This is a genomic window from Ruegeria sp. HKCCD7296 (assembly GCF_013110775.1).
Taxonomy (GTDB): domain Bacteria; phylum Pseudomonadota; class Alphaproteobacteria; order Rhodobacterales; family Rhodobacteraceae; genus Ruegeria.
On record NZ_WVRF01000008.1, the window covers coordinates 113,043 to 169,374 of the forward strand.

Sequence of the window (56,332 nt, forward strand, 5' to 3'; positions counted from 1 at the left end):
CAATTAACACGGGTTGGCCAGGTATGTTATAAACAAAATCGAATATAAAAAGAGCTACTGAAAGCTCTGCGATTTCGCCATGAATTATTGCATTAGGGGGGCACTATGAATCGAATTTCCATCTGTATTCTATCGTTGCTTTTGGCACCAACAAACGGTCTGGCTGACGCCGTTCCGAGCGAACAGGCAGCTGAAGGCCTGTTTTCTGATCAACCGTATTCCCCTTATGCGCAGCGTACCTTTCCGGAACGTCCCCTCTGGGGCGACACACACTTGCACACCGGATTGTCCCTTGATGCCGGTGCCTTTGGAAACACCTTGTTGCCTGACGAAGCGTGGCGGTTCGCAAAAGGCGAACAGGTCATTTCCTCGACAGGCCAAGCTGTACGGCTGGCCCGACCATTGGATTGGATGGTTCTGACTGACCACACGGACCTGATGGGGTTTGCCCCGGATCTACAAGCCGGCAAGCCCGGTGTTCTTGCTGACCCAAAAGGTCTGGAATGGTACGAAGGTTACAAAGCGGGCGGCGAAGAGGCGGGGAAAACTGCCTTTGATATCATCACAAACTTTTCGCAAATGACCCTGCCGGAAGTTCTTCTTGAGTCGTACAGCCCGGGCGCCGACGCTTTTGCCTTCACTTGGGAGCATATCGTTTTGGCGGCCGAGCGTCATAATGATCCGGGTAATTTTACGGCGTTCATCGGGTTCGAGTGGACCTCGGTCCCCAAGGGATTCAACCTGCACCGAAACGTCATGCTGCGTGACGGGCCGATCCGGGCCTTGCAAATGGTGCCTCCGGTCACGCAACCACCCTACGGCGACACAGACCCAAAGTCGCTTTATGCTTGGCTTGAAGAGTATCAGGAGAAAACAGGGGGACGCGCCGTTGCCTTTGCCCATAACGGTAACTTGTCGAACGGATGGATGTTCCCTACCGAAGACACGTATCACGGCGGCAAGGTTGACGAAGAATACGTTGCGGCCCGCGCAAAATGGGAACCCCACTATGAGGTCACTCAAATCAAAGGTGATGGCGAAGCGCACCCATTCCTGAGCCCGGATGACGAATTTGCAGACTATGAAAACTGGGACGTTGGCAATCTCGATATTACCGAGTTGAAGACCGATGATATGCTAGCCGGAGAATACGCCCGCGAAGCCCTGAAGCGCGGTTTGATGCTGGAAGAAAAGTTCGGAGTGAACCCCTATAAGTTCGGTATGGGCGGGGCGACGGACAGTCATACGTCTTTGGCCACTGCCGAGGAAGACAACTTTTTTGGAAAGTCCGTCAGTGTCGAGCCTTCTGCATCTCGGATCAAACATCCTTTCATTGCAAATGATCTAGGCGAAATTCCCGGCGACCTTCTTGTGGCGTCCGGATATACGGCTGTTTGGGCGACCGAGAATACGCGTTCCGCGATCTTCGATGCGTTCAAGCGACGCGAGACTTACGCAACCACGGGACCGCGGATTGGCCTGCGGTTCTTTGGTGGTTGGGACTTCAGCGATGCCGATGTTGAAACCCGCTTCCTTGCGAATGTGGGCTACACCAAAGGTGTGCCAATGGGTTCGGACTTGCGCCCGCGAGAGGGCGATGGTGCACCCAGCTTCCTGATCGCCGCATTGCGCGACCCGGTTGGTGCCAATCTGGATCGCGTGCAGGTGATCAAAGGGTGGCTGGATTCCGAAGGCACGCTGCAAGAGAAGGTTTATGACGTTGCCTGGTCGGATAACCGCGAAGCTGACGAAAACGGCAAAATCCCCGCCGTTGGAAACACCGTGGATGTAGACACCGCCAGTTGGACCAACACAATCGGAACCGCCGAACTTGTCACAGTTTGGTCAGACCCGGATTTCGATCCGAATGCCCGGGCATTTTATTACGTTCGCGCTCTGGAAATCCCAACCCCGCGTTGGATCCTGTATGACAAGCTGAGATATGGCATCGACCTGCCCGAAGATGCGGTTCTTACGCATCAAGAACGCGCTTATTCCTCGCCGATTTGGTATACGCCGTCCGAGTGAATTGCATGCTTCACGGATTTCGAAGCCGAGGTAGCCGCCGCTACCTCGGTGGTCGTTTGAAACTTCTGCAATGCTCATAGCATTCATTTTCTTGCAAAACCCGATCAGCTGATGCCAGCATCAGTACGTAGAACCAGAGCACGTTTTACGCAGGAGACTTCATGCGATTTTTGAAAGAACCCCTGTTCCACTTTTTCTTGATTGGGGCAGCAATTTTCATTTGGTTCCATATCGTTGCGCCGAACGACCAGACTGTCGAAAACCTTGAAACGATAACATTCGACCAAGACGATATCGCGCTTTTGTCTACTCAGTTTGAAGCGCGGTGGAAACGCCCGCCCGACAATGCTGAGCTGCAAGCCTTGGTCAACGCGTCAATTCGCGAAGAGGTACTTGTGCGGGAGGCACGAAAACTTGGCCTTGATCGTGGGGATAGCGTGATCAGGTCTCGTCTAAGTCAGAAGATGGATTTTCTTACAGAAGCGATCGCCACATCAGTGGTTCCAGAAGATGAGGATCTAGAGGCGTTTCTTGAAGAAAGTCCTGAACGCTATGCTACCCCCGACAAGGTGGCGTTCAATCAGGTCTTTTTGGGCGAACGGCCAAGTGATGCAGAACTTGAGGCGGCCCTGGTTGCGCTAGACGAGGGGCAAGACATGTCTGCATACGGGGCTTCGACACTCTTGCCGACCTCAATGCCCCTGACCGTGACCAGAGTGGTGGACTCGGTCTTTGGAGGTGGATTTTCCGACGCTCTGTTAGAGCTCGAAGCTGGCCAGTGGGTCGGTCCGATCCGGTCAGGTTACGGGGTTCACCTTGTTCAGGTGACCGCCATTGAGCCCAGCCAAACGCCGGCTTTGTCAGACATTCACGATGCGGTTTTACGGGATTGGCGTCGCGCCATGAGTGAAGATCTGGCGCAAGCGCAGTATGAAGCTCTTGCGGGTACGTACAAGATTGTGGTGCCCGACCTGTCAGGCGCGACCGAATGAGGGCTTTGATCTGCATAGTGCTTGCGCTTCTGTTCGCTTGGCCCGTAGGTAACGTGGCAGCGCATGCGCTTGATCCGGGATACCTGGACATGCGTCAAATCGGGCCAGGTACGTGGAGCGTTCATTGGCGGAAGCCAGATGTGAGTGGTCAGCCAATGGCGATTGATGCTGTTTTGCCGGATGGATGCGCTCCTGCACGTGGGCCTGACCCGGCTTTCGACGGGCGAGCATGGGTTTCATCCTGGGTTGCCGAGTGCGACGCAACGATCGCGGGCCAACCCATCGCCATCGAGGGCCTTGAGGCTCAGCAAAACGATGTTTTGGTCCGTTTGCACCCACTAGAATCCGAGCCCGCGACGCTTCGTTTCACGCCAGATGCCGCGGTTCAGGACATTCCATCTGAACAGACGACATCGTCAGTATTTGTCGCCTATTTCCAGTTGGGGTTCGAGCACATACTGGAAGGCTGGGACCATCTGCTTTTTGTCTTAGCGCTGTTCATTTTGGTTCGCGATCCGTGGAGGTTGGTCGGAGCTGTAACAGCATTCACGCTTGCGCATTCGATAACATTGGCGCTTGCAACCTTTGGCGTTCTGAACGTTCCCGGCCCACCAGTTGAGGCCGTCATCGCCTTGTCGATCGTTTTTCTGGCGATGGAGATTGTCAAAGGCGGTGAAGGACGGTTCCGGCTTTCAAGTCAAAAACCCTGGATCGTCTGTTTCGGATTCGGGCTTTTACACGGTCTTGGTTTTGCTGGGGCATTGGCCGATATTGGTCTGCCGCCAAACGACATCCCCGCAGCATTGCTTGCGTTCAATCTGGGCGTTGAAGCCGGTCAGCTGTTTTTCATCACAGCCTTGGCGCTTTCTTTGATGATCTGGCGTGTGATTGCGTTTCCGATCAACCAAAGGGCAACAGTTGTCGCCGCCTATGGCATCGGTTCCGTGTCGATGTATTGGCTTATCGAGCGTATTAGCGGTTTCTAGCCTCACAAACTCAAAGCGGCGGCTTTCGAAATCTCGGCGGGCTTCCCAGTCACGGCTGCTAACTGACGAGCTCAGATTTGATCGTCGTCCAAAGACAGATTTGAAAGAGGTTTATTCTAGGCCAAGGTCCAGTTCGCCCACGAAGGGTTCATTCAAAAAAAATTTTTCTGGATGATGGTAGCGGAGGTCCGTCTTGGACACAAACCCCACACATTAACACTCTGTAAAATACGGGTGCCGCGACCTTCGAGGGGTAAGCTGAAAGCTCAATTGTCGTAGCGGTACCCTGACTGGCGAATTCGATCAAAAGATATTGGACATCACCGCGTTGCTCCGAGTTGGAGGCCGCCGCAATTGCGGCACGGCGGAATGGCCTACATAGCCTCCAACGTGTGGGCGAGGCCGTTTCGGATGTGATCTTCCAACAGTTTCTTGGCCATATTCGCGTCTCTGGCCAATGCGGCATCGAACATGTGTTTGTGTTCTTTGGCTGCTACCTCACCTCGATAGGTCAGTACGAGCATCTGGTAGCGAAGATATTTGTCATAGATGATTGAGTGAAGGGATAGAAGATTCTTGGAGTTGCAGGCTGCTATCATTGCTTGATGAAACTCCGAGTCGTACCTCTTCCAGGTTTCTTTCTCAGAGTCATCTCCTTTGAGAAGCCGTTGCTCCATCAAATGCAGCTTATGATGCGCGGCGACGAGGTTCCCCTCCCAATCCGTGTCACCATTCTCGATGGATAACTCCAACGCGTGGCATTCCAACAGGACACGCAGCTCTGATATCTCGATCAGGTCTTCACGGGAGACCGGTGTAACCAGGAACCCCCGTTGCTCAGGAGCTTCGACAAATCCGTCGCTGGCGAGCCTGTTCAGCGTTTCACGAAGTGTCGAAAGGCTTGCAGAGTAGCGTTCCTTCAAGGCGTCCAGCTTCAGTTTGGAGCCGGGCTGCAACTCCCCGAAGATGATGTCCCGCTTGATGCGCTGATAGGTGCTTGCACCTATCGTAGACGGCTGTTTCGCCATGCGTTTCACCCGATATTATCAGTTTCCTCGTTCAATTAGCATTTTTCAGAGACATCAGCAATCCAAACTTATGTATGGTAAAAATAAAAATATCATACATTATTGCGGAATCGCGAAAACCCCAATACGGTCGTGGCCAAGTTGGGCAAAGCAGCCCGATCGCAATCATCGGTTTCGGGATTTTCCGGACCCTCCGGAAGGAAGCAAAGTGTCTAAGAACTTTCGCATTGCCATTGTCGGCATCGGCCTTGTTGGACGCCGCCACGCAGATGCTATCCGAGCGTTGCGCCATGTTGATCTCGTCGCGGTGGTCGACCCCAGCGATGAAGGCCGTGCTTACGCCGTTGAGCATGCGGTTGCATGTTACGAAACCCTCGAGGAAATGTTTGCAAATCAGACGCCAGACGGAGCTGTTCTGGCGACCCCGACCACGCTTCATGTCGAACAAGGCCTCACGTGTGTTCGACATGGTTGTCCCGTTCTTGTCGAAAAGCCGATCGCCGTGGAAGCCACCGCTGCACTTGAGCTTGTTCAAGCAGCGGAGAAGGCCAATGTGCCACTGATGGTCGGACATCATCGTCGACACAATCCTCTGATCCGGTCGGCTAAGGAAGCCATTGTCGATGGGAAGATTGGAGATGTGCGCGCTGTCCATGCGAATTGCTGGTTCTATAAGCCAGACGAGTATTTTGATGCTGCGCCTTGGAGAAAGAAACCCGGTGCAGGGCCCATCTCGGTCAATCTTGTCCACGATGTTGATCTGCTGCGGTACTTGGCCGGAGAAGTTATGACTGTACAGGCTCAGTCGGCTGCTTCGCAGCGGGGTTACGACAACGAAGATGTTGCCGGTGCTCTGTTGACGTTCGAAAGCGGGGCGATAGGAACCATAAGTGTGTCCGACAGCATCGTTGCCCCATGGAGCTGGGAGATGACGTCTCAGGAATATCCAATCTATCCTTCAACCACTGAGAGTAGCTACATGATAGGTGGTTCTCATGGTTCGTTGTCCGTTCCCGATCTTCGCCTGTGGAGTTACCAGAGAGAGCAAAGGGATTGGTGGACGCCAATCTCATCAACCGCGCTGAAGAAGGGTGCGTCTGACCCTCTGGTCAATCAACTCAGGCACTTTGTTGAAGTAGCTCGGAACGAAGCAGAACCGATTGTGTCTGGATGGGAAGGTTTCAGAACGCTTCAAGTTATTGAAGCTATTCAGAATTCCTGCAGAACAGGTGATACGGTCAAGATCAAAAACTTACAAAAAACACCAATGGCAGGTATGACGGCAGTCTAAAATATCAGATATTTTGCAAAACATCTTGCAAAATGTCCAAAATAGGTCAAAACTCTGAATCGCAAAAAAGAAGCATCATGATGTCTCAGGGAGGAGCAAAGTGATTACCAAACTTACCCGCCGGGCTGCTGTATCAGCCCTGGTCGCAACCGGTGTTCTGTTTAGCGCAACAAGTGGTGCGCTGGCGGAAGACAAAGTGCAACTTCGCCTCGCAACATCAGGATCGGAGACCGATCAGCGCTCGGTCGCCATGGCCGAGGTTTTCGCGCCCATGGTCGCTGATTTCGCAAGTTATGAGCCCAGCTATAACGGCACCATTTTCGCTCAGGGTACTGAGCTGGACGCCATCAGTCGGGGTAACCTGGAAATGTCGATCACCTCGGCGCAGGAACTGGCACAGTTCTTCCCCGAGTTTTCGATCTTTACAGCAGGCTATGTCCACCAGGACGCCGCGCATCAGGTGGCTGTCTTCAACGATCCCTTGATGGATGCCTTCAAGCAAAAGGCCGAAGAAGAACTGGGCGTCAAACTGCTGTCGGTCATGTATCTGGGCCGTCGACAGGTGAACCTGCGCCAACCCAAGGATGAACTAACCGTCAGCACTCCGGCTGATCTGGAGGGTGTGAACCTGCGGATGCCGGGCACAGATGCGTGGCAGTTCCTTGGAAAAGCGCTGGGTGCCGCCCCGACACCAATGGCGTTCTCAGAGGTTTACACAGCTCTGTCGACCGGTGCCGTTGACGGTCAGGACAACCCATTGCCGACCGTGGTTGATGCCAAGTTTTACGAAGTGACCAATCAGATCATCCTGACATCTCACTTGGTCGACTTGAACTATATCGCCATTGGCAAAGAAGTTTGGGACGGGTTGACGCCGGAACAGCAAGCCAAGGTTCAGGAAGCTGCGGACGCAGCAGCTAAATCAGGCCGTCAGAAGCAACTTCAGAAAGAAGAGGATCTTGTCAGTTTTCTGAAAGAGCAAGGAATGGAGATCTACGAACCCGATCTCGCCGCGTTCCGCGATCAGGTACAGTCTATGTATCTGGACAGCGAATTCGCTGGCTCATGGCCCGAAGGCGTTCTGGATCAGATCAACGCTTTGGGCAACTGAGCCCAGTAAGACAAGCGAGGGAGAACCATAATGAAAGCCTTCATAAAGGGGTTCTCCCGACTGACCGAAGCGATTGCCGGCGGGATGCTGGCGGCAATCTTCCTGATTTTCCTATTGCAAATACTCTTGCGCTACTTCTTTACCCCCGCCGGATGGACGCTTGAACTCATCGGCATTCTGTGGGTTTGGGTGATCTTCTTCAGTTGCGCTTTCATAGTGCGCGAACGGGATCACGTGAAGTTCGACATCATCTACCTTTCCGTGCCGATGCGCGTGCGGCAGGTCTTTGCGATGCTGGCGGCCGCAGCGATCGTGGTCGGTATGCTCTACAGCTTCCTTCCGACGTGGGACTACATCGATTGGATGAAAATCCGCAAGACATCGACTGTCCGCAATCCGTTTTCCGGCGAGAAGATACCTTTGCGCACAGTATTCTCGATTTACGCGGTATTCATGCTGGTCGTCGCAGCGCGCTACGCGTGGCTATTCTTCGACGTCATGCGCAATGGCCCCCCAAAGACAGAGTTGGAACTGGTTGTTGGGTACAACGTGGTTGACGACCATCCCCGTGTCGACGTCGAAGAGGACGAGGAAGTTAAGAAATGAGTTTTGAACTTCTTTCCTGCCTGCTCGCTCTCTTTCTTCTGGCAGGCATCGGGACACCTATCGGCTATTCCATCCTCTTGGCCTCATTGGTGTATCTGGGCACAGCCGGACTGGACGTAGCACTCGCAGGCGAGAAGATCCTGCAGGGCTTCTACAAAAGCACGATCCTGCTTGCCGTGCCTTTGTTCATCGTCGCCGCCAATATCATGAACGCGGGCTCGATCACGGACCGTCTGCTGAACTTCTGCGTCGCCGCTGTTGGTCGGTTCAAGGGCGGTCTCGGGCACGTCAACGTGGTAGCGTCTCTGATCTTTTCGGGTATGTCCGGCTCGGCCGTCGCGGATGCCGCGGGGATCGGCAAGATTATCATTGAAATGATGACTAAAGATGGCCGCTACAGCCGAGGTTACGCAGCCGCGATCACGGCGGCGTCGGCGACGATTGGCCCGATCATTCCGCCCTCGATCCCGATGGTTTTGTACGCGCTCGTTTCCAAGGCCTCTATCGGGTCGCTGTTCCTGGCCGGTATTCTTCCGGGCCTGATCATGGGCGTCGTCCTCATGGCGATGAACTATTATCTGGCCGGAAAGCGGAACTTTGCATTGGAAGAACCTGTTCCACTGCGCGAATTGCCGGCTAAAACCGCAAACGCGTTTCCGGCACTGCTGATGCCCGCAATCCTGCTATACGGCATATATGGCGGCGTCACCACTCCAACCGAGGCCGCAGCAGTGGCTGCATTCTACGCCCTGCTTCTGGCAGCGTTGTTCTACCGCGCGCTGACCTTCCGTGGCCTTTATCAAGTGTTCGTCGACAGCGCGCGCTCTTCCGCAGCCGTCGGGGTGGTCATTGGGGGCGCGTTCATTCTGAACTTCATCGTTATTCAGGAGCAAATACCGCAGTCTATCTCGGCGCTGCTGGAGGGTTCTGATGTCAGCCCGATTGTGTTCCTGATCCTCGTAAACCTGCTGATCCTCGCGCTGGGATGCGTGTTAGACGCAACAACGATCATCCTGGTGATCGTGCCCCTGTTCATTCCAACCTGCGAAGCGCTCGGGATTGATCTGGTGCATTTCGGAGTGCTGGTCGTCGTGAACTCAATGATCGGTTTGATCACGCCGCCCTATGGCATTCTACTCTTTGTGATCAACGCCGTGACGGACATTCCGCTGCGCGAAATCATCTCCGAAATCTGGGCCTTCCTCGCGGTTCTCATCTTCGCCTTGGTGATAATGATGCTGATGCCGGATCTGGTCCTGTGGTTGCCGCGTATGTTTGGATATCAGGGATAATGTGCCTGTCGGTTTCGACAACGTCGATCCCCGGTGATCTGGCCGAAAAACTGAGCGCCATCGCTGACGCGGGATTCGGGGGTGTCGAATTACACGAACCGGATTTGACCGCTTTTGACGGACCGCCGTCACAAGTCCGCGAGATTGCATCGGACCTCGGCCTGAAGATTTGCCTGCTACAACCCTTCCATAACCTTGAAGGCCAGCCCGATGCCGGACGGGAGCGCGCCTTTGATCGACTGAAACGCAAACTCGACCTGATGAGCGAGTTGGGAACGGAATTGCTGCTTATCGGGTCTGCCTTCGAGGTCGATGTCGCCGCGACCGAAGAACAGGTAATCGCAGATCTTGGCGAGGCGACCGAGATCGCGAAAGAGATGGGGATGCGTCTGGCCTACATGGGCTTGCCTTGGTCGGATCTTATTCACTCGGATGAGCAGGCGTTAGGCGTCGTTGAAGCGATTGACAGCCCTCATTTCGGGTTAGCCTTGAACTCCTTCTTCTCGCTTGCCGACGGGTCCAAACCAGCCCGCCTTCGGGACATTCCCGGCGAGCGGCTGTTCCATGTACAACTGTCCGATGCACCCCGGTTCGAGATGGATATACGTCGGCTCAAGCGGCACTTTGGGCTTCTGCCGGGGCTTGGGTCGCTGAACCTTGCGGGCTTTGTACGCGTGTTGTCCCGCGCCGGGTACAAGGGGCCTTGGTCCATTGCGCGCGTCAACGAAGCAGCTCCTCAACCCGGTGGCCGAACACTGGCCCGAGACAGCTACAGGTCGCTGGTGAACCTCTTGGATGAGGTATCACGGACCGAGCCGGGAACCGATTTCGGCACCCCGGACCTGCCGGAACGCGTCTATGCGTCAGGCTTCGAGTTCGTCGAATTTACAGCCGACGAAACAAGCGGTGCGCAGCTGGCAGATATGCTGTCAGCAATGTGTTTTCGAATGGAGCGAAAACACGTAAGCAAGTCCGTCGAGCTATGGCGGCAGGGCGCGATAAACATCGTCGTGAATACCGAAAAGGAAGGATTTGCCCATTCGGCGTTTCTGGGTCACGGCCCCTCCGTTTGTGATATGGGGTTGCGTGTCAAAGATGCGGATCAGACGGTTCAGCGAGCGACCGCGTTGGGCGCGCCGAATTTCTCACAGCCGGTAGGGACCGGGGAACTGGACATCCCGGCCATCCGAGGTGTTGGTGGCAATGTTGTCCATTTCATAGATGAGAAATCCGATCTGCATCGGGTTTGGGACATCGAGTTCGAGCCAGTCGCCAAGACCAAAGCGATCCAGCCCGCCGGTCTGCGCCGCATCGACCATCTGGCACAGACGATGCGTAACGATGAGATGCAAAGCTGGCTGCTCTATTACATTTCGACTTTTGAGATGGCAAAATCCCCGATCGTGAACGTTGCCGACCCGTCGGGTGTTGTGCAAAGCCAAGCCATCGAAAGCCCCGAGGGCGAAGTGCGATTAAACCTGAATGGAGCAGTTGGGCGTCGAACACTGGCGGCTTCATTCCTTGAAGACGGTTTTGGCGCCGGTGTTCAGCACATCGCCTTCCAGTCGGACGACATATTTGAAACCTCGGCCCAATTGCGGAAGTCCGGCTTTCCCAGTCTGTCCATCCCAGAAAACTACTACGCTGATCTGCAAGCGACATTCGGGTTAAGTGAAGACCTGATCGCCCAAATGCGCAGGGATAACATACTCTACGACCAGGCGGCGGGTGCCGAGTATTTTCAGATCTACAGTCGCCCCATCTTTAACGGCTTTTTCTTTGAAATTGTTGAGCGCCGAACTGGTTACGCCGGCTATGGCGCGCGTAACGCTGCGTTTCGATTAGCGGCGCAAACGCGACACCACGTGGCGGAAGGAACAACCTAATATGAAGGCCGCACTAATCGGACAAGGGATTTCTGGCTCCATGACGCCTGAGATGCACGAGGCGGAGGGCCGGGCGCAGGGTATCGATCTGAGCTACGGTAGGATCGACACGGCAAAAGAGCCATTTCGTGGAATGTCGGTCGCTGATTTATTGCATTATTCAGTTGAATTAGGCTGTGCGGCGGTCAACGTAACACACCCCTACAAAGCATCAGTCATTGATCATCTCGATGAGCTTTCCAAAACCGCTGAGGAGCTTCAAGCTGTAAACGCGGTGGTTTTTTGTGACGACCGAATGGTTGGCCACAACACCGACTACATAGGTTTCCACAGTGCCTTCGGAGATTTTTTGGGATCATCGAAGACTGAAACGGTTCTCATGTTTGGTGCTGGAGGCGCGGGCAGTGCAGTCTCTTTGGCTTTGCTTGATTCAGGTGTTCGAAACCTGGAGATCATCGATCCTGACTTCCACCGAGCGCAGGCGCTGGTCAGTCGACTAAAGGTCTTGCGCCCTTTTGCAAAGCTTCAGGGTTCCCCCTCGATTTCGTTGGAACGGGTCAAATTTGTGGACGGAGTGGTCAATGCAACACCGCTCGGGATGGATAAGTACCCCGGGTCGGTGATTGATCCATCATTGTTGCGGCCGGATGCTTGGGTGGCAGATATAGTATATTTCCCGCTCGAGACACACCTTCTGAGAAGCGCCCGCACAACTGGGTTAAAAGTGATGAATGGTGCTGGAATGGCAGTTCATCAGGCTGCAGCGTCTTTTGAAATCTTCACCGGCTGCACCGCCTCAATCAGTCGTCTTCAAAGCGTTTTCGATTCACTTCGTCAGCAGCGCATGCGCGAGTTTAGAGGTGCAACGGTATGACAAACGACGAGCAAGCTATCCGCCAATGGTGGCGTACCTCCATCATCGACATGAAGCCCGGTCAGATCGCTTTTCGTGGCAACGCCATAGAGGACCTGATCGGGAACGTATCTTTCCCGCAGATGATCTGGCTGATGGTGCGGGGCGATCTGCCGAGCGACGCACAGGCGCGCCTGTTCGAGGCTGCTTTGGTCGCAGGCGTGGATCACGGTCCGCAGGCCCCCTCGATCGCGGCTGCGCGTATGGCTGCCACCTGCGGGGTAGGTCTCAATAATGCAATGGCGACTGCGGTGAACATGCTGGGCGACGTGCATGGAGGTGCAGGAGAGCAATGTGCTGAGCTGTATTATGATATCGCCGCCCGCATGAATGCGGGAGGTTCGCTGAATGACGCTGTTCGGGATGGCTTGGACAGTTGGCGCGAGACCTACGGCAAGATCGTATCGGGCTTTGGTCACAGGTTTCACAAGCCTGTCGACCCACGCGCACCACGATTGATGCAACTTGTTCGTGATGCGGCGGCAGAAGGCACAGTTTCTGGCCGGTTTGCCGATATCGGAGAAGAGGTTCAAGCCGAACTCGGTCGTCAACGAGGCGGTCGGCCAATTGCCATGAATATTGACGGAGCGACGGCTGTGATCTTCTGCGAACTTGGCTTTCCTGCGCCCTTGTCACGAGGGCTGTTCTGCCTGTCCCGCTCGGTCGGAGTACTCGCCCACGCTTGGGAGCAAATGGGGCAGGGCGGTCGGAACAAAGGGCCGATGCCTCCGAATTATTTACCCCTCTACGAAGACAGGAATGATGACACGTGAGACATCGAAATCCTTCCGGGTCGGCCTTATCGGCTGTGGTCGTATCAGTGATATTTATCTAAAAACACTATCCAAATTCTCAAACGTTGAGGTCGTAGCTTGCGCAAGCCTTGATCCTTCGGAAAGCCGCGCCAAGGCGGATCAATACGGCATCGCCAAGGCCTGCACGCCAGATGAAGTGTTTGACGTTCCGACGATTGACTGCGTTCTGAATCTGACAATTCCGGCGGCGCATGCCGAAATCAGCCTGCGCGCGTTGGAGGCGGGCAAGCACGTCTATTCCGAGAAGCCGCTGGTTATGAATCGAACGGATGGTAAAGCGATCCTGCACATGGCCTCTGAAAATGGGTTACTGGTCGGTTGCGCACCCGACACATTTCTGGGCGGTCGCTGGCAGACCGTTCGGCGCTTGATCGACGAGGGTGCCATTGGCAAACCGACAGGGGTTTTTGCCCATGTCGGGACCCACGGGACGGAGCGCCACCATCCCAACCCGGATTTCTACTACCAGGCCGGTGGCGGGCCCTTGCTGGACCTTGGGCCATACTACCTGACCGCAATGATTTGCTGCCTTGGTCCCGTTGACCGGGTCGCCGGAATGGCGCGATGCACTTTCGACAAAAGGATGATCGAAAACGGCCCTCGCAACGGCGAATGGATGGACGTCGAGGTCGACACGCACTCCCTAAGCCTGCTGCAGTTCTCTTCCGGAGCTATAGGGTCGATGACCATGAGCTTTGACGTCTGGGACAGCGAAACTCCGCGGTTCGAGATCTACGGTGAAAACGGCACCATCAGCATCCCTGACCCTGACCCGGTTCATGGTGCCAATATCTTTCAGGGGGATGTCTGGTTGAAGACACGGGACACCTCGCGCTGGTCTCATCAGCCCCGTCCAACAGGTCGCGAGGACTGGCAAGTGGTCGAAAACAAACATGGATTCAATGAAGACAGCCGCGGGCTCGGCCTTTTGGATCTGGCCCTGGCGGCGCAAGAAGGCCGCCAACCCCGTGCAAGTGGAGCGCTCGCCTACCACGTTTTCGAGGTCATGGACGCGATCGAACGGGCGCCGAAATTTGGCGCCTATCAGACGATAGAAAGCCGTTGCGCGGCTCCAGAGCCTTTGCCGGTCGATTTCCTTAACGATGAGAGGAAGGAAATGGTTCATGCCGATTGAGACACTCGACTTTGCTCAGCCATTCTTTCGCATCCAGCACATAACTGACGAGCGCAGAATTTCTATCGAGGGTCGCGCCATCGTCCTTAACCTTGGGGGGCGAAATCTCTCTGTCGAGGATCAGACCATTGCACCGCTTTCCTCTGTGATCGTGCAAGACAGCACGCTTAGCGGCGTTGAACGTGCAGTCATTGTCCATGATTTCGACGCCCATGCCGATGACAACGAGTTGTTCGCATGGGTGAAAGATACATGGCCATCTGCTTTTGATGTTCGCCAAGAGGAGCGTTTGCGCGGTGTCAGCCACTACATGTCGCCAAAGGTTTTCGTGGGTAACGTTGGACTGACCATGTACCATTCCGGTTCTGTCCCATTGAATGTCGGATTGCACAAGGATCATCCGTTCTGCCCGGTACCGGGGTTTCGCGAAGTGCATACGCAAATCGTAGGCTTTGGCAAAATGCAGCAATGCCGTGAGCGGGATGTTGAAACCCTTTACCTCGAAGAATTCATGGCCCCCGGCACGACGCACAAACCGATGTATGACGCTGAAGGCAACTATCCCTGGCATCAGTACGAGACGATTACCCCCAGCATTTTCATGGCGGTGGAAATGCTGCCGGAAGGCGTACGGGTCCCGGAAATGGAGATGCAGAATGGCTGAGAGACTTTTACCCGAAGACCTGAACTTTGACGGACCTTTCCCCCGATTGTCTCGCCGTTTGCGGCTGGGCGTTATTGGCGGCGGACGGATCTCTGTCACGCAGGCAACGGCCGCGCGGATGACCGACCGGTGGGAGGTCACCGCAGGCGCGCTTAGTTCTGACGCCATGCGAAGCAAGGCGCGCGGGGCCGAGTGGTTCCTGCCGGCCGACCGGTGCTATGCGTCCTTCGACGAGATGGCAAAGGCCGAGGCGGCACGCCCGGATGGCGTAGATGCCGTCATGATCACCACCCCGAACCACGTTCATTTCGAAGCGGCCAAAGCCTTTCTGGAGGCGGGCATTGACGTGCTGTGCGATAAGCCCCTGACCAACGAAGTCGCGGAGGCCGAAGGGATTGAGGAGATTACCGCGCGCACGGGACACATCTTTGCTGTCGGCTATGCGATGTCATGTTTTCCAGTAATCCGTCAGGCCAAACAAATAGTGGCGGAAGGCGGTATCGGTAAAATCAACCAAATCCACGTCGAGTTCATGCAAGACTGGATGACGCCCGATGATGTGGCTGATGCGCCCCACGTCAAATGGCGGCTGGACCCAAAGATTTCTGGTCCGACCAGCTGTGTCGGCGATATCGGCACCCATGCCGCGCATCTCGCCAGTTTTGTCTCGGGCCTGCCCTTGACCGACCTGAGGGCCGAGTTCCATGTCTGCGGCGCGCCAAAGCCTTTGGAAGACACAGCATTCATGTTCACCCGCTATCAAAACGAGGTTCCGGGAACCCTGATGGCGACACGCCTTGCCCCCGGGAATCGGGGAGGGTTGCGGTTGCGCATATTCGGGAACGAAGGAGGTCTCGAGTGGGACCTGGAGAATTCGGAACAGCTGAAGTTCAATCGGTTCGGTGAGCCGGATCGTATCATCAGCCGAGGTCACGGGCATGGCATCGGCCCCGGCGCAGAACGTCTAATCCGGACCGCGCGCGGCTTCCCAGAAGGGATTATCGAAGCCTGGGCCAACCTCTATACGGAATTTGCTATGGCCGTAGCCGCGCGTCGGGATGGCGTTACCGTTCCGGATGATTGGCTTACTTATCCCAGTGTCGAACAAGGTGCAGATGGCGTCCGGTTTATTGAAGCCTCCGTGCGCTCTCACCAGTCCGGAGGTGACTGGGTCACTCTCTAAGGCTCTGCCAACAAGAATGAAAAACACGCCCGGGCAGTTGCCCGGGCGCTTTCATTTCCTGCTCAGTATTAAAAGTTGATATTTTAAAAAATATCAGATATTTTTTACTACGTGTGATGAATTTGAGATTCGCAGACACGTGGAGCTGCCGTTCATGGTGAAACCCGAAGAGGCTGGCGCAAGCCCCTCTCTCTATTCCTTGGCGCATCTGACGCTGATTGGCTGTACGCCGCCCGAGTTGGTCTATATCGCAGCGCGGGCCGGTTACGATGCCGTCAGCCCCCGCTTCATTCCGATGCATGTGCCCGGTGAATTCACTCAATCTCCAATCGACAAGGCACAGGTGCATGCCACCAAAACTGCTCTCTCTACCACTGGCTTGAAAGTCCTCGATGTCGAACTTGCGCGCATCACAGAAGATGTCGATCCGCGCAGTTTTGAGCCTTCTCTTGAGATCGGTGGGGAATTGGGTGCCAAGCGCATGATCATGAGCGCGTGGACCAATACCCGCGATGATCGTGACTTCCTGATCGACGTCTATTCGGAAACCTGCGAACTGGCGGCACCCTACGGGCTAACAGTGGACCTGGAGTTCCCAAGCTTTTCCCGCCTTCGTACTCTGGATGAGGCGCTTGACATTGTCCGCGCCTCCGATCAGCCGAATGGCGGTATTCTGGTTGACACGCTTTATCTGCATCTCAGCCGCGTGGATTTGGGAGAGTTGCTACACGTCCCCTCGGACCTGTTTCACTTCCTGCATATCTCTGATTGCCTGCCCGGCATCGCCGATACGCGCGAGGGCATGATCCAGCTGGCGCGCGATGCGCGGCTCTATCCCGGCGAAGGCTGGATTGACTTCACCGGCATCATCGAACGGATGCCGCCCGTCGACTATTCCATCGAACTGCCCAACCAAAGCCGCGTTGCCGAGTTGGGATATGAAGAACACGCGCGTCGCTGTCTCAGCCACGCCAAGCGAACATTTGGCGAGGCGCGGTCACAGCGTCGTGTGCCCGATGCTGCAATTCTAAAACACCAAGAGGATCATCATGGGCAAAGAACTCACTGAAAACGACCGCAACATGGCCGCCGATATGCTGGCACGCGCTCGCGCTGCCATGGCCGAGATCGAGGATTGGGATCAGGACAGGTTGGACCGCCTTTCTCAGGCCATTGCGTGGTATGCGGGTAATGAGAAAACCTTCACGCGTTTGGCTCAACAAGGCGTGGACGAGAGCGGCATCGGAGATCGCGCAGGGCGCCCTGCGAAGCGATTCAAGATTCACATGGTGCTGCGAGACGTCTTGCGTACGCCCTCGACGGGGATCGTCGAAGTCGACGAAGAAAAGGGGCTCGTGAAATATGCCAAACCTGCCGGTGTGATCGCCTCCCTGATCCCGATGACCAACCCGGCGATGACGCCACCGGTGACCGGCGTGTCCGCCGCAAACGCCCGGAATGCGGTCATCTTCAGCCCGCACCCGCGAACCGCCCATACCACCTTCGAAATGGTCGAGGTTATGCGAGCAGCTTGTCGTGCTGCCGGTGCCCCCGAGGACTTGTTCCAATCCATTCGCAAACCGTCGATCCCATTGACGCAACATCTGATGGAGATCTGCGACCTGACTTTGGCGACGGGTGGCAAACCCATGGTCAAAGCGGCGTACAGTTCTGGGCGCCCGGCCTATGGCGTCGGCGCGGGCAATTCGTCCATCGTCATCGATGAAACCGCCGATCTGGACATCGCCGCGCACAATACGCGTATTTCAAAGACCTCTGATTTTGGGTCCGGTTGCTCAGCCGATGGCAACATCATCATCCAGCGCTCAGTTTACGATGATATGGTCAAGGCACTTCAAGCCGAGGGCGGCTACCTGTGTTCGGATGAAGAGAAGGCCATGCTCGAAGCGGCCATGTGGGACGAAAAGGGCAACCGTACGTTTCCGACCATCGCTTGTCCGCCGCAGCAAACGGCCAAGGTCGCCGGTTTTAGCATCCCCGAAGATCGCAAGTTTCTGATGGTTGAAAATCAGGGGCAAATCGGCCCGCAGCACAAGTTCTCCAAGGAAAAACTGACCACTCTGATGGCGCTTTATCACTTCGACACGTTCGATGACGCGCTGGAAACGGTCAGCCAGATCTACAACACCGGGGGCAAAGGTCACTCCTGCGGCATCTACAGCCACAACGACGATCACATCGATCGGTTAGCGCGCTTGGCCCCGGTTAGCCGCATGATGGTGCGACAGCCACAATCGAAGGCCAACGCAGGTGCCTGGACCAACGGCATGCCTATGACCAGCAGCCTGGGCTGCGGCATCTGGGGCGGCAACATCACCAATGAAAACGTCACCATGAAACACATGATGAACTACACCTGGGTCAGCCGTCCCATCCCCGAGGATCGCCCCTCGGAGCCGGACTTGTTCGGTGAGTTCTACGGACAGGAGGTCGCGTGATGGACGGAGCTAAATTAGAAGGCAAAACCGTTGCTGAGCACATCGTCGATTTCCTTGAGCGTCGTGAGGTCAAACATGTGTTCGGTCTATGCGGTCACACGAATATAGCGGTTCTGGCCGCGCTGGCGGAAAGCCCCATCGATTTCGTCACCGTACGGCACGAACAAATAGCCAGCCACGCGGCGGACGCTTATGCCCGCGTGACGGGCAAGGCCTCGGTGGTGTTGTCCCATCTCTCCCCGGGTCTGACCAATTGCGCCACCGGGGTCGCCAACGCCGCACTGGACTGTATCCCGATGGTCGTGATCGCGGGCGATATTCCTACGCACTACTACGGCAAACATCCACATCAGGAAGTGAACCTCCATGCCGACGCCGCCCAGTGGGAGATCTATCGACCCTTCGTAAAACGCGCTTGGCGGGTCGACCGTGCAGATTTAATGGCCGAGATTCTTGAAAAGGCGTTCCATCTGGCTGAAAGCGGCCAGCCCGGGCCGGTACTGGTCAATGTTCCCATGGACATCTTTTCAGAGGTGATCCCCTCGGACAGTTTCGACCGTATTCGCGACAACACGCGCGCTCTCAAGAAACCGTCGATTGACGACGAGACAGCGGGCGAGATTGTCGAAGCGTTGGCTAAAGCCGAAAGCCCAGTCGCTTATGTCGGAGGCGGTATTCTTCTGGCACAGGCCAGCGAGGAGTTGCGAGAATTTGTTGAGCATATGGGCCTGCCCGTCGCGCATTCCCTGATGGGTAAAGGCGCGTTGCGAGACGACCACCCGCTTGTGCTGGGAATGACCGGGTTTTGGGGCACCGAGTTGGTCAACCAGTCCTGCTTGAATGCGGACTACATCTTTGCCGTGGGCACTCGGTTCAAAGAGGCTGATTGTTCAAGTTGGTACCCTGGCTACACGTTCAATATTCCCGGATCGAAGGTCATTCATATCGACATTGAGCCGCAGGAGATCGGTCGGAACTATCCCACTGAGATCGGAGCCGTTGCTGACGCCAAGGCCGCATTGCGCGTCCTCAACCGGGTCGCCCGCGAGATGTATCCGGACGGCTTCAAGCGCCCCACGCTGGAGCAGAAGATCGCTGGCTTCCGGACGGACTTCAAAGCGCGCAACGAGGAAATGGCGACCTCATCGGCCTTTCCGATGATGCCCGAGCGTATTCTGGCAGATACCCGCAAGGCACTGCCTGAGGATGCCATCATCACCACGGACGTTGGCTGGAACAAGAACGGTGTTGGGCAACAGTTCGATATCCTGACACCTGGTTCGATCCTGACTCCGGGTGGGTTCGCGACGATGGGCTTTGGCCCTCCGGGAGCGATCGGCGCAAAACTGGCAACCCCTGACCGTGTGGTGATAAGTCTTGTTGGCGATGGGGGGTTCGGTCAGAATCCGTCGATGCTGGCAACCGCGGTCGAGCTTGATCTGGGCATCATCTGGCTGGTTATGAACAACAACGCCTTCGGCACTATCGCGGGCCTTCAAAAGGCGCATTACGGATTGACCTATGGAACCACGTTCCCCGGATCAGCTGCCGCACCCGCAAACGGACCGGGCTATGCCGACATAGCGCGAGCCTACGGCGCGGAAGGGCACAGACTCAGCGCTGCCGACGAACTGTTGCCCGCATTGGAAGTGGCAATCGCCAGTGGCAAGCCAACCGTGCTGGATGTGCCAATGATCAACAACCCGACACCAACTACCGGTCATTGGAACATCCTGGACATTTATTCGCCGGACAAGGATGTTTCTCACGTCGCGACCTGACGATACTGAGCGCGGTAAGCCGCGCCAGTCTTTTACTTTCAATAGGCCCAAGTCAGCCAACCCTTCTGAGAGCCTTCGGTGCCGCAAGAAGATCTAACTGGGTTTACAGCCCTAACAGCTCTCGATCTGAGTCGCGTGAGATACGTTCGTGCAGAAGCTTGAGCAACCGATCAGCTTTGTCTCTCTCAATTTCCTCGAGAAGCTTCAAAACAGCAGCGCCATAGATAATCTTTTTGCGCGTTTCATTACGTCGTCGTTGTTTGCCCGCCCTGGCCTGAAGGTCCCTGAGTCTCGCGCGCGCATGTTCGATTTGTTGATCCAGGTCCGCCATATCGTTCTCCATTGATTGAGTTGGTCGAACAGGAAATGCGGCCTGGATCCTGACTTCGCTCCCCTTGCGTGAAAACATAGCTTCGCCAGGCCGCCGTGTGAGCGGCCGTCCGCATGCCCGTTGGGCAATGCGCGCAGTTACGCAAACTTGGGGTTTGCCTGCGCGCCTGCCGCGGGCTTTTTTGTGCGGAGATCGGGTTGGGGCCCGATGTCCTTTACATGATACACGCCGCCAGCAGACTCGAAGTCATCCTCCATTCTCGTGCCGACGGTCGCTCCGCCGTCAAATCCGCCGCTTACACCGCGCGCACCACCTTCCGGGATGCGCGGGTTGGACGACGGTTTTCGCCGGGCAGAAAGGGTGGCCTCCTGTCGCATGAATTGATCAACTGGACAGGAAACGCCGAGGAGCTCTGGAACGCGGCCGAGCAATCTGAACGCCGAAAGAATGCAAGAGTCATCCGCGAACTGCGTCCCTCCCTGCCGCGCGAGCTACCGCTTCTCGAGCAGGTTGGGCTTGTCCGCAGCTTCTGCCTCTGGCTTCGCGATGAATACGGCGTTGCCGTTCAAGCCGACATTCACGCGCCGCGTTTCTTGTGCCCTGAGGAAGAGAAACGGCACAGCGCGGGCAAACTCGAACTGACGCGAGAAGACTACGAGCGGAGGCTCTTCAATCCATCGAAGACCAACCTGAATTTCCACGCGCACATCCTGATGACGACGCGGAAGGTTGATAGGATCACAGGCGACTTTGGTGAGAAAACGCGTGTTCTTGACGACAGAACCTCAGGCCCAGGAGAAATCAAACGTATCCGTGGAGAATGGGAAAAGCGGACCAACGCGGCCCTGCGCAAGATTGGCTCTCCAGCGCGGGTTGATCTTCGTTCGTATGCCGAAATGGCCAAGACGGGCGATGCACCGCAAGGCCTGGCAAGACAAGATCATGTCGGGCCACGCAGATCTGCCAGGTCGCGCCGCAGAATGCAAGAAAGCGGAAGCGACGACACAGTTGCCGGAGTGCGGCGCCAGGCTGTCCAAGAACACAATTCAACACTCTGGCACTCGTGGTTGCAGCTGCGCGCCCTGGAGCGTCAGAGAGACGACCTCGAAGCGGAGCGTATCGCGCGGGTGAGAGAGGCTGCCCGCAAGAAAACGGCCAGCGATGAGAAACGTCGAATGCTGGAGGCGAGATCCGAGCGCGAAGTGAAAGCAGCGCTGGAAGCTTCGTCGCAAATAGAATGTCTCAGATCTGAAACAGCATACCAAAAAGCCGTGCGATGGGCGACAGAAGGCATAGAAGCCGATCCATCAGATATCCTCGATGAGGAATTCTCCTCTGATGTCGACCTTGAGGCGTATCACCCACCTCAGCTCCAGCAGAATGATCGGATCTCCAACATACGGCGTGTAAGAACGCGCAAGCCGCGTCAGCGTACGCGATGACACCGATGCCAGCTTTTGCAGGGCGCAACACTGGATGCGATCTACAATGTTTGGACTCGTGCCATTGATCGGTTGACGAGCATGGGGCTTCACCCGGGCCTTGCCTTTCTTTGCTTGGATTTTTCTGTGCCTACAACCGTAGAGCCAATTCCCGCGGATGAAGCACACCGATCCGCGCGACCTTGTCCCGCATTCAGATGACATCCATACCGTTTCGCCTGAGGAGTATGTTCAACTCCTCCATCCCTTCGATGCAGTGGGTAAGCCGGCCGTTCTGATCAAGAATTCCGCGGAGGCAAGTCAACAATTCACACGCTCTCCGGATGGGATTGTAGCGTGCCTTCATGCGCTGCTGGATCGGACATCGTTTATCTCGCTGAACCGGTTTAAGGGCACACGCTGCAATTCAGGATTGGTCAGCCTGAATGCGCTCTATGTCGATCTGGATTATCACAATGACCCCGGCTGGTGCGCTGAGGGTGAAGAGGACGTTCAGGCAGCCGTTGGGGGCCATCTTCTGATGCGCGGTGTCTCTGAGCCATCATTCTTTTTGCGAACGGGACGAGGACTGGCCGCAATCTGGTTGATCCATTCGATGCCACCTGCTGCACTATCCCGCTGGCAGGCGGCAATCCGGGCATTGATGGACCTGCTTACTCCGTTTGGTTCGGATCGTGCTTGCAACGACCCAGCTCGCGTCTTTCGCATTCCCGGCACTCGAAACGAGAAATCGGGTCGGGTCGTTCGGGTGTCTGGTGGGAATTGCCAACGCCAGGATTTTGATGTCCTTGCCGATCAGATTTTTGCCTCCGTCGGGCGGCCCACCCGTTCCGAGTTTACGGAGCGCCGCAAGCAGCCTCAGGATCGGGAGCCAGGTAGTCAGACAATGCCGCGGGGATTGAGCCAAGCTGAGCGATTTGAACAGATCCTGAAAGATCTCGAGGCTTACCGGATTTACCACGGTGGGGTGATCCCGGTGGGGCACCGAAACACCTGGCTGCACTTCTATGCCACCTGCCTGACCCATCAGTCAGACACCCAGGGCATCGAAGGTCACATTCAACGAGCGGCAGACATGGCAACGCCTGGGCTATGCCAGAACGAAACGAACGCCATTATCAAGCAGGCTCTTGCGAAGTCAAAGCTGCAAGCTTGCGACAATGCACGCGAGAGCGAGAGATATTGTTACCGCGGCTCGACTGTTGCGGAGCGTCTCGACGTATCAGCGGATATGGCGCGTCAGTTGAGCATGCGTCAGGTGATGCCAGCGGAAGAGCGCCACCGCAGAAAAGCTGAACGGGAACGAGCACGGCGTGCTGTTCAGGGGAGTACTTCGCGAGATCAGTACCTGCTGCAAAACAGCGCATCGAGAAACAAGCCTTGGACGAACTATGGCCTGGGTAGGTCCCAGTATTACGCGCGTAAAAAGGCAGGAACACTCCCAGAGCTGCCCGTTGCTACGGACCGGACAGGTCCATGCCCACTACAGGGGAACCATTCTGGACACAGAGAACTCTGTGGCCCTCCAACAGAGGCACAGCAGTCGGAAACACCCGTCAACCGACCCATTGGAAACACTTCGAACACGCTGGCGACAAATCGGAAAGCTGCAACAGACCAGACAACAGCGCACGGACGAGAACCGAAACAGCGGAAAAGGCAGGTTGCCCACCTTCGACTGCGCAGTCCGGATGTCGCGCAGCCGAAAGTGGGAACCAGCCCAAACACGGTGGAAGACGCGGCTCTTTTCAACTTCGATGAAGGATGTCTCATGACACTTCAAACTGAAATCGCGCTGCCCTCCGAGAACTGGAAATCCCGTTTGAAAGTTGGCGATGTCGTCGCGTTTCGCTTCCCCCATGAAACGATGGGAGAGGATGATCCCAAAGTTCGGCCGTCGCTGGTTATTGATGTCGAGGAAATGGCCGGTGAGCGCTTTGCGGTTCTGGCCTACGGCACGACGAACCCGTGTCCACGTAAGCAGGCTTATTGCGTCGATGTGCGTTCGGAAGAGGAGCGGGAACAGGCTTCTTTGAGGGCGCCAACACGCTTCAATGCGGCTCGACGTGTTTCCGTATCTGTCGACAACAGCGGCTTCGACAGAAACTCCGATGGAACGCCCGTATTGGGTGAACTCGCCGACGCAGCGCTGGATCGACTTCATCGCGTTCGCGCACGAATACATGCAGAACGCGATATCCGGCGCTCCCGTAGGTTCGGCAGCAGAGGCTCGGGTCGAAAGATACGCGCCGTCACGGTGGAAACGCGTCGCAAGGGACGGCCGGATACGCGGGAGGTGCGCTATGTATGATAGCATCGCACAGCAGCTATTGCCGATCGAGGCCGCGATCCTCGAAGCGCTCAACATGGTGCCCTCGGCGTCGAAGGCACTCGACATGCTGATAGACAATCTGGAGCCCAGTGGCGCGCGCATAGCCTATCGATTTGGCTCACGCCTCCGTGCGGGTGAAATGTTCGGTGATCGCGATCTCGAAGACCTCGAATCTCTGCTCCAGCCTGTTCTGGTTGAGATAGAAGCCGGATGGGTGAGCGAGGTGATTGCACACGAGCATTGCCCTGGCGGTGCCTGGATCAACAAGCGGCTGACAAATCGGGCAGCCGAATTGAACCGTACGGTTGAACCTCTGGTAACGCTTCGCAGGCGTCTTCAACTCATCCAGAATCTGCGCCGGGCCGACCGAATAACACGCCGAGTGATCGCTGAAGCGCAGACTTAGCCTGCAGCTTTCGGAGAGCGTTTCTCGCTCTCCGAACCGTTCGGATTAAACTGCGTTTCTAAATTTTCTAAAAGAGACCGATCTCACGCTCGTTGAAACATAAAGCGAGCACTATGACAGTTCAAAAAACGATCCAAACCGATTTTTCGATTTGTGAAGAGATCACCAAGTCCCCAGCAGCAAAGCAAAACCCGACGCCAGATGTTGGTTTGCTTGAGCTCGTCCGGGAATTGGCCCGGGCGGCAGCACAACAAGACGCGAGGAACTCGAGAGAATGCAACGCCGCGCTGCGATCTACGCCCGCTATTCGACCACGCTCCAATCGGAGCGCTCCATTGAAGATCAGGTGGAGCTTTGCCGAAGCTACCTGAGACGCGAGAAATACCGATTAGTCCAAGTTTTTGAAGACAAGGCCATGTCATCCGCGACCCTGGTCGGGCGAGTTGGCCTTGCCAATCTTCTCGAAGCAGCGAGAGCTGGCGAAATTGATGCATTGGTTGTCGAATGCGTCGACCGAATTAGCCGAGATATCGGAGATCTTCAGTATGTGCAAAAGCAGCTTAGCTTCGCAGGCGTCGATATCATCTCTGCCAGTGAAGGGGTTCAGTCCGAGCTTCAAATCGGTTTCCGCGGCCTTTATGGTACGATGTTCCTTAAGGACCTCCGTGAAAAAGTTCATCGCGGAATGTCAGGCAACATTGCCAAGGGTTTGAGTGCCGGCGGCAAGGCTTATGGCTACTCACCCATATCGGGGAAACCCGGTGAGCTTCAGATCGAAGCACACGAAGCGAAAGTTATACGCCGAATTTTTTTGGCCTACTCTAAAGGAGCCTCCCCGCGAGATATTGCTCATGATCTCAACGCTCAGGGTGAGTTGCCGCCACGTGGGTCAAAGTGGAACGCTTCCACGCTGAACGGCAATAAGAAGCGCGCTTATGGAATCCTCCGCAACTCACTCTACGCGGGCATCCTCGTCTGGGATCGCGTCAAGATGGTGCGCGATCCGACAACAGGAAAAAGAGTCAGCCGCGAAAAGCCGGCCGAAGACTGGAAGTATGCAGAGGTTCCGCATCTACGTTTAATCGATGAGGAACTGTGGGATGCGGTTCAGAAACGGTTGGCCAAGCAGTCCGAAAATAAGCGCTCCGGAAAGTCGACTCGCAAACCCTTGCGTCCTTTCTCGGGCCTGCTTTGGTGCGGTTGCTGCGGTGGTGGCATGTCTATTCATGACCGAAAGGGCAGTGCTATCCGGCTTCGTTGCTCTGCGGCTAAAGAGAGTGGCTCATGCAACAATAATGGGAAGGTTCGCCTCGACAAGATCGAAAGCGCCCTGCTGGCCGAACTAAGAAAAGAGCTGTCGACGCCAACCTACATCAATGAATTCATCCGTGCCTACAATGAAGAACGTCGCGAACTCAACGCAGCCGGCAAACCAGACAGGAAGAAACTTGAACGCACGGTAGCAGAAGCCAACAAGCTGCTATCGCGTCGTATCGAACTTTTCGAGATGGGTATTCTTGAAGGAGTCGAAGGAGAGGCAAAGTTGACTGAGGCCAAAGAACGCGCTTCGGTTGCCATGGATGTGTTGGCCAGCTTTGACGAGAAGGAGCGGGCGTTCGAGTTCAATCCAGCGACAGCTTCCAAGTATGTCACGGCACTGGATGAAATGATCTCTTCTATGCAGGCGCATAACGGCAATCCGAATCCAAAAGCACGTGATGCGGTGCGCGGCTTGATTTCGGAGATCGTTGTGTCTCCGACCGAGGAAGACGGCGTGCCTGTCGAGGTGAAGGGCCGCCTTAGCGCCTTGGTTTCAAACCGTTCCAAAAAGGTGGGGGGTTTGGTGGTAGCGGAGGAGGGACTTGAACCCCCGACACGCGGATTATGATTCCGCTGCTCTAACCAACTGAGCTACTCCGCCTTGAGTGAGAGGCGATGTAAGCGAGGGGCCGGGGAGGGTCAAGAGGGAAATCAACCTAACCAGGGATTTCTTTCACAGGCGCGGCGGTTGGTTCCTGCAGGGGTGTCTGCGGTGATTTGGTTTCCGCCACCATCCGGCGAATAAACGCGGCACAGATTTCCGGCTCGGTGATCAGGATCATGTGTCCCAACCCGTCCAGCTCTTCATAGCTTAGACCAAATTTGATCATAGGAGGGCCGTGAAGGGCAGGCGACAAGAGCGCGTCCTGGCGGCCATACAAGATACCGCCCGGCACGGATAGCTCGGGGTATCTGGACACCTGCGCGTCGCAACTTGCGTCCAGCCCGGCAACGTCTTGCGAGGCCGTAACAAACGCCGAGGGGCGCAACCCAAGCGCGCCGCCCGCACGATCCAGAAAGTCATCTGGTGCGGTTTCAGGGCCAAACGCTACGCCCAGGCTGTAGGGTGCAGTTTTCGCGGCCATAGGCACCGCAACCGTATTTGCAATCAGGCTGCGCAGCCATCCGGATCGGATATCGAGCGGCTTAAAGATCACCGGCGTTTCAGGCAGCCTGTGCGTCAGAGGCGCCAGCAATGCAAGACCTGATACGCGTTCGGGGTGGTCCAGTGCCAGCGCCAGTGACACTGCGCCGCCCAGTGAATGCCCGACCAGAACCGCTTGATCGACGCCTTTGATCTCCAGAAACTCGGCAATCATTGCGGCTTGTTGCGGCAATTGCCCCAGTTCTGCCGTTTCGCGGGTAGAATATCCGCAGCCTGGCCGATCCAGCGCAATGACATGGTATTCTTCGGCCAGTTGATCGGCCAAGGCGTAGGTAAAATGCTGTAATTGCCCCGCCAGACCATGGATAAGGACCAGCGTTTGCGCGTCAGGATCGCCCTTTTCAACATAATGGATACTGCCGCCCTGCACGGGCACGATCTGGCCCATTTGTGGTACGGTGCTCAGCCCCTGACGGGTCAACCGCCGGGTCCACACGGCCATGGCCAGAAGAAAGACGACACAGGCTGCAATCAGGCTTAGAATAAGTGTCATCTAGCTGTCTCCTGTCCGACGGTAGTGTATTGTTCCAATCCCGACTGTGCCATACGCGCTTGATATTCACCAACAGTCCCGGGCCATAACGTCGTGTTCCTGCCGTCTTCATCAATGTACCAGGATGTACACCCCCCCGTCTGCCAGACACTGTCGGCGTGACGGTCCTGCATCTCTTGGGTGAAATCCGCTTGTTTCGTTGCATCAGGTGTGATCGCGGAAAGCCCTTTGCGCTGCATCTCGCTTAGGACGCGACCGATATGTCCAACCTGCGCCTCGATCATCAGCACGACCGAGTTGTGGCCAAGACCGGTATGCGGGCCCAGAAGGATAAAGAAATTTGGAAAGCCCGCAATCGCTGTGCCCAGATTTGCATTCATGCCGTCAGCCCAGGCCGTTCGCAGTGTCAGGCCACCGGAACCTATGATGTCCAATCGCTCGACAACATTGGTCACATGAAATCCGGTGCCCCAGATCAGGGCATCAGCTTGGACTTTGGTGCCGTCTGACGTGATGAGCGTATCCCTATCGATACGGGCAACGCCCTGTGGCACGACACTGACATTGTCGCGGGCCAGGGTTGGGTACCAGTCGTTCGAGCTAAGGATACGTTTGCAACCAATCTGATAGTCGGGTGTCAGAATGCGCCGTTCTTCGGGGTCGATTATCGCCCCTTCCAGCGATTTACGCCACATCTTAAGGGCAAAGTTCATAGCCCGTTCCTCGCCCCTGAACACCCGGTGTCGGAACTCGAAAAACATGAAAATCAGTTTGCGCCGGATACGCGGCAGTAAGGGAAGGTGGGCATATAGCTTGCGCACCCAGGGCGCAATTGGGCCGTCCGGGCGCGGCATGACATAAGGCGCACTGCGCTGAAAGATAGTCACGTGGCGGGCAAGTTTGGCAATCTCTGGCACGAACTGAACCGCCGACGCCCCGGTGCCCACAACGGCCACTCGTTTGCCGGTCAGATCAACGTCGTGATCCCATTGGGCCGAATGGAAGCATGGCCCAGGAAAACCGTCCGCGCCGGGAAGATCGGGAATGCTGGGGTGATGCAACGCCCCAATGGCCGAGACCAGAAACCGCGCCGACCAGCTTTGCCCGTCCATGGTTTCCACTTGCCAGCGCGCGCCGTCCCACTTGGCCGCTTTCAGTTCCTGGCCGAAATGGCAGAGGTCATACAATCCCTCGCGCTGCGCGACACCCTTCAGGTAAGCCTGAATTTCAGCGCCTCCGGCATAGGCGCGGCTCCAATGCGGGTTAAGGTGGGTCGCCATAGAATAAAGATGCGAAGGCACATCGCAGGCCACGCCGGGATATGTGTTTTCGCGCCACGTGCCACCGATATCATCTGCCTTTTCCAGAATCGCAATATCAGAGAGCCCACGTTTGCGCGCCTCAAGCGCCATGGTCAGCCCTGAAAACCCGGCGCCAATGATGAGCATCTCTGTTTTGTGGTGCATTTCTGCGCCCCTCCTGAAACAACCATACGGGTACGTGTTGCAGATGTATGCACCTGATTGACAGTGAAGCAGGTTACTTAACGAAAGGTAACCAAGGGTTCACTTGCGCAGTGCAAGCGCGAAAATCCCGCGATGTGGCCCGTGTCGCTTCCTGCAAGCACATATCGCAATCAGAGAGGTGATCGCTCCGCGAATCCGCCAGTATGATTGAAAATTGGAGGATTGCCCTTTGACTACTCGCACTGCCGCGCGGTCCGGTGGACGCTCTGCCCGTCGCGCCCAACGTACTGCTCCAAACTTTGCCATGCTGCCGGGTTTGACCCGAGGCATTCCCGTTTGCGAAGTCATGGACGGAAGCCAGGTCGAACGTATCGACAACGCGGCAATGGATATTCTGGAAAATGTCGGTGTTCAATTCCGCGACCCCATCGCGCTGGAAGACTGGAAGACAGCCGGAGCCAAGGTTGTCGGAGAGTTGGTCTATCTGGACCGCAACATGGTACGCGAGCTGATCTCGACCATTCCATCGCAGTTCACCTATCATGCGCGTGACCCGCAAAAGAACCTTGCACTGGGCGGCAAACATTCGATCTTTGTGCCAATGACCGGCGCGCCTTTCCTGCGCGATCTGGATGACGTGCGGCGGAATCCGACGCTGGATGATCTGGCGATGTTCCACAAGCTGTCGCACATGATGCCTGCACTACACAGCTCGGCCCACCATATTGTCGAGCCTTATGATCACCCGATCAGCCAGCGGCACCTGCGCATCACATATTCTTCGATGAAATACTCGGACAAGACTTTCATGGGCATGACGACATCGCCTAAGAACGCCGAGGATGTGATGGATATGTGCGATATCCTGTTCGGCGAAGGCTTTATCGACGACCATCCTGTCACCACCGGCAACTGCAACGGCAACAGCCCTTTGGTGTGGGATGAAACCATGCTGGGCGCGATGCGCGCCTTTAGCCGACGCAACCAGCCAGTTTTGTGCTCGCCCTTCGTTTTGGGTGGCGCGAACACACCCGCTTCGGTCCCCGCGACCGTAGCGCAGCTGACAGCCGAGGCGTTGTCGGCGCTGGCCTACACACAGGTGATCCGCAAGGGCGCACCTGCGATCTGGGGGCACTACCTGTCGACCGTGTCGATGAAATCCGGTGCGCCCATGGCGGGCACGCCTGAAATCAGCCTGATGAATTTCATGATCGGCCAGATGGCGCGGTATTACGACGTGCCATGGCGCACTTCGAACACGCTGGGCGGCGCCAAAACGTTTGACGCGCAAGCGGGATACGAATCCGCAACAACACTCAGCGCCGTGATCCATGCCGGAGCCAACTATATCTGGCATTCGGCAGGCTGGAATGAGGCTGGAATGCACTGTTCGGTCGCCAAGTTCGTGGTGGATGCGGAACAATGCGCAATGGCTTACCGCATGGCGGAAGGCCCCAAATGGCACGATTTTGATCAGGCGCTTGCGGCGGTTCCGGATGTTGGCCCTGGTGGTCACTACCTTGGCCATCCGCACACGCAGGACAATTTCCAGACGGCGTTCTTTAAGCCTGAACTCTTTGACAACAACTCGATCGAACAATGGGTGGCTGAGGGCGAAGTGGAAATCACGGAACGCGCCTTGAAGCACGCGCGAAAACTGCTGGCCGAGTACCAAGAGCCAAAACTGGACGAAGCCAAAAACGAAGCGCTTCTCGACTACATCGCGCGCCGCGAAAGGGAAATCCCGGCGGCGGATGAGTTGAACCAGACCTACTGATACAATCTCCCCGTACTGGCCCGCCCGCAATCCGGGTGGGCCCTTTTTTCGTTCAGGACAAGCAGAGCAGCATGAAGATCGCCGAACTCCATATCTACAGCCACGACCTGCCGGTCAAAAACGGACCCTACACCATGGCCAATGCACAGGTCTGGTCGCTTGATACCACTCTGGTCAAAGTCGTTGCCGATAACGGATTGATCGGCTGGGGCGAGACCTGCCCAGTTGGCCCGACATATGCTGAGGCGCACGCAAAAGGCGCCCGTGCAGCTTTGATCGAAATGGCCCCGGGCTTGATCGGCACCGAAGCACTGCCGCTGACACTGCATCGCCGGATGGATGGGCTGCTGAACGGGCACACATATGCCAAAGCGGCTGTCGATATTGCGGTTCACGATGTGCTGGGTAAACACTTGGGCGTGCCTGTCAGCGACCTGCTGGGTGGTGCAGCAACTGACAAAGTCCCATCCTACTATGCCACTGGCGTTGGTGCGCCTGACGATATTGCCCGACTGGCAGCCGAGAAAATGGCCGAAGGCTACCCGCGATTGCAGATCAAGGTCGGGGGCCGCCCGGTCGAGATCGACATCGAAACCATCCGCAAGGTCTGGGACGTTGTCAAAGGGTCGGGTACGCGTCTGGCTGTGGATGGCAATCGGGGCTGGACCACGCGCGACGCTTTGCGCGTCAGCCGCGAATGTCCGGAAATTCCGTTCATAATGGAACAGCCCTGCAACACCATTGAGGATTTACATAAGATCCGGTCTCAGGTCACGCACGGCATTTATATGGACGAAAACAGCACCAGTCTGAACACTGTGATCTCAGCAGCAGGGACTGGTCTGGTCGATGGGTTCGGGATGAAAGTCACTCGGATCGGTGGGTTGCACCCGATGCGCGCTTTCCGCGACATTTGCGAAGCCCGAAACCTTCCGCACACCTGCGACGACAGCTGGGGTGGGGATATCATCGCCGCTGCCTGTACTCATGTCGGTGCAACGGTTCGGCCCGATCTGCTGGAAGGCGTCTGGCTTACCGCACCTTATATCGAAGGTAACTATGATCCCGACAATGGTATCCAGATCAAAGGCGGGCATATCGCGCTTCCGTCAGGGCCGGGGCTGGGCGTGGTGCCTGATGAAAGCCAATTTGGCACCCCTGTTGCGTCGTTTTAACCGTGGATGATCTCATGACCCTGAATGGAAAATCGGCTTTGGTCACTGGCGCAGCCGGAGGTATCGGGGCGTCAATCGTTGAGCGTTTGCGCCAAGCTGGGGCGCGGGTCGCGGTTGCGGACCGGTCGGTCGATGGTATTGAGGCCGAGGCGTATCTGCCCGGCGATCTGCTTGATCCAGACTATGCCGACCAATTGCCCCGGGCCGCGGCGGCTGCGCTGGGCGGGCTCGATATCGTGATCAACAACGCAGGTGTCATCCCACGCGGGTCCGTCACCGAAACGTCGGATGCGGATTGGTCTTTGTCACTGGGCGTCAATGTCGAAGCCCCGTTTCGTATCTGTCGCGCGGCGATCCCGATCATGGCTGAAACGGGAGGGGGCGCTATCGTCAACACCGCGTCTTGTTGGGGGCTGCGCCCCGGCCCCAATCACGCCGTTTATTGTATGACAAAAGCGGCCATTGCGTCCCTGACCCAATGTATGGGTATGGACCATGCCCATCAGGGTATCCGCGTCAACGCTGTATGCCCGAATGAGGTGAATACGCCTATGCTGCGCTCGGGTTTTGAAAAGCGCGGTTTTGATCCCGATACTGCCGTGGCCGAGCTGGGCCAAACCGTGCCGCTGGGCCGCATCGCCGAGCCCGAGGATATTGCAGACGTCATCATGTTCCTCGTCTCGGACGCGTCGCGTTATGTTTGCGGTACGCTGGTCGAGGTCAACGGAGGGAAGCCAGTTTCATGAAGCGGTTCGAGGGAAAGGTGGCATTGGTCACAGGCGGGCGCAGCGGCATCGGTCAGGCCATTGCCCGTCGGTTGCGGGATGAGGGCGCGCAGGTCTTTACCGCGCAACGTGGAGAAGACAGCGAGTTTCAAGGCATTGCAGCGGATTTCACCGATCCCGACAGCCCGGCACAGGCGGTCAGCGAAGTGGTATCTGATGCTGGGCGCCTGGATGTGTTGGTCAACAACGCGGGTATGATGCAGGAAGTTTTGGTCGAAGACATGAGCCTTGAGGATTGGCACCGCAATCTGACGGTCAATCTGACCGCTCCGTTCCTGATGATCAAAGCCGCGCTGCCGCATCTGCGTCAAACCCGCGGTAATATCGTCAATACCGGATCCATTGAAGGTTTGAGCAGCAATCCCGGTCACGCGGCTTATTGCGCGTCCAAGGCAGGGCTGCATGGTCTGACCCGCGCCGTTGCCGTGGATCACGGGGTTGAAGGTGTCCGTTGCAACGCCGTGGCACCCGGATGGATCGATACCGAACTGAACGAAGATTTCATCGATTCCATGCCTGACCCTGCTGCATTCCGTGATGATATAGCCAAAATCCACCCTGTTGCACGGACCGGTCGGCCGGAAGAGGTTGCAGCCCTCGTCGCGTTTCTGGCGTCAGAGGAGGCGGGCTTTATCACCGGGCAGGTCTACACCGTAGATGGTGGGCGCATGGCCAAGCTTAGCCTTCCCTGACGCCAACGCATCACTCCTTACCGGATCGCCATTCTTTCCAAATCAAATAGCTGTTTGCCCCAAGCGAGGCGAATGGCTCGGGCGGCAATCGCGGAAGATCCGGCTGTTCCAGAAAGTGACTGGCGATCTCTGATCCGCCTTGCATCACCAATTCTGCGATGCCCATGCCTTGCAAGGTTCCTCGGGCGATGCCCAGGCCATTCTGACAGCAGGCCGAGAACACACCGTCCTCAAGTTCACCAAAGGCCGCAGACCCATTGCGGCTTAGGCAAAGCATCCCGGCCCAGCGGTGCTCCATCGTTACGTCTGACAGGTGCGGGAAACGTTCCATGAACTTGCGGTCCTGAACCCAGCCGACATTGCGCAGCCGCATTGGGCTGGTCTCGATTGTCGGGTGAAAGCTGGTACCGTTGCGAATCAGGATGCGATCGCCGTAGCTGCCGGAAATGCGCCGCACCGATGTGCCCATCGGATCGGCAGGTGTCACCGACCAGCGCGATTGCCCGCCAAGCGTTTTGATCTGTGCCTCAGTCAAAGGTGCTGAGATCGACGCGTAGAGGCAGATATGCATCAATTGTCTTTGGTAGAACCCAAAGCTTTCGAGATGGCCGTTATTGGCGAGGATAATCCGCCCGGTCTTGACCTTGGCTTTGGTGGTTTTGACCACCCAGCTTGTGCCTTGCTTTTCGAAACTGGTGACTGGTGAGTTTTCGAACACGTCAATCTGATCAGCCAATTGGGCCGAAAGCGCCCGCACATAGGCTGCGGGTTGGATCATCACTGTTCCTGGCGCGTAAAGTCCCGAGGTGTAATGTGGGCTGCCCGTGATTTCGTGCATCTGTTGCTGGTCATAGAGCGTGTGAGGCTCACCCAGTTTCCTCAGGTGTTCCGCAAACGCGCGGTTGTGCGCGTCGCCCGCCTTGGTGGCGGCGGCATTGTACTTGCCGCAGGGGTCGAACATTTCCTGATTTAACTCGCATTCCCCGGCCACGTCGCTCGCAAAAGCAATGGCCTTGCGATTCAGTGCAATTGCGGCGCGATCCTCTTCCAATCCTTCGCCTGCATAATTGTCCGAGGCCAAATCATGAGGCAGGTCGATCATAAATCCCGAGTTCCGCCCCGCAGAACCATCGGCAAATCGGCCTGCTTCCAGCAGAACAACCTTCAGTGATGGATCCAGTTGATGCAGCCGCCGCGCCGTGCTGAGCCCAGCAAACCCACCGCCAACGATAGTGATGTCGGCAATCAGGTCCTTGTCCAGTTCCGGCAGGGGCGTCTGGGGTGGCAGGATGGCATTCCATCCGGCCGGGCCCGTCTGCCGGGGAAGTCTTTTGGCCTCGAACCGCGTCAATCCACCGCCTCGTCTGCGTCATCGGCCAGATCGATCCAGATGGTTTTCAACTGGGTGTACTGATCGTGGGCGTGGACCGAATTGTCGCGACCGCCAAAGCCAGACTGCTTGTAGCCGCCAAATGGCGTGGTGATGTCGCCTTCGCCAAAGCTGTTGACTGTCACGGTGCCCGCCCGGATCGCCCGAGCCCCGCGAATGGCGCGCTTGGCGTTGGCAGTGAAGATCGAGGCACATAGGCCATAGTCGGTGTCATTGGCGATCTTGATGGCTTCGTCAAAGCCCGACACTTCGACCACTGACAGGACCGGGCCAAAGATCTCTTCTCGCGCCAGGGTGGCGTCATTGCCGGGTACTTCGACCACCGTAGCCTCGACAAAGCCTTTGTCAGCTTTGCCACCGATCACCACGTTCTCGGCCTGATCCAGATAACCGCAGACCTTATTGTAATGCCCTTCGCTCACCAGCGCGCCCATACGGGTTTCCGGGTCCAGAGGGTCACCGATATTCCACTGTTTGGCGTGATGTGCAATGCGCTCCAGCAACTCTGCCTTTACATCCTTGTGCACGATCAGGCGCGACGAGGCCGAGCAGTTCTCGCCCATGTTCCAGAACGCGCCGTTCACCACATGCGCGGCCACACGGTCAAGGTTTTCAGCGTCATCCATGACGATGGCCGGGTTTTTGCCGCCCATCTCCAGCACCACTTCTTTGGCGTTACTTTCGGCGGAATAGGTCAGGAACCGTTTGCCGGTTACGGTCGAGCCGGTGAAAGAGACCATGTCAATATCCATATGCCGCCCGATGGGTTCACCGACCTCTGCGCCGCCGCCCGGAACGATGTTCAGAACGCCGCGGGGCAGGCCAGCCTCCATCGCCAGCTCAGCCATACGCAGAGCGGTCAGCGTGGTCTCAGTCGCGGGTTTCACCACGACCGAACAGCCCGCCGCCAAAGCAGGCCCGATTTTCCACGCCAGCATCAGCAGCGGGAAGTTCCAGGGCAGCACCAGGCCGACGACGCCAATCGGTTCGCGCACCACCATGGCGATGTGATCGTCGCTGGCGGGCGAGACTTGATCGTAAATCTTGTCAATCGCCTCGGCGTGCCATTTCAGGCAGTGGATCGTCTCGGGCACATCCACGGATTCGCAATCAAGGATGGTCTTGCCGCTGTCGATGCTTTCCATCACCGCCAGTTCGCGCGTATTGCGGGTCAGTAACTTGCACAACCGGATCAGCACATCCTTGCGTTCGCTCGGATGCAGCTTGGACCAACGGCCATCGTCAAACGCCTCACGCGCCTTTTCGACGGCAAAGTCCACATCCGCTGCGCCGCAAGACGCGATGTCCGCCAGTTTGTCGCCAGTGGCTGGGTTCACTGTCTCAAAGGTCTCACCCGAAATCGCGGGGCGGAAGGCGCCGTCGATGAAAGCGCCTGTAGGCAGCGTCAGGCCTGCGGCGATGGATTTGTATTCGTCCTGTGTCAGCAGATCCATGTCTCTTACCCCTCAGCCACAATGTCAGCGATTGTCTTCTTGAGCACACGCGTCACCTGTTCCAACGCGCGCTTGTCGTCTTTGTTCAGACCCTTCAGCGGAGGCCGCATCGCGCCCGCATCGATCCCGTTCATGGTCACGCCATGCTTGATGGTCTGGATGAACTTGCCACCCTGTTCCAACACTCGCATCAGCGGCATCATGGCCGACATGATCCGCCGACCTTTAGAGAAATTCCCCTCGATCACGCAGGCATCGTAAAGCGCCACATGCTCGGTGGGCAGAAAGTTCGACCCGCCACAGACCCAGAACGGCGCACCCCAGGCGAAGAATTCCAACGCTTGGTCGTCCATACCGCAGCCAAGCTGGATGTGTGGATAGTCCCGCGCCAGCAGGTGCACCCTGTTGATATCGCCCGAGCTTTCCTTGATGCCGCAGAAGTTCCGGCTGCGGCCTACACGGTCAAGAAATTCCTCACCCATCATCGTGCCGGTGCGGTGCGGGTAGTTGTACAGCATTACGGGCAGGTCCGCGGCCTTGTCGATAGCCAGCGCGTTCAGTGCGTTTTCGCGGTCGGTCGGCACCGAATAGGGCGGGCTGGCCAGCAGGATCGCATCTGCACCAATTTCGCGCGCGCCCGAGGCCAGCGCAATGGAATCCGGCGTCAGCATGGCCCCGGTCCCTACGACCAGAGGCAGACGGCCTTTCAATTGCTGATGTGTGAATTTGGCCAGTTCCAGCCGTTCTTCCACAGTCTGGGCATAGTTTTCACCTGTCGATCCGCCCGAAATCAGACCATGCACGCCACTCTGGATCAGGTATTCGATCACATTGGACAAGGCGTCCCAATTAACGCTTCCATCGTTGTGATAGGGCGTGACCACAGGGGTATAAATCCCCTCAAACTTGAAAATCGGGTTCATTCCGTCCTCATGCAGGTTTCGAAAGGAGTGGGACGCCCATCGGGACATCCAGCGCGTCTGGCATCACGAACATCTCAATCTGATCGCGTGACAGGTTCCAGTGATCTTCGGCTAGCTTTGCCGCTGCTGCTTCGTCCCGCGCCTCGATGGCTGCGATGATGGCATCATGCTGTTCGCTGGCGCGTGACAGGTTTTCCGACATTTCATCGGACTGTGGGCGATAGAACGTCATGCCGATCCTCGCGTGATCGATCAGCAGCCGGTTGAACGAGGGCAGCAGATAGACATTGCCCGACATCTCGCCAGTCACATCGTGAAAGCGATTGTTGGCCAGCGCCCGATCCTCGGCCGAACCTGTACGTAACGCGGCTTTGAACGCTTGCTGCGCGTCTTTTAGGGCGTCGATCTGCGCAGGGCGCGCGTTTCCTGCAGCCAGACGCAGGATCGCGCCATACACCATTGGTGCGGCAAGGAAGAAATCGCGCAGGGTCGTGTAAGACATCTCGGACACCCGCGCGCTGCGGTTTGTACGCAGGTCGAGATAGCCTTCCCCCGCCAGTTGCCGGAATACCTCGCGCAGCGGTGTGCGTGACAGGCCGAATTCATCTGACAAATGCGCCTCGTCCAGATCTGTGCCTGGTTGCAAGAGCAGAGTCAGAATGGATGTTTTCAGGTGCTCTTGTAACGCGCCTTTTCGCGACTTGGCTTCGTCTTTCATCCCTTAGCTCATCCATCTTTCATAAAGCGGTCGAATCGTGCTGTCACGGTTATGTATGCTAAGAAAATACAACTTGTATACAAAAAAATTTCGTGCAGCATAGGCTCCTGCAAAATAGACTCACTTTCGGGCGCTGTCCCAAGTTCAAACGGATCAACTCATGCCTAAGACGCGGCGCATCACATTTCTTCTGGTCGAGGAATTCTCGCACCTTGCGTTCTCTTGCGCGGTGGAACCGCTGAGGATTGCGAACCTTGTGAGCGGGGAAGAACTTTATAGCTGGAACTTCGTGTCTGAGCATGGCGAACAGGCGGTGTGCTCAAATGGGTCAGTTACGCTGGTTCACTCCGGGCTGGAAAACCTGGCCAAATGCGACCAGCTTTTTGTGCTGTCGGGCATTCATATGCGTAAGCACGTCACCCGCCGCCTGTTGGCCACCCTGCGGCGAGCGCGCGCCCGCGGCACCCCAATCGGTGCCCTATGTTCGGGTGCCTGGGTGTTGGCCGAAGCCGGCTTTCTGGACGGGATGCAGGCGGCGATCCATTGGGAATACCATGATGCCTTCATGGAGGCGTTTCCCGAGGTTAATCTGGTTCGCAGTGTTTTTGTTGCTGACGAAAAACACATCACCGCGTCGGGCGGAACCGCGACGGCAGATTTGATGCTGCATCTGATCGAGCGCGACCATGGCGAAGAGTTGGCAATCGATGTGGCAGATCAAATGGTTTACAACGCGGTGCGCAATGCAACGGCGAAACAGCGGGTTTCGCTGCAGTCACGCAACGGGATGCGCAATGCGCACCTGGCCAAGGCCATCAACATCATGCAGGACAGCATCGAGACCCCAATCTCGCCGTCCTTTATTGCCGAAGAACTTGGCATTTCCACCCGGCAGCTAGAGCGGCTGTTCGGCAAGTATCTGAACACATCGCCCAAGAAGTACTTTATGGAACTGCGCCTGGAACGTGCCCAAAAGTTGCTGCTGCAAACCGAGGCTTCAGTCACCGAGATCGCAATTGCTTGTGGTTTCGAAAACCCGGGCCATTTCTCGCGCGTGTTCCGATCCAGCTTTGGTGTCACACCGCACGCACAGCGCAACAAGATCGACTGAGAAGCGTCTGAGCGGGAAAGAGGACTATTAAAACGGCAGGGGATGCCGTGCTTCATCGGTCCAAATCGGACCTGAGCGGGCATCCCCCTAACCCTGCCGAGATACCCCCTCATTAAAACCGGACTAGTCAACAGATCGGCAGGATTATTTACCAATAGATTGCGATGTAGGCATAACTATTGCGAGAACTTGTCATCCATGAGATTCTTGTGCCTACATTTCTTAACCTTTGCCTTAATTGTGGGCATCGGTTTCGTCGGACAATCGACGGTTTCCAAAGAGTAGTCGTTTTCGATAGGGCGAGTCGAACAACTTGCTCTTGTGTTCCTCATCCGAGCCAATTTTCGCAAGATGAACTAGGTTGGCAAGCTTTGTAGCCAGGCGCTGACGTTGTTGAAAAAGCCGGATGTGTTAGAATTTCCCCTGATTGATGCGGTGTTGTGGAGACCAAAAATTCAAGGGAGAAAGGTATGTCTGACCCATATTCAAATCTGGCCAACGAAGACGATGCGTTGCAGGCGCGTATTGCCGACGCAATGGATGCCCGTTGTTTGGAGCCTGCTCAGGTTGAGATCAGAAAAGCCTATCTCAGAGATCTTGATCTGCCTGAGGGAGCGTATGCAGTTGAGTTCGGTTCTGGCACTGGGCACGTTACCAACGACTTGATCGAGATGGCCGGTGCGACCAAGGCGCTGGGCATCGAGCCATCACCAATAATGGTTGAAAGAGCGCGGCAACGTTTTGACGGAAAACCATCTTTGAGGTTTGAGGTTGGTGATGCAAGGAATACAGGGCTTCCATCCTCATCTGTTGACCTGGTGTTGATGCACACACTGTTGTGCCATGTTCCCGATCCGCAAGACGCCGTTCGCGAGGCACACAGGATACTCAAACCGGGCGGTTTGGTTGCCGTCTGCGATGGCGACTATGATACGGCGACGGCCCAGATTGCAGATTTCGACCCGTTGGATCAGCTTGTCCGCTTTATGATCAACCAGAATGTCACCAATCTTTGGGTCATGCGTCAGATCGGAGAGTTGCTGGGTACCGCAGGGTTCGAACTTGGCCGACGCTGTGGACATGGCTATGTGGCCGAAGGCGAAGCCGGGTATTTCCTGACAGTGATAGATCGCGGGGCGGACCGAATGGTCGAAACAGGTGTCCTTTTCCCTCAGACAGCAGAAGCGCTGAAAGCAGAAGCACGCAGTCGCGTTTCAAGTAACACGTTTTTTGGTTTCATGTCCTATGTCAGTCAGATTGCCAGAAAGCCAATCGGGTGATCAAACTAACTGCATTTTTCAGCGACAAGGTCGTTTTGAGAACGGCGGATTAACACTTGAATATATCCGGTCCGAGTGTCCGCCGGGCAGGTCGCAGCTCCATAGTTTCAGGTTTGGCGGCCCCATGAGATGGCAAGGAGTTTGTTCTATACGCGCTTCTATCCAATGCTTCCCTGCTTAGAACTCGGCGGAGCGAAGTCATAGAAACAAGGGTGGTCACGATATTGGAGATGTATGGATGGTGCTGCTGGAGAGAATTGAACTCTCGACCTCTCCCTTACCAAGGGAGTGCTCTACCTCTGAGCTACAGCAGCGCTGTGGGCGGGTGATTAGACTCAAACGAAACGCGGCGCAAGGGTGTCTGGACGGTTTTTTTCGCCTCCTGTAGAGAAAGAGCATGACAGATAAAAATTCACCCAAAAAACAAGGCAAATCCGGGGGCGCAAGAGAAGAGCGTTTGAAGGCGGCGCTGAAGGCGAACATGGCGCGGCGCAAGGCGCAGGCCAAGGCGCGGGCGGCCTCGGGGGACAAAGCCGATAAGGACGAGGGATAAGAGCAGATGGATTCGATTCTTGTAACGGGCAATGGCCCGCTGACCGGGCAAATTCCGATTGCGGGGGCCAAGAATGCGTGCCTGACGTTGATGCCCGCGACGCTTCTGAGCGAAGAACCGCTGACACTGACCAACGCTCCACGGCTGAGCGACATCAAAACGATGACTGCCCTGCTGCAATCGCTTGGGGCCGAGGTGTCGGCGCTGCAGGACGGGCAGGTGATCGCAATGTCGAGTCATAACCTGACCAGTCAGACTGCAGATTATGACATCGTGCGTAAGATGCGTGCATCTAATCTGGTGCTTGGGCCATTGCTGGCGCGGTTTGGTCAGGCCGTTGTGTCACTGCCTGGTGGTTGCGCGATCGGCGCGCGTCCGATGGATTTGCATGTCGAGGGGCTGGAAGCGCTGGGTGCAGAGATCGAACTGAAAGACGGGTATCTGCACGCCAAGGCACAGGGCGGGCTGAAAGGCGCGGTGCATGAGATGCGCTTTGCCTCGGTTGGGGCAACTGAAAACATCGTCATGGCTGCGACGCTGGCCAAGGGAACCACTGTTCTGAAGAATGCCGCGCGCGAGCCTGAGATTGTCGATCTGGTCGAATGCTTGCGCAAGATGGGAGCCCAGATTTCGGGCGAGGGGACCTCGACCATTGAAATCCAGGGTGTCGATCGGTTGCATGGTGCCACGCATCAGGTCGTTACGGACCGGATCGAACTGGGTACCTATATGCTGGCTCCGGCGATTTGCGGCGGTGAAGTTGAATTGCTGGGCGGGCGCATGTCGCTGGTCGAATCCTTTGCCGAGAAGCTGGACGCAGCAGGAGTCAGCGTTACGGAAACCGAAAAGGGACTGAAAGTCGCGCGAAAGAATGGCCGCGTTCAGGCCGTGGATGTTGTGACCGAACCTTTCCCGGGATTCCCGACGGACCTTCAGGCGCAGATGATGGCGCTGATGTGCACCGCCGAAGGAACCTCGGTGCTGGAAGAACGCATTTTCGAAAACCGATTCATGCACGCACCCGAACTGGTGCGCATGGGCGCGAATATCGAGGTGCATGGTGGCACAGCCACAGTTACCGGTGTTGAAAGCCTGAAAGGTGCGCCTGTTATGGCAACGGACCTGCGCGCCTCGGTCTCGCTGATTCTGGCGGGGCTGGCGGCAGAAGGTGAAACAACGGTCAGCCGGGTCTATCATCTGGACCGCGGATATGAGCATGTGGTGCGCAAGCTGGAAGGCGTGGGTGCAAAAATCGAACGGATCAAGGGCCAATGACAGACGCAAGTTTTGAAGACGGGCGCGAGGCCCCGCTGAATCTGGGTGCTGAGGACAGCGACGACCTTCAGGTGATCTCGACCTTGGCGCAGGACGCGGTTTTCCCGGCGACCGAGATGAAATGGCAGCCGTCGCAGCGCCGTTTTGGTCTGCTGCTGAACCGCTTTCGCTGGGAAGACAAAGATGCGGCCACCCGCCGTGAACGCCCGTTTGAACGGGTGCAATCCGTGCTGGTCTTTGATTCGGTACTGTCCGTGGCCAGCCAGGGCATCGATCGCAGCGACAAGGACATGATCATGTCCCTTCTGTCCGTCGATTTTGAAGCGGGCGAGGATGGCGCAGGCCATATCTTGCTGACTTTGGCAGGGGATGGTGTGATCCGCCTGCGGGTTGAAGCCGTCGATGTGACCCTCAAGGATGTAACCCGCCCGTATCAGGCCCCGTCGGGTCAGGCCCCGCATCACCCCGAATAGATGCAGAATAAGCGCGGTATCTCTCAGGCGTTGTCTAGACTGCCAGGAGGCATCGCGCTGCGTCCGGCCACCGTGTTCGACGTGTTCGACATCAGCCGGGTGCTGATCCGGTCGATCACGCAGCTTTGTGTGGCCGACCACAATAATGATCCTGACCATTTGAAAGAGTGGACTACAAACAAAGATCCAGAAACCATCAGGGGTTGGTTCAAATCAGGGTCGCAGATCTGGGTGGCCGAGCATGAAGGGCGGGTGGCTGCCGTCGGCGGTTTGTTCGAGACCGGGAAGATCACCTTGCTCTACGTTGATCCCGGTCATGTGGGCAGCGGAGTTGGGGCCGCTCTGCTCAATCGGTTAGAACAGCAACTGGCTGCGTGCGGTTGCACCGAGGCGCATCTGGATGCGACCCGGACGGCGCGGAAGTTTTATCTACGCCATGGGTGGGAAGATACCGAGCGGTGCAGTGACCGCCAGGATTTGTCCTGCTTGGCGATGCGCAAATCGCTGCACCCCGACGACTGAGGGTTGAGACCCGACCTTCGCAGCGATATGTCCCATGTCGCAACGCCCGGAGTGCCTGATCATGCCCGTTTTCCTCGACACCACATCACCCGATTTTGAGGGTGCCTTCCAAACGCTGCTGTCAGCCAAGCGCGAAGACAGCCCAGATGTGGATTCGGTTGTGGCTCAGATCATTGATGATGTTCGCAACCGCGGTGACGTGGCGGTCATCGAGTTGACTGCTAAGTTTGACCGTCTGGAGCTAACACAGAAAACTTTGGCCTTCAGCGCGCAGGAAATTGTGGATGCGGTGGCGCAAGTCTCGACCGAGGATCGCGAGGCGCTTGAACTGGCTGCAGCCCGCATCCGGGCCTATCACGAAAAACAGATGCCCACCGATCATAGCTGGACGGATGAGGCCGGGGCGACGCTGGGTTGGCGCTGGTCGGCAGTCTCCGCCGCAGGGCTGTACGTGCCGGGCGGTCTGGCATCCTATCCGTCGTCGGTGTTGATGAACGCCATTCCGGCTAAAGTGGCGGGCGTAGAGCGGTTGGCCATCGTGGTTCCCACACCAGACGGGCAGGTGAACCCGCTGGTGTTGCTGGCCGCGCAATTGGCGGGCGTGGACGAGATCTATCGAATCGGTGGCGCGCAGGCTGTGGCCGCACTGGCCTATGGCACCGACACTATCGCGCCGGTCGACAAGATCACCGGCCCGGGCAATGCCTTTGTTGCAGCCGCCAAACGCCGTGTCTTTGGAAAGGTCGGCATTGATATGATCGCGGGCCCGTCGGAGATTTTGGTGATTGCCGACAAGGATAACGACCCCGACTGGATCGCGCTGGATTTGCTCAGTCAGGCCGAACATGACGAAAGCGCGCAATCCATCCTAATCACCGATGACGCTGCTTTCGGGCAACGCGTCGCGGACGCGGTGGAAAAGCGCCTTGAGACCCTACAACGCCGCGCAATCGCCGGGGCCAGTTGGCGTGACTTCGGTTCTATCATCACCGCACGCGACCTGGACGAGGCGGCAATCCTGTCCAACCGCATTGCGCCAGAACATCTGGAACTGTGCGTTTCTGATCCGCTGGCGTTGAGCGAAAAGACGATCCACGCTGGCGCCATTTTTCTGGGCCAATATACGCCCGAAGCCATCGGTGACTACGTTGGCGGCCCGAACCACGTTCTGCCGACCGCCCGGTCTGCGCGGTTCTCATCGGGGCTCAGCGTGATGGACTTCCTCAAGCGCACCACACTGAGCCACATGACCCCCGAAGCGTTGCGTGCCATAGGTCCAGCCGCCGAACAACTGGCCCAATCGGAAAGCCTTGAGGCGCATGGGCTGTCGGTAGCAGCGCGATTGAACCGCCTAAATGGATGAGATGGCGCAAAGACTTGGCCGATGTGGCGTTTCTGCGCGTTGCCCCGCCAATTTCGTTGTTATAGGTCTGTGCTGACACAAGGATTATAGCTGTAAAGATGACCCGCATCTCGCATATCGAACTGGATGACCGAAACCTGCCTCCGCCGACGCCAGAGATCGAGCAGGAGCGCAAGGTCGCCATCTATGATTTGCTGGAAGAGAACAGTTTCTCTCTGCCCAAACGCGATGACCGCGTTGTGCCCGACGGGCCCTATCGCCTGCAATTGTCGATCCGCGACAAGCGGTTGGTCTTTGACGTTGCAACCGAGGAAGAACAGAAAGCGGCTGAGTTTCATCTGTCGCTTGGTCCGTTTCGGCAAGTGGTCAAAGATTATTTCCAGATCTGCGAAAGCTATTTCGACGCGGTGAAGTCTCTGCCGCCCAGCCAGATCGAAACCATCGACATGGCCCGGCGTGGCATCCACAACGAAGGCAGCCGCGTCTTGCAGGAAAGGTTAGAGGGCAAGGCCGACGTAGACACCGACACCGCCCGCCGCCTTTTCACGCTGATCTGCGTGCTGCATTTCGGAGGCTAACGGGTGACGCCTCTGCCGCAGTCGATCCTGTTTTGTTGTGACCACAACTCGGTTCGATCCCCGATGGCCGAGGGCATCATGAAGAAATTCTACGGCACCGGCACCTATGTGCAGTCTGCCGGAGTCCACAACGATCTGGATATTGACGGCTTCTGTATTTCCGTCTGTCACGAAATCGGGGTCGAGCTATCCCGCCACCGCACCCGATCCTTCGACGAGATGGAAGAGTGGGGTGATGACCTCAGTTCGTTCGACCTGATTGTCGCCTTGTCCCCCGCCAGCCAACGCAAGGCGTTGGAACTGACCCGGATTTTTCACCTCGATGTCGATTATTGGCCAATAATGGACCCTACTGGAATGGGTGAGACACGGGAAACAAAGCTACACCACTACCGACAGACCCGCGATCAGATCATCAAGCATCTGAAAGACCGCTGGGGCGAACCAACGGAGTGAACCATGAACCAGACCGTTCAAACCTATTTCGAGGCATTCAACGCCGGTGATGTTGATGGCATGTTGGCCTGTTTGTCCGACGACGTGGCCCATCACGTAAACGAGGGCCAAATCCGTGTGGGCAAGGAAAAGTTTGCTGCCTTCTGCGCCCATATGAATCGCTGCTACAAAGAGAACCTGACAGATATCGTCGTGTTCGATGCCCAGGGTGGCACCCGCGCTGCGGCCGAATTCATCGTGAACGGCACCTATCTGGAGACCGACGAGGGCCTGCCCGAAGCACACGGCCAGACCTATCGCCTGCCTGCCGGATCATTCTTTGATCTGAAAGACGGCAAAATCACCCGCGTCACCACTTTTTATAACCTTACGGACTGGACCAAACAGGTCTCGAATGGCTGAGGCCAACGCTGTCCGCCCCCTGACCGGAGCGGCGCTTGAGGCTGCTCTGGACGATGTCGCCCGTCTGCGGATCAAGGTCTTTCACGACTGGCCTTATCTCTATGATGGCGACCTCGAATACGAGCGTAAATACCTGCAGTCCTACCGGGACAGCGATCAGGCCATCGTGGTGGGTGCTTTCGACGGCGACCGCCTGATCGGCGCGTCAACCGGCGCCCCCCTGACGGATCACGCCGAAGATTTCGCCGCAGCGTTTGAAGGCACAGGCCTTGAGTTGGGCGACATCTTCTATTGCGCAGAGTCGGTACTGTTATCGGAGTATCGTGGGCAAGGTGTCGGCCACAAATTCTTTGACGAACGTGAAGCCCATGCTCGCCGTCTTGGGTTCTCCAAAGCTGCATTCTGCGGAGTGCAACGCCCGGACGACCACCCGATGAGACCTGCACAATACCGCCCGCTCGACACCTTCTGGCGCGCGCGCGGTTACACGCCTCTACCCGGCGTCATGGCACAGTTTTCCTGGAAAGACATCGGAGAAGACGGCGAGACGCTCAAACCGCTACAGTTCTGGATCAGGGATCTGTAGTCACCATCTACGGTGCGCGCCTGCGGCTTAAGAAACCGTATTTCACGGCCCAAGCCCGAAGCGACAGGCGTTTACGCTTGTCTTGTTTCACTGCTTTCTTGGATTGCTGACCGCCTTTGCGGTTGAACTCATAGACGTCAATGACACGCTCGGCGCATCCGCAGGCTTCGCCCATCCCAACCTTGGCGAAATAGAACTTCTCGAATTCTTCCTGTTTTTGCATCACCAGCCTCCTTCGTACATTCAAGCACGTCAGACCGCAGATGCCAATTCACGTTCCCGTCTGTGCAGGACATAGAGTAGGTCCCGGGCAGAGCATGCCCGGGTATTTGTTTTCAGTGCCCTAAGATCGGGTCAAACTCACTTTCAGGGTCGAGGACCGGATCCAGAACAAGCACCAACCGCGTCTCGCCCGTGCCTTCAATCGGAGGCGAGCGGTGCAGAAAACCGGAGTCTGGTTGTGCGGGCCAGAGCGTGCCACATAACAGAATTGGTGCGCCGGTTGGGGTCGTGAAAACGCGCGATGGGTCTGCGCCACCTGTCGAGACCCCATATTGCGTTCCCGTTCCCTTATAGGTGCATACGAGGCGCGCGGTCACGGCATCGACGTGGAACCTGCGGCATGCATTGGTCGTTATCACGTCCAACCGCAGCCGCAGCCATTTCGCGTTCATCAGACCGGCAAAGATATCAGACAGCGCTGCAATGTCGTCCACCAGCCGGTCGCGCTCTGCACCCGGTGGGGTGCCGCGCGCGTCGCATACTTCAGAAACAGCCTCGCGCACCAACTCGGGGCGCAGGATCACGCGGGTCTTGGGCAGTTGTTCGGGCGCGATCCCGTTTAGCCAGGATTGAAAACCCTGCAGCGGTTGCCGGTTCCAAATTGCCGCAGCACATCCGGGTTGATGAATGGCTGAAAGGTCGTTGGGCGTGGTGCAAATCTCGACCCCTATGGCGGCGTCTTGGATGATGTTTTGAACAATACTCATGCTGCAGCCTCTGCCCGTCGCCAGATCGGGAAGGGGTCTGCCAGATTGGGTAGATCCTCCAGACGAGTTGCTGCGACAGCGGGCAGCAGCGCAGCATCCAACCGGGCTTTCAATCTGGGCCAATCAATACCGCTGCCGATGAACACTATCTCTTGCCGCCGATCGCCCCACGGCTCTTGCCAATGGGCCTGCATGTAAGCTCGTGCGCTTTCGTGATCTGGGCGGCGGTCTTCGGGCACGGTGGCCCACCAAGTGCCCAGCGGCTGTACCGAGGACAGGGCACCCGCCAGCGAAAACTCGGCCACCCAATCCGGGCGCGTGGCGATCCAGAAATGGCCTTTGGCCCGGATCACACCGGGCAGATCGCCGTTCAGGATTTCAAGGATCTTTTCAGGGATAAAGGGCTGCCGCGCACGGTAGACATAGCTGGTGACGCCATATTCCTCGGTCTCTGGCACGTGATCCGCAAAACCATAAAGTTCTTTGGCCCACATCGGGTGCTCATGCGCCTTTTCGAAGTCGAACAGCCCGGTATCCAGAATTTCATCTGCGGCCACGTCCGAGTGGTTGGTCTCGATGATCCGGGCGTCCGCGTTCAAGCTTCGGATGATCTTGCGCGCAGCATCCACGCGATCTGGTCCGGCGTCAGAAACTTTGTTCAGAATGACCACATCTGCAAATTCGATCTGATCGGTCAGCAAATGTACCAACGTGCGCTCATCTTCTTCGCCCATCGTCTCGCCACGGTCGCGTAGGAAATCATGGCTGGAGAAATCCTTGAGCAGGTTCAACGCATCTACAACCGTCACCATCGTGTCCAGGCGTGAAACGTCCGAGAGGCTTTCGCCAAGCTCATCGCGGAAGTCAAAAGTGGCCGCTACGGGTAGAGGCTCGGAAATGCCGGTGGATTCGATCAACAGGTAATCAAACCTCCCTTCAGATGCCAGTCTGCGTACCTCGTCCAGCAGGTCGTCGCGCAGCGTACAGCAGATGCAGCCGTTCGACATTTCGACCAGTGTCTCGTCTGTGCGGGAAAGCTCGGTATCGGCGCGTATGAGATCAGCGTCGATATTCACTTCGGACATGTCGTTGACAATCACGGCCACCCGGCGGCCATCGCGATTGTTGAGTACGCGGTTCAAGAGGGTTGTTTTGCCCGCGCCCAGAAAGCCGGACAGTACTGTGACCGGAAGTCGGGTGTCACTCATGGAATGTGCTCCTGTGTATATGGCTCGTTTCGGGGTACAGGCGGTTGCCTATCCTCCCCCGCTATAAATTGCCGATAATGTAATGTTATTACATTGTTGATGGCAAGCTGGTTTTTGGCGGGATATCGTTTGATCGTTGGGTCAGCGTCTCGTAAAACCTCCACAGCGCTTGGGTGCGGGTCAGAAGGACGGTGCGGAAACAAATGCCCTGTACATACCGCGCCGTCCTCTTCTAGTGTCGCGCCGACTGAGTTCCTTTGGATACGAAATCATGAAAGTCGCCACCGCTGCTTACGATCTCAGCTGGCTCGACAGTTGGGCACAGTACGAAGACAAGTTGGACCGATGGGTTGCTGAGGCCGCAGGTCAGGGGGCCGAGTTGTTGGTCTTTCCTGAATACGGGGCTATGGAGCTTTCGACCCTCGACGGGGTCGCCGTGGCAGGCGATCTGGAACGTTCGATCCATGCTGTGTCTGACCGGATGGGGGATGTGCAAACCCTGCACAGCCGCCTTGCGAAGACATACAACACATATATTCTGGGCGCTTCCGCCCCGGTTGTGGATGGCCACGGTCGTCCAGTGAACCGCGCCGCGTTCTATGCGCCGGACGGCGCTTGCGACCATCAGGACAAGCAGATCATGACCCGGTTCGAGCGTGAAGATTGGGACATTGCCCCCGGTGGTCCGCTGAAGCTGTTCAACACCGCGCTGGGCAAGATCGGGGTGCTCATCTGCTATGACAGCGAATTCCCTTTGCTGGGCCGCGCGCTGAGCGAGGCGGATCTGATATTGGTCCCGTCTTGCACCGAAGCTCTTTCGGGTTATTGGCGGGTTCGTATCGGAGCGATGTCAAGAGCCTTGGAAAACCAATGTGTTACAGTTATGGCGTCGCTGGTAGGTGACAATGATTGGTCCGAGGCCGTGGACAAAAACACTGGTACGGGCGGCATATTCGGCCCGCCTGACAAAGGCTTTCCAGCCACTGGTGTGCTGGCCGAGGGCACGCTTAATCAGCCCGGCTGGACCTATGCCGAGATCGATCTGTCAGCCATTGCCGAAGTCCGTGCCGATGGTCATGTGTTGAACCGAACGCATTGGGAAGAACAAGCCCTCCGAGTCGAATCGGTCACAATATCCGACCTTTAGGTGATTCCGCCCTTGAAATAAGGGCAAAATAGGCTCATTTAAGCGCTCATCCCCGCAGATTCTGCGGGTGCAACGTAATGATGGAGACAACATGGCCAAGGAAGATACGCTCGAATTTCCCGGTGTCGTGAAGGAACTCCTGCCTAATGCGACGTTTCGGGTCGAGCTGGAAAACGGCCATGAGATCATCGCACATACGGCAGGCAAGATGCGCAAGAACCGCATCCGTGTTCTGGCCGGCGACAAAGTTCAGGTCGAAATGACCCCGTATGATCTGACCAAGGGTCGGATCAACTACCGCTTCAAGTAACGCCTGCCGCAATGGCGTTTATCCTAGGATCGGGCAGCCCGAGACGGCTGGACCTGTTGGCCCAGCTTGGTGTGCAGCCCGATGCCATCCGCCCCCCTGACATCGACGAAACGCCTCGGAAAGCAGAGCTTCCGGTTCCTTATTGCAGTCGGATAACGCGCGAGAAAGTGCTGGCGGTGCAGGCGGATAGCGGTGACATCACGCTTTGCGCAGATACCACGGTCGCATTGGGGCGGCGCATTCTGGGAAAGCCCGAAGATGCGGGCCAGGCCGCCGAATTTCTGCACGCATTGTCCGGTCGCCGTCACCGGGTCATAACCTCGGTAGCTGTACGGTCTGGGGATCGAATACTACAGCGTGACGTGGTCTCGCAGGTGAGGGTCAAACGCCTGTCCGATGTCGAAATCAATGCTTATCTGGCGACAGGGGACTGGCAGGGCAAAGCTGGAGCTTACGCCATTCAAGGCCCCGCAGGTGCGTTCATACCCTGGATTTCGGGATCGTTCACCGGCATTGTCGGACTGCCTCTGTCCGAAACCGCCGCCCTGTTGCAGGGTATCGGCTATCCACTTTATCGCGAGGCACCATGAAGGGCCGCACTATCGTTCTGGACCACATCGAGGACCGCGAAGCCGCGGCCCTTATGGTTGACGGAAAGCTCGATGATTTCCTGATTTCAGCTGACGCGCCCACGCCCGGCACGATCTACCGCGCCCGCGCAGACCGCCCAGTCAAAGGGCAGGGCGGTATGTTTCTGACAACGCCAGATGGGCCCGCTTTCTTGCGTCAAGTTAAAGGCTTGGCGCCGGGGGCTTTACTTTTGGTACAGGTGAGTGGCTATGCCGAACAAGGAAAAGCGATCCCTGTCAGCAACCGGATCCTATTCAAAAGCCGTTATGCCATTGTCACGCCCGAAGCGCCGGGTCTGAATATTTCGCGCAGCATCAGGGATGACGATACCCGCGACCAGTTGTTGGAAATTGCACACGAACAGATGGGCGACAGCCCTTATGGTCTGATCCTTCGTTCCTGCTGTGCAGGTGCGGATGCCGATGACATTGCCGAGGATATTTCAGCCATGTTGGCCCAGGCGGATCAGGTGATGAATGACGATGGCACAGAGACAGAGGTGCTGAGCGAAGGGGATGGCCCTCATATCCTCGCCTGGCGCGACTGGACCGACCCGGCTGAGGTTGTCACGCAGGCCGGGGGATTCGAAAGTCACGGTGTTTTGGATGCGCTCGATATGGCTCGCGGTACGTCCGAGCTTTTGCCGGGCGGTGGGCATCTTTATGTCGAACCCACGCGTGCCTTGGTTGCAGTGGATGTGAATACCGGTTCAGATACGTCTCTCGCTGCGGGCACCAAAGCCAATTTCGCTTGCGCCAAGTTGTTGCCGCGGGCTCTGCGTGTGCGTGGGTTGGCGGGGCAGATCACCTTGGATCTGGCGCCGATGCCGAAAAAAGATCGGCGTGGCTTTGAATCGGCCCTTCGAGCGGCCTTTAAATCGGACCCGGATGAGACGATCCTGGCAGGCTGGACCCCGCTGGGGCATTTCGAATTGCAACGCAAACGCAGCCGCTTGCCGCTGGCGGAGATCCTGAAATGAGCTGTCCGATTTGCGGAGAAGACACGGTGCAAAAGTTCCGCCCTTTCTGCTCAAAACGCTGCGCGGACATTGATCTGGCCAAGTGGCTGAACGGCTCATATGCTGTCCCATCGCAACGCGAAGAGGACCTTGAAGCCGAGGCTGAAGCCCAAGACCTTATGCCAAAACGACCGCATTGAAAAAATGTAAAAAAGCCTCTGGACACTGCCGGTAGCAAGTCATAGAACGCCCCCACCCAACGATGTACATCGTTCCCGTGCCCGGGTAGCTCAGGGGTAGAGCAGTGGATTGAAAATCCTCGTGTCGGTGGTTCGATTCCGCCCCCGGGCACCACTATATGATTAAAAATTGTATTATTTAAATGACTTGTAGTGGTGGACATGTTCTCAGTCCTCCAATTGGTCCTCCACTTATGTTTTGGTATGACTGGAACCGTGAATAACGAGTTTGGCAACAATGCCTGCGAACTTAGGCCTTAGAACATGGCTGCAAACACGGTAGGGTTCGCGGCCAATACCGCTAATCCTAACGCCATAACCAGATCGTCATGATGACCTTGACGGGCTTCTATCTTCCTAGATCTGGGAATCGTTACGAAAGCTGTCATTTCAGCAGCTAGGTCTGCGCGTCCCGGAGCGTTGGAGGCAACTCTTAGCTGCCCGCAAGCCAAAGCCGAGCTTATGCCTCCGATCAGTGACTGCTTGGAAATCATGATCCGACCATCCTCGCAAATCTTAAGTTTGCGGCTGCAACCGGTTGTCACCACTCCTGTTGCATTGATATCCGATAGCATCTCGCCCACGGCATCACCAACGCCCGTGCTGTCAAAGGCAAGGTGATCAACACCGGACAGGGCTGGCTTGAGAAGCTCTATCTGCTCGCGGTAAGGACGGTGTGGCAGCCGCAACGCGTGCGTCACCTTCATAGTTTCAATGGCTTCGATTATGACCAGTGCAGAATGGTCTGAACGCTTTGCAAGATCGAGACCGGCAACAATCATCAGACCAGGTGTGGGGCACGATAGTGAATTGGCCCCGCGTTTCTGACCGGCGCATGATTATAGGCCGCCCAAAATTGCAACATTAGCGCAATTGCTACCGTTTCGTCTGCCGAGAGGCCCGCCAGGGTATCCGCGTCGCCGATGCCATGGCGCCGGATCAGAGTTTCGGTAGACGCTGCACCGCGACCGACGGCCTCCCACGTAAGCCCGCCGTTGGGAACCGAGTACTCGTTCGCATCGAAGGCCAGGACGATCCTGTCTTGAACCCATGGCGCACCAAATGCCCCCAGTGGTGGGCTGATGCCGTTCGGGTTCTTCCAGAGCATTCGATCAAACCAAGACACAAGAAATCTGGCGCCGATAATTTGTCGGCCATGTACGTCGTACGCAATGCCATCAGATGTCGAACCATTGACAAGGACGTTTGCGAAAGTCGTCGGATCTTCCCAGCCAGAGCGGCTTGTTAGGAGATCAGATGCGGCAAGGTTCTGACCAACATCACTTAGAACCACAGCAGGTGCCGAGGGATTGCGGCTCTCGCGCCATGTTTCGAGATCAGCGTCGACGATATCCCGGATTGTGCGGGCATCGCCATCTCGGACGACGCACCAATGTGGAACAAGGGTTGCGGGCTGCAGCGTCCAAGCAAAGCCGTCCTTGCTTTGCCCGTCGGCAGTCCAGACGCTAGACGAGCAGATCACTACCACCGGTTGGTTAGGTCCTCCCCCACCAGCGGTGAGAATCCTGCCGAAAGCAACGTGCTTCGATGTCCGATCCGATAGGGCCATTAGAAGACTCCCCACATATCCGTGTATGAACGCCGTTGTTCGCTCAGTTCGCTATGTTTCTTTCTGCGTCTGGCCGATTCCTCTTGGGCGGCGATATCACGATCTTCTTTCGCAGCTGCCGATTTGATCTCGCTTAAATCTGGAGCAGTTGCTACGCCGTCCCCAAACATCGCGGCCAGCGCGTTGGCGTCGAAAACGGAACGGTTCGCCACCACAAAGGCGCAGTCGAGTTCTTGTGAAGCTCGGGCGGGACCAAGGCGAGTGCGAAGATCGGAAAGCGTGCCCTCGTCAAACCGAGCAATGCGTTCCGCCGGTACATTGATCACGTGCACATCCTTATCCGACGCCAATTCGTGAAACAGTCCCTGCGGTCCATTTGGTGTGCTGACAGCGATCAAATCGCCGCCTGTTGAAGTCAACATCGGTAGTATCGCCGCAGCAACGTTCTCTTTCACAAAAGCGCATTCATCAATGATGACCAGGTCTGCTGTGGCCCCACGCACTTTGTCCGGATCATCTCCCGGCAGGGCAATGATGCTGGAGCCGTTTAAGAGTCGGATCTCTTCTCTCGATTGGCCATAGTGCACTTCAGCCCTTTGAAGGCAGCCCACAACTTTCGTTCGCAGAGCGCTTGATTGCCGGAAAGTTGGAGAAACCAGCACGATACGAAACCCGGGGTTCATGCGAGCTGTGTAGGCCGCTCGAGCCGCGGTAACCGTGCTCTTGCCGGATTGGCGGCTAGCCACCACACAGATCCGATTTGCTTCGGCCTCCATGATTTCCGCTTGCCAATCGTCCAGCTCAAGACCCAATGCCTTAGCAGCCCAACGCGATGGGCTGGCGTAACCCTCCATTGCTACCGCTTTAATTAGGGCACCAAGGCGCCCAACTTCGTCGGACAGTTTTGTGAGTTGCCGGTCCCGCTTTGCCATCTCAGGCGACCCTTGGCATCAGCCCTGCTTTCAATTCAGAAATCTGATCTTCCAGCTCCAGAATGCGGCATTCTTGCTCGATCAGTTCAAACGCCTTCGCCTTCCGCTCAACAAGAGCGGTAAGTTGTCCAAGCTCATCGGTACTGATCTTTCCGTCCGCCGCCAGTCGCTCGTAATGATCGTAGGCCAGCCTGATGTCTTTGGCATCGTTTACTGGAAACTGCTCGAATGTGATCAGGCATCCCCTCCTAGGGGGATAGATCCGGTTTAACAGTGTTTGGGCCGCGGAGATGTCTCCACCTTTGGCGGCACAGATAACAGCATCGATTATACCGACTGCTTCCTCTACGCACCTTGCATCCAGCATTGCGCGTACTTGTCGACCAATCGGCGATTTCGCGGGACCTGGCTTCCTTTTTCCAGCCATGGTTGCCCCCTATGTTAGGTTAGTATTACTGACCTAATATAGCACGAACTTGGTTGCTCGGCATAGGGTCAGTTTCGGGGCAGTAGCAATCGGGCCTACCACCGAAAGCGGACGTTCGTAGTCACTGCAGCGAATGACGGCTCCGAGCCCAAAGCGGACCTTCGAACTCGACGCGGCAACAGGCAGAACTAAGCGCGAAACGGAAATCGCTCCACTGCTATCTAGCAGTAATGGTGTCTCAAAGTAAGCCTTTCGCGTACACGTTGAATGCTTCTGGTCGGTTGTCTCGTGGCTATAAACTCCACTGCTCAATGCCTTTTGCTAGCCAGAGAAGAGGGTCAGGTGCCTCCGCGCGACCGGAACTCTGATGGAGAGCACCCCTCCCACTTTGAGAAGGCCGTAGAAAAGTTCTGCCGGTGCGAAAAACCAATGCTTTGAGCGACCTCGTCAATTTCGCGGCCTTGCCGTAAAGCCTCTCGCGCGATGGCATGGCGCGGGCCATCGCGGAGGCGATCAAAACGGCTGCCCTCTTTTTTTAGGGCATCCTGGAGGGTTCTGAGCGGTTTGTCGAGAAGGTTAGCGACTTCGGTTTGCGCAAGAGGGCGCTGGTTGGTGCGCAATGACGCGTATTGCAAATGAGTTACGAGGTCGGACATCTCACAGGACGCATTGGGCACTTCGGGCGCCTCTGCCATGGCCAAAAGAAGGAGATCGGACAGGTCGGGCCTGGAGTGTTTGAGCGGCGTCCGCAAGAGGTGATCATCGAACTCAACTGTTCCGATATCACCCTCCGAAACCTGGCTCACGCCACTGAGAAATGTTGTGTGGTGAGCGCGCGCTCCGGGATAGCTCACCCGGATATGCGCGCTGCGTGTGCCCGTGCGCTGGGCGAGAAGGTTGCAGATCAGTCCGATTGTGTATTGCACATCGAGCGAGGCTTCCGGGCCCACGCCGAAGGGGTGAACGTACGTGAACCGACAACGACCCCTTCGCACTCGGAGGCCAACACTGACCCCGGGAACGATATAGGGAACCGTGTCGCGCAGAATGCAGAGGGCGGCCCAGATAGTCTCAGAATGAATGACGGCTTTGCCGAAAAGCCCCATATCCGCGAACTCTTGGTCCATACCTGCCCTCAGCATGATCCCGCCAAGATCATCGAGGTGGTCGATGCGGGCGAGGCCCTCTAGGTAGGTGCCGTCGGGCATCCAACGCTCCGCCTGATTCGGAACATCGAGCCCCGCTACCTCTGCGGAGAGACCTTTCCCCAGACCAAACATGGGA

At 56.7% G+C, this 56,332-nt stretch carries 56 protein-coding genes and 3 tRNA genes; 41 read left to right on the forward strand and 18 right to left on the reverse strand.

What is annotated here, in order from left to right; translation table 11 throughout:
* The first annotated feature begins 105 nt into the window (after positions 1–105).
* From GS632_RS12720 to GS632_RS12730, 3 genes are all read left to right on the forward strand, one after another.
* Complete coding sequence (locus tag GS632_RS12720; protein WP_171235684.1) at positions 106–2,028, forward strand: DUF3604 domain-containing protein; 1,923 nt, start codon at positions 106–108, stop codon at positions 2,026–2,028.
* 161 nt (positions 2,029–2,189) lie between these two features.
* Positions 2,190–3,020 (forward strand): peptidyl-prolyl cis-trans isomerase, encoded by an 831-nt coding sequence (locus GS632_RS12725; protein ID WP_171722009.1) that lies wholly within the window; start codon positions 2,190–2,192, stop codon positions 3,018–3,020.
* Positions 3,017–4,006, forward strand: a complete 990-nt coding sequence (locus tag GS632_RS12730) for a HupE/UreJ family protein (protein ID WP_171238597.1) — start codon at positions 3,017–3,019, stop codon at positions 4,004–4,006. The genes GS632_RS12725 and GS632_RS12730 overlap by 4 nt, the downstream gene beginning before the upstream one ends.
* 374 nt (positions 4,007–4,380) lie before the next feature.
* Here GS632_RS12730 and GS632_RS12735 read toward each other — a convergent pair whose 3' ends face one another.
* Positions 4,381–5,034, reverse strand: a complete 654-nt coding sequence (locus GS632_RS12735) for a GntR family transcriptional regulator (protein ID WP_170612103.1) — start codon at positions 5,032–5,034, stop codon at positions 4,381–4,383.
* On the opposite strand from GS632_RS12735, the gene GS632_RS12740 reads away from it, so the two are divergent.
* The 13 genes from GS632_RS12740 (at position 5,033) to GS632_RS12800 (ending at position 20,170) form a co-directional block, all read left to right on the forward strand.
* Complete coding sequence (locus GS632_RS12740) at positions 5,033–6,325, forward strand: Gfo/Idh/MocA family protein (RefSeq protein WP_253284468.1); 1,293 nt, start codon at positions 5,033–5,035, stop codon at positions 6,323–6,325. The two genes, GS632_RS12735 and GS632_RS12740, sit on opposite strands and share 2 nt — an antisense overlap.
* A gap of 100 nt (positions 6,326–6,425) precedes the next feature.
* Positions 6,426–7,436 carry a TRAP transporter substrate-binding protein DctP gene (gene dctP / locus GS632_RS12745; protein ID WP_171722008.1) on the forward strand — a complete coding sequence of 337 codons (1,011 nt, stop codon included), beginning with the start codon at positions 6,426–6,428 and terminating at the stop codon, positions 7,434–7,436.
* A gap of 30 nt (positions 7,437–7,466) precedes the next feature.
* Positions 7,467–8,042, forward strand: coding sequence for a TRAP transporter small permease (locus GS632_RS12750; protein ID WP_170460347.1), 576 nt, complete (start codon positions 7,467–7,469; stop codon positions 8,040–8,042).
* Complete coding sequence (locus tag GS632_RS12755; protein WP_170328647.1) at positions 8,039–9,334, forward strand: TRAP transporter large permease; 1,296 nt, start codon at positions 8,039–8,041, stop codon at positions 9,332–9,334. The genes GS632_RS12750 and GS632_RS12755 overlap by 4 nt, the downstream gene beginning before the upstream one ends.
* Positions 9,334–11,220 carry a bifunctional sugar phosphate isomerase/epimerase/4-hydroxyphenylpyruvate dioxygenase family protein gene (locus GS632_RS12760; RefSeq protein WP_171722007.1) on the forward strand — a complete coding sequence of 629 codons (1,887 nt, stop codon included), beginning with the start codon at positions 9,334–9,336 and terminating at the stop codon, positions 11,218–11,220. The genes GS632_RS12755 and GS632_RS12760 overlap by 1 nt, the downstream gene beginning before the upstream one ends.
* A 1-nt stretch (position 11,221) precedes the next feature.
* Complete coding sequence (locus tag GS632_RS12765) at positions 11,222–12,094, forward strand: shikimate dehydrogenase (RefSeq protein ID WP_171238599.1); 873 nt, start codon at positions 11,222–11,224, stop codon at positions 12,092–12,094.
* The gene (locus GS632_RS12770) at positions 12,091–12,906 is read left to right on the forward strand and encodes a citryl-CoA lyase (protein ID WP_171238600.1); all 816 of its coding nucleotides are present in this window, start codon (positions 12,091–12,093) and stop codon (positions 12,904–12,906) included. Before GS632_RS12765 ends, GS632_RS12770 begins: the two co-directional genes overlap by 4 nt.
* Entirely contained in the window at positions 12,896–14,083 is a 1,188-nt protein-coding gene (locus GS632_RS12775; RefSeq protein ID WP_253284469.1) for a Gfo/Idh/MocA family protein, read from the forward strand. The genes GS632_RS12770 and GS632_RS12775 overlap by 11 nt, the downstream gene beginning before the upstream one ends.
* The gene (locus tag GS632_RS12780) at positions 14,073–14,747 is read left to right on the forward strand and encodes a hypothetical protein (RefSeq protein WP_170492504.1); all 675 of its coding nucleotides are present in this window, start codon (positions 14,073–14,075) and stop codon (positions 14,745–14,747) included. The genes GS632_RS12775 and GS632_RS12780 overlap by 11 nt, the downstream gene beginning before the upstream one ends.
* A complete protein-coding gene (locus GS632_RS12785; RefSeq protein ID WP_171238602.1) occupies positions 14,740–15,930 on the forward strand; it encodes a Gfo/Idh/MocA family protein in 1,191 nt (396 codons plus the stop codon). Before GS632_RS12780 ends, GS632_RS12785 begins: the two co-directional genes overlap by 8 nt.
* Before the next feature lie 154 nt (positions 15,931–16,084).
* On the forward strand, positions 16,085–16,999 hold the full coding sequence (locus GS632_RS12790; RefSeq protein WP_171722006.1) for a sugar phosphate isomerase/epimerase: 915 nt from the start codon (positions 16,085–16,087) through the stop codon (positions 16,997–16,999).
* Positions 16,980–18,389, forward strand: a complete 1,410-nt coding sequence (locus GS632_RS12795; RefSeq protein ID WP_171238603.1) for an aldehyde dehydrogenase family protein — start codon at positions 16,980–16,982, stop codon at positions 18,387–18,389. Before GS632_RS12790 ends, GS632_RS12795 begins: the two co-directional genes overlap by 20 nt.
* Positions 18,389–20,170 (forward strand): thiamine pyrophosphate-binding protein, encoded by a 1,782-nt coding sequence (locus GS632_RS12800; protein WP_171238604.1) that lies wholly within the window; start codon positions 18,389–18,391, stop codon positions 20,168–20,170. Before GS632_RS12795 ends, GS632_RS12800 begins: the two co-directional genes overlap by 1 nt.
* 103 nt (positions 20,171–20,273) lie before the next feature.
* Here the strand turns inward: GS632_RS12800 and GS632_RS12805 are convergent, their stop codons facing one another.
* Positions 20,274–20,501 (reverse strand): hypothetical protein, encoded by a 228-nt coding sequence (locus GS632_RS12805; protein WP_170612081.1) that lies wholly within the window; start codon positions 20,499–20,501, stop codon positions 20,274–20,276.
* Positions 20,502–20,719: 218 nt separating this feature from the next.
* On the opposite strand from GS632_RS12805, the gene GS632_RS12810 reads away from it, so the two are divergent.
* The 4 genes from GS632_RS12810 (at position 20,720) to GS632_RS22365 (ending at position 26,569) form a co-directional block, all read left to right on the forward strand.
* Positions 20,720–21,943 (forward strand): MobA/MobL family protein, encoded by a 1,224-nt coding sequence (locus tag GS632_RS12810; protein WP_171722036.1) that lies wholly within the window; start codon positions 20,720–20,722, stop codon positions 21,941–21,943.
* Between the two features lie 157 nt (positions 21,944–22,100).
* Positions 22,101–24,254 (forward strand): hypothetical protein, encoded by a 2,154-nt coding sequence (locus GS632_RS12815; RefSeq protein ID WP_171235695.1) that lies wholly within the window; start codon positions 22,101–22,103, stop codon positions 24,252–24,254.
* Positions 24,247–24,681, forward strand: coding sequence for a hypothetical protein (locus GS632_RS12820; RefSeq protein ID WP_171621259.1), 435 nt, complete (start codon positions 24,247–24,249; stop codon positions 24,679–24,681). Before GS632_RS12815 ends, GS632_RS12820 begins: the two co-directional genes overlap by 8 nt.
* Positions 24,682–24,955: 274 nt before the next feature.
* Positions 24,956–26,569 carry a recombinase family protein gene (locus GS632_RS22365; RefSeq protein ID WP_371810063.1) on the forward strand — a complete coding sequence of 538 codons (1,614 nt, stop codon included), beginning with the start codon at positions 24,956–24,958 and terminating at the stop codon, positions 26,567–26,569.
* Here GS632_RS22365 and GS632_RS12840 read toward each other — a convergent pair.
* The 3 genes from GS632_RS12840 to GS632_RS12850 form a co-directional block, all read right to left on the reverse strand.
* A tRNA-Met gene (locus GS632_RS12840) sits at positions 26,526–26,602 on the reverse strand. The genes GS632_RS22365 and GS632_RS12840 overlap by 44 nt on opposite strands.
* 55 nt (positions 26,603–26,657) lie before the next feature.
* Positions 26,658–27,659 carry an alpha/beta fold hydrolase gene (locus GS632_RS12845; protein WP_171722005.1) on the reverse strand — a complete coding sequence of 334 codons (1,002 nt, stop codon included), beginning with the start codon at positions 27,657–27,659 and terminating at the stop codon, positions 26,658–26,660.
* On the reverse strand, positions 27,656–29,125 hold the full coding sequence (locus tag GS632_RS12850) for an NAD(P)/FAD-dependent oxidoreductase (protein WP_171238606.1): 1,470 nt from the start codon (positions 29,123–29,125) through the stop codon (positions 27,656–27,658). The genes GS632_RS12845 and GS632_RS12850 overlap by 4 nt, the downstream gene beginning before the upstream one ends.
* Positions 29,126–29,354: 229 nt before the next feature.
* On the opposite strand from GS632_RS12850, the gene GS632_RS12855 reads away from it, so the two are divergent.
* The 4 genes from GS632_RS12855 to GS632_RS12870 all read left to right on the forward strand — a co-directional run bounded on the left by GS632_RS12855 (position 29,355) and on the right by GS632_RS12870 (position 33,554).
* The gene (locus GS632_RS12855) at positions 29,355–30,902 is read left to right on the forward strand and encodes a trimethylamine methyltransferase family protein (RefSeq protein WP_171722004.1); all 1,548 of its coding nucleotides are present in this window, start codon (positions 29,355–29,357) and stop codon (positions 30,900–30,902) included.
* Positions 30,903–30,973: 71 nt separating this feature from the next.
* Positions 30,974–32,077 (forward strand): mandelate racemase/muconate lactonizing enzyme family protein, encoded by a 1,104-nt coding sequence (locus GS632_RS12860; RefSeq protein WP_171238608.1) that lies wholly within the window; start codon positions 30,974–30,976, stop codon positions 32,075–32,077.
* A 14-nt stretch (positions 32,078–32,091) separates the two neighbouring features.
* On the forward strand, positions 32,092–32,823 hold the full coding sequence (locus tag GS632_RS12865; protein ID WP_171238609.1) for an SDR family NAD(P)-dependent oxidoreductase: 732 nt from the start codon (positions 32,092–32,094) through the stop codon (positions 32,821–32,823).
* Positions 32,820–33,554, forward strand: coding sequence for an SDR family NAD(P)-dependent oxidoreductase (locus GS632_RS12870; RefSeq protein WP_171175907.1), 735 nt, complete (start codon positions 32,820–32,822; stop codon positions 33,552–33,554). The genes GS632_RS12865 and GS632_RS12870 overlap by 4 nt, the downstream gene beginning before the upstream one ends.
* Positions 33,555–33,564: 10 nt before the next feature.
* Here the strand turns inward: GS632_RS12870 and GS632_RS12875 are convergent, their stop codons facing one another.
* Genes GS632_RS12875 through GS632_RS12890 form a run of 4 tightly spaced genes read right to left on the reverse strand, consistent with a single transcriptional unit; the run spans position 33,565 to position 38,039 of the window.
* Positions 33,565–34,905, reverse strand: coding sequence for an FAD-binding oxidoreductase (locus GS632_RS12875; protein ID WP_171722003.1), 1,341 nt, complete (start codon positions 34,903–34,905; stop codon positions 33,565–33,567).
* Complete coding sequence (locus GS632_RS12880) at positions 34,902–36,398, reverse strand: aldehyde dehydrogenase (protein WP_171238611.1); 1,497 nt, start codon at positions 36,396–36,398, stop codon at positions 34,902–34,904. Before GS632_RS12880 ends, GS632_RS12875 begins: the two co-directional genes overlap by 4 nt.
* Before the next feature lie 5 nt (positions 36,399–36,403).
* Positions 36,404–37,321, reverse strand: coding sequence for a dihydrodipicolinate synthase family protein (locus tag GS632_RS12885; RefSeq protein WP_171238612.1), 918 nt, complete (start codon positions 37,319–37,321; stop codon positions 36,404–36,406).
* A gap of 7 nt (positions 37,322–37,328) precedes the next feature.
* A complete protein-coding gene (locus tag GS632_RS12890) occupies positions 37,329–38,039 on the reverse strand; it encodes a GntR family transcriptional regulator (RefSeq protein WP_171722002.1) in 711 nt (236 codons plus the stop codon).
* 160 nt (positions 38,040–38,199) lie between these two features.
* On the opposite strand from GS632_RS12890, the gene GS632_RS12895 reads away from it, so the two are divergent.
* Positions 38,200–39,150, forward strand: coding sequence for a GlxA family transcriptional regulator (locus GS632_RS12895; protein WP_171175897.1), 951 nt, complete (start codon positions 38,200–38,202; stop codon positions 39,148–39,150).
* 470 nt (positions 39,151–39,620) lie between these two features.
* Complete coding sequence (locus GS632_RS12900) at positions 39,621–40,430, forward strand: methyltransferase domain-containing protein (RefSeq protein WP_171175895.1); 810 nt, start codon at positions 39,621–39,623, stop codon at positions 40,428–40,430.
* Positions 40,431–40,669: 239 nt separating this feature from the next.
* On the opposite strand, the gene GS632_RS12905 is transcribed toward GS632_RS12900, so the two are convergent.
* Positions 40,670–40,744, reverse strand: a tRNA-Thr gene (locus tag GS632_RS12905).
* 83 nt (positions 40,745–40,827) lie between these two features.
* Here GS632_RS12905 and GS632_RS12910 point away from each other — a divergent pair.
* The 9 genes from GS632_RS12910 to GS632_RS12950 all read left to right on the forward strand — a co-directional run bounded on the left by GS632_RS12910 (position 40,828) and on the right by GS632_RS12950 (position 46,638).
* The gene (locus GS632_RS12910) at positions 40,828–40,983 is read left to right on the forward strand and encodes a hypothetical protein (protein WP_171175825.1); all 156 of its coding nucleotides are present in this window, start codon (positions 40,828–40,830) and stop codon (positions 40,981–40,983) included.
* A 6-nt stretch (positions 40,984–40,989) separates the two neighbouring features.
* On the forward strand, positions 40,990–42,258 hold the full coding sequence (murA, locus tag GS632_RS12915) for a UDP-N-acetylglucosamine 1-carboxyvinyltransferase (protein WP_171175823.1): 1,269 nt from the start codon (positions 40,990–40,992) through the stop codon (positions 42,256–42,258).
* Positions 42,255–42,731, forward strand: coding sequence for a DUF2948 family protein (locus GS632_RS12920; protein ID WP_171175820.1), 477 nt, complete (start codon positions 42,255–42,257; stop codon positions 42,729–42,731). Before murA ends, GS632_RS12920 begins: the two co-directional genes overlap by 4 nt.
* Positions 42,732–43,253, forward strand: a complete 522-nt coding sequence (locus GS632_RS12925) for a GNAT family N-acetyltransferase (RefSeq protein WP_171238618.1) — start codon at positions 42,732–42,734, stop codon at positions 43,251–43,253.
* Between the two features lie 61 nt (positions 43,254–43,314).
* A complete protein-coding gene (hisD, locus tag GS632_RS12930; protein WP_171176267.1) occupies positions 43,315–44,616 on the forward strand; it encodes a histidinol dehydrogenase in 1,302 nt (433 codons plus the stop codon).
* Positions 44,617–44,714: 98 nt separating this feature from the next.
* The gene (locus tag GS632_RS12935; protein WP_171175817.1) at positions 44,715–45,194 is read left to right on the forward strand and encodes a UPF0262 family protein; all 480 of its coding nucleotides are present in this window, start codon (positions 44,715–44,717) and stop codon (positions 45,192–45,194) included.
* Between the two features lie 3 nt (positions 45,195–45,197).
* Positions 45,198–45,650 (forward strand): low molecular weight phosphatase family protein, encoded by a 453-nt coding sequence (locus GS632_RS12940; RefSeq protein ID WP_171091313.1) that lies wholly within the window; start codon positions 45,198–45,200, stop codon positions 45,648–45,650.
* Between the two features lie 3 nt (positions 45,651–45,653).
* Positions 45,654–46,052, forward strand: a complete 399-nt coding sequence (locus tag GS632_RS12945; protein WP_171235713.1) for a ketosteroid isomerase-related protein — start codon at positions 45,654–45,656, stop codon at positions 46,050–46,052.
* Positions 46,045–46,638, forward strand: coding sequence for a GNAT family N-acetyltransferase (locus tag GS632_RS12950; RefSeq protein ID WP_171722001.1), 594 nt, complete (start codon positions 46,045–46,047; stop codon positions 46,636–46,638). Before GS632_RS12945 ends, GS632_RS12950 begins: the two co-directional genes overlap by 8 nt.
* 7 nt (positions 46,639–46,645) lie before the next feature.
* Here GS632_RS12950 and GS632_RS12955 read toward each other — a convergent pair whose 3' ends face one another.
* From GS632_RS12955 to GS632_RS12965, 3 genes are all read right to left on the reverse strand, one after another.
* On the reverse strand, positions 46,646–46,861 hold the full coding sequence (locus GS632_RS12955; protein ID WP_171091306.1) for a hypothetical protein: 216 nt from the start codon (positions 46,859–46,861) through the stop codon (positions 46,646–46,648).
* 112 nt (positions 46,862–46,973) lie between these two features.
* A complete protein-coding gene (locus GS632_RS12960) occupies positions 46,974–47,627 on the reverse strand; it encodes a DUF1826 domain-containing protein (protein ID WP_171238619.1) in 654 nt (217 codons plus the stop codon).
* Positions 47,624–48,835 (reverse strand): GTP-binding protein, encoded by a 1,212-nt coding sequence (locus GS632_RS12965; RefSeq protein ID WP_171722000.1) that lies wholly within the window; start codon positions 48,833–48,835, stop codon positions 47,624–47,626. Before GS632_RS12965 ends, GS632_RS12960 begins: the two co-directional genes overlap by 4 nt.
* Positions 48,836–49,106: 271 nt before the next feature.
* On the opposite strand from GS632_RS12965, the gene GS632_RS12970 reads away from it, so the two are divergent.
* The 6 genes from GS632_RS12970 to GS632_RS12995 all read left to right on the forward strand — a co-directional run bounded on the left by GS632_RS12970 (position 49,107) and on the right by GS632_RS12995 (position 52,234).
* Complete coding sequence (locus GS632_RS12970; RefSeq protein WP_171238621.1) at positions 49,107–49,982, forward strand: carbon-nitrogen hydrolase family protein; 876 nt, start codon at positions 49,107–49,109, stop codon at positions 49,980–49,982.
* Between the two features lie 91 nt (positions 49,983–50,073).
* Positions 50,074–50,292: a translation initiation factor IF-1 gene (gene infA / locus GS632_RS12975; RefSeq protein WP_005978431.1), complete on the forward strand. Its 219-nt coding sequence runs from the start codon at positions 50,074–50,076 to the stop codon at positions 50,290–50,292.
* A gap of 11 nt (positions 50,293–50,303) precedes the next feature.
* Complete coding sequence (locus GS632_RS12980; protein ID WP_171238622.1) at positions 50,304–50,882, forward strand: nucleoside triphosphate pyrophosphatase; 579 nt, start codon at positions 50,304–50,306, stop codon at positions 50,880–50,882.
* Positions 50,879–51,901 carry a ribonuclease E/G gene (locus GS632_RS12985; protein WP_171238623.1) on the forward strand — a complete coding sequence of 341 codons (1,023 nt, stop codon included), beginning with the start codon at positions 50,879–50,881 and terminating at the stop codon, positions 51,899–51,901. Before GS632_RS12980 ends, GS632_RS12985 begins: the two co-directional genes overlap by 4 nt.
* Positions 51,898–52,080, forward strand: coding sequence for a DNA gyrase inhibitor YacG (locus GS632_RS12990; RefSeq protein WP_171175802.1), 183 nt, complete (start codon positions 51,898–51,900; stop codon positions 52,078–52,080). The genes GS632_RS12985 and GS632_RS12990 overlap by 4 nt, the downstream gene beginning before the upstream one ends.
* A 79-nt stretch (positions 52,081–52,159) precedes the next feature.
* Positions 52,160–52,234, forward strand: a tRNA-Phe gene (locus tag GS632_RS12995).
* A 142-nt stretch (positions 52,235–52,376) separates the two neighbouring features.
* Here GS632_RS12995 and GS632_RS13000 read toward each other — a convergent pair.
* The 5 genes from GS632_RS13000 to GS632_RS13020 form a co-directional block, all read right to left on the reverse strand.
* Complete coding sequence (locus tag GS632_RS13000; RefSeq protein ID WP_171721999.1) at positions 52,377–52,901, reverse strand: hypothetical protein; 525 nt, start codon at positions 52,899–52,901, stop codon at positions 52,377–52,379.
* On the reverse strand, positions 52,901–53,689 hold the full coding sequence (locus tag GS632_RS13005; protein ID WP_170502229.1) for a hypothetical protein: 789 nt from the start codon (positions 53,687–53,689) through the stop codon (positions 52,901–52,903). Before GS632_RS13005 ends, GS632_RS13000 begins: the two co-directional genes overlap by 1 nt.
* Complete coding sequence (locus GS632_RS13010) at positions 53,689–54,621, reverse strand: terminase large subunit domain-containing protein (protein WP_170546752.1); 933 nt, start codon at positions 54,619–54,621, stop codon at positions 53,689–53,691. Before GS632_RS13010 ends, GS632_RS13005 begins: the two co-directional genes overlap by 1 nt.
* 1 nt (position 54,622) lies before the next feature.
* A complete protein-coding gene (locus GS632_RS13015) occupies positions 54,623–55,048 on the reverse strand; it encodes a hypothetical protein (RefSeq protein ID WP_170502233.1) in 426 nt (141 codons plus the stop codon).
* Between the two features lie 338 nt (positions 55,049–55,386).
* On the reverse strand, positions 55,387–56,256 hold the full coding sequence (locus tag GS632_RS13020) for an AraC family transcriptional regulator (protein WP_170619890.1): 870 nt from the start codon (positions 56,254–56,256) through the stop codon (positions 55,387–55,389).
* Positions 56,257–56,332: the final 76 nt, after the last annotated feature.

Bases quoted from the DNA above. Each gene is read 5' to 3' on its own strand.
- GS632_RS12740 (WP_253284468.1), top strand. From the start codon at position 5,033: ATGCGTTTCACCCGATATTATCAGTTTCCTCGTTCAATTAGCATTTTT.
- GS632_RS12890 (WP_171722002.1), bottom strand. From the start codon at position 38,039: ATGAAAGACGAAGCCAAGTCGCGAAAAGGCGCGTTACAAGAGCACCTG.
- GS632_RS22365 (WP_371810063.1), top strand. From the start codon at position 24,956: ATGCAACGCCGCGCTGCGATCTACGCCCGCTATTCGACCACGCTCCAA.
- GS632_RS12870 (WP_171175907.1), top strand. From the start codon at position 32,820: ATGAAGCGGTTCGAGGGAAAGGTGGCATTGGTCACAGGCGGGCGCAGC.
- GS632_RS12925 (WP_171238618.1), top strand. From the start codon at position 42,732: ATGCAGAATAAGCGCGGTATCTCTCAGGCGTTGTCTAGACTGCCAGGA.
- GS632_RS12765 (WP_171238599.1), top strand. From the start codon at position 11,222: ATGAAGGCCGCACTAATCGGACAAGGGATTTCTGGCTCCATGACGCCT.
- GS632_RS12805 (WP_170612081.1), bottom strand. From the start codon at position 20,501: ATGGCGGACCTGGATCAACAAATCGAACATGCGCGCGCGAGACTCAGG.
- GS632_RS12735 (WP_170612103.1), bottom strand. From the start codon at position 5,034: ATGGCGAAACAGCCGTCTACGATAGGTGCAAGCACCTATCAGCGCATC.
- GS632_RS12815 (WP_171235695.1), top strand. From the start codon at position 22,101: ATGAAGCACACCGATCCGCGCGACCTTGTCCCGCATTCAGATGACATC.
- GS632_RS12810 (WP_171722036.1), top strand. From the start codon at position 20,720: ATGATACACGCCGCCAGCAGACTCGAAGTCATCCTCCATTCTCGTGCC.
- GS632_RS12845 (WP_171722005.1), bottom strand. From the start codon at position 27,659: ATGACACTTATTCTAAGCCTGATTGCAGCCTGTGTCGTCTTTCTTCTG.
- GS632_RS12790 (WP_171722006.1), top strand. From the start codon at position 16,085: ATGGTGAAACCCGAAGAGGCTGGCGCAAGCCCCTCTCTCTATTCCTTG.
- GS632_RS12910 (WP_171175825.1), top strand. From the start codon at position 40,828: ATGACAGATAAAAATTCACCCAAAAAACAAGGCAAATCCGGGGGCGCA.
- GS632_RS12720 (WP_171235684.1), top strand. From the start codon at position 106: ATGAATCGAATTTCCATCTGTATTCTATCGTTGCTTTTGGCACCAACA.
- GS632_RS12990 (WP_171175802.1), top strand. From the start codon at position 51,898: ATGAGCTGTCCGATTTGCGGAGAAGACACGGTGCAAAAGTTCCGCCCT.
- GS632_RS12935 (WP_171175817.1), top strand. From the start codon at position 44,715: ATGACCCGCATCTCGCATATCGAACTGGATGACCGAAACCTGCCTCCG.
- infA (WP_005978431.1), top strand. From the start codon at position 50,074: ATGGCCAAGGAAGATACGCTCGAATTTCCCGGTGTCGTGAAGGAACTC.
- GS632_RS12780 (WP_170492504.1), top strand. From the start codon at position 14,073: ATGCCGATTGAGACACTCGACTTTGCTCAGCCATTCTTTCGCATCCAG.
- GS632_RS13020 (WP_170619890.1), bottom strand. From the start codon at position 56,256: ATGCCCGACGGCACCTACCTAGAGGGCCTCGCCCGCATCGACCACCTC.
- GS632_RS12960 (WP_171238619.1), bottom strand. From the start codon at position 47,627: ATGAGTATTGTTCAAAACATCATCCAAGACGCCGCCATAGGGGTCGAG.
- GS632_RS12750 (WP_170460347.1), top strand. From the start codon at position 7,467: ATGAAAGCCTTCATAAAGGGGTTCTCCCGACTGACCGAAGCGATTGCC.
- GS632_RS12760 (WP_171722007.1), top strand. From the start codon at position 9,334: ATGTGCCTGTCGGTTTCGACAACGTCGATCCCCGGTGATCTGGCCGAA.
- GS632_RS12775 (WP_253284469.1), top strand. From the start codon at position 12,896: ATGACACGTGAGACATCGAAATCCTTCCGGGTCGGCCTTATCGGCTGT.
- GS632_RS12945 (WP_171235713.1), top strand. From the start codon at position 45,654: ATGAACCAGACCGTTCAAACCTATTTCGAGGCATTCAACGCCGGTGAT.
- GS632_RS12800 (WP_171238604.1), top strand. From the start codon at position 18,389: ATGGACGGAGCTAAATTAGAAGGCAAAACCGTTGCTGAGCACATCGTC.
- GS632_RS12950 (WP_171722001.1), top strand. From the start codon at position 46,045: ATGGCTGAGGCCAACGCTGTCCGCCCCCTGACCGGAGCGGCGCTTGAG.
- GS632_RS12795 (WP_171238603.1), top strand. From the start codon at position 16,980: ATGGGCAAAGAACTCACTGAAAACGACCGCAACATGGCCGCCGATATG.
- GS632_RS12730 (WP_171238597.1), top strand. From the start codon at position 3,017: ATGAGGGCTTTGATCTGCATAGTGCTTGCGCTTCTGTTCGCTTGGCCC.
- GS632_RS12770 (WP_171238600.1), top strand. From the start codon at position 12,091: ATGACAAACGACGAGCAAGCTATCCGCCAATGGTGGCGTACCTCCATC.
- GS632_RS13010 (WP_170546752.1), bottom strand. From the start codon at position 54,621: ATGGCAAAGCGGGACCGGCAACTCACAAAACTGTCCGACGAAGTTGGG.
- GS632_RS12965 (WP_171722000.1), bottom strand. From the start codon at position 48,835: ATGAGTGACACCCGACTTCCGGTCACAGTACTGTCCGGCTTTCTGGGC.
- GS632_RS12895 (WP_171175897.1), top strand. From the start codon at position 38,200: ATGCCTAAGACGCGGCGCATCACATTTCTTCTGGTCGAGGAATTCTCG.
- GS632_RS12785 (WP_171238602.1), top strand. From the start codon at position 14,740: ATGGCTGAGAGACTTTTACCCGAAGACCTGAACTTTGACGGACCTTTC.
- GS632_RS13000 (WP_171721999.1), bottom strand. From the start codon at position 52,901: ATGATTGTTGCCGGTCTCGATCTTGCAAAGCGTTCAGACCATTCTGCA.
- GS632_RS12900 (WP_171175895.1), top strand. From the start codon at position 39,621: ATGTCTGACCCATATTCAAATCTGGCCAACGAAGACGATGCGTTGCAG.
- GS632_RS12970 (WP_171238621.1), top strand. From the start codon at position 49,107: ATGAAAGTCGCCACCGCTGCTTACGATCTCAGCTGGCTCGACAGTTGG.
- GS632_RS12860 (WP_171238608.1), top strand. From the start codon at position 30,974: ATGAAGATCGCCGAACTCCATATCTACAGCCACGACCTGCCGGTCAAA.
- GS632_RS12955 (WP_171091306.1), bottom strand. From the start codon at position 46,861: ATGCAAAAACAGGAAGAATTCGAGAAGTTCTATTTCGCCAAGGTTGGG.
- GS632_RS12980 (WP_171238622.1), top strand. From the start codon at position 50,304: ATGGCGTTTATCCTAGGATCGGGCAGCCCGAGACGGCTGGACCTGTTG.
- GS632_RS12725 (WP_171722009.1), top strand. From the start codon at position 2,190: ATGCGATTTTTGAAAGAACCCCTGTTCCACTTTTTCTTGATTGGGGCA.
- GS632_RS12885 (WP_171238612.1), bottom strand. From the start codon at position 37,321: ATGAACCCGATTTTCAAGTTTGAGGGGATTTATACCCCTGTGGTCACG.
- hisD (WP_171176267.1), top strand. From the start codon at position 43,315: ATGCCCGTTTTCCTCGACACCACATCACCCGATTTTGAGGGTGCCTTC.
- GS632_RS12865 (WP_171238609.1), top strand. From the start codon at position 32,092: ATGACCCTGAATGGAAAATCGGCTTTGGTCACTGGCGCAGCCGGAGGT.
- GS632_RS13015 (WP_170502233.1), bottom strand. From the start codon at position 55,048: ATGGCTGGAAAAAGGAAGCCAGGTCCCGCGAAATCGCCGATTGGTCGA.
- GS632_RS12820 (WP_171621259.1), top strand. From the start codon at position 24,247: ATGTATGATAGCATCGCACAGCAGCTATTGCCGATCGAGGCCGCGATC.
- GS632_RS13005 (WP_170502229.1), bottom strand. From the start codon at position 53,689: ATGGCCCTATCGGATCGGACATCGAAGCACGTTGCTTTCGGCAGGATT.
- GS632_RS12985 (WP_171238623.1), top strand. From the start codon at position 50,879: ATGAAGGGCCGCACTATCGTTCTGGACCACATCGAGGACCGCGAAGCC.
- GS632_RS12880 (WP_171238611.1), bottom strand. From the start codon at position 36,398: ATGGATCTGCTGACACAGGACGAATACAAATCCATCGCCGCAGGCCTG.
- murA (WP_171175823.1), top strand. From the start codon at position 40,990: ATGGATTCGATTCTTGTAACGGGCAATGGCCCGCTGACCGGGCAAATT.
- GS632_RS12755 (WP_170328647.1), top strand. From the start codon at position 8,039: ATGAGTTTTGAACTTCTTTCCTGCCTGCTCGCTCTCTTTCTTCTGGCA.
- GS632_RS12920 (WP_171175820.1), top strand. From the start codon at position 42,255: ATGACAGACGCAAGTTTTGAAGACGGGCGCGAGGCCCCGCTGAATCTG.
- GS632_RS12850 (WP_171238606.1), bottom strand. From the start codon at position 29,125: ATGCACCACAAAACAGAGATGCTCATCATTGGCGCCGGGTTTTCAGGG.